49 protein-coding genes, 2 tRNA genes and 1 riboswitch (2 of these 52 cut by a window edge) are annotated in these 57,671 nt (G+C 43.9%); of the genes, 14 read left to right on the top strand and 37 right to left on the bottom strand.

The annotated features are described in order from the left end of the window. The 3 genes from trxA to HXT57_RS01595 all read left to right on the top strand — a co-directional run. Positions 1-229, top strand: the 3' portion of a protein-coding gene (gene trxA / locus HXT57_RS01605) for a thioredoxin (protein WP_012913881.1). The gene continues 113 nt to the left of window position 1, outside the view; only the last 229 of its 342 coding nucleotides appear in the window; its start codon lies off the left edge, out of view; it ends in the stop codon at positions 227-229. Between the two features lie 148 nt (positions 230-377). Next, entirely contained in the window at positions 378-1,364 is a 987-nt protein-coding gene (locus HXT57_RS01600; protein WP_102155412.1) for a G5 domain-containing protein, read from the top strand. Between the two features lie 163 nt (positions 1,365-1,527). Beyond that, positions 1,528-3,156, top strand: coding sequence for an MDR family MFS transporter (locus HXT57_RS01595; RefSeq protein WP_102703376.1), 1,629 nt, complete (start codon positions 1,528-1,530; stop codon positions 3,154-3,156). A gap of 53 nt (positions 3,157-3,209) precedes the next feature. Here the strand turns inward: HXT57_RS01595 and HXT57_RS01590 are convergent, their stop codons facing one another. From HXT57_RS01590 to pgi, 10 genes are all read right to left on the bottom strand, one after another. Further along, positions 3,210-3,920, bottom strand: coding sequence for an HNH endonuclease family protein (locus tag HXT57_RS01590; RefSeq protein ID WP_033888582.1), 711 nt, complete (start codon positions 3,918-3,920; stop codon positions 3,210-3,212). Between the two features lie 51 nt (positions 3,921-3,971). Further along, positions 3,972-6,527, bottom strand: coding sequence for an ABC transporter (locus HXT57_RS01585; protein WP_415697940.1), 2,556 nt, complete (start codon positions 6,525-6,527; stop codon positions 3,972-3,974). A gap of 270 nt (positions 6,528-6,797) precedes the next feature. Next, entirely contained in the window at positions 6,798-7,901 is a 1,104-nt protein-coding gene (locus HXT57_RS01580; RefSeq protein ID WP_012913876.1) for a LacI family DNA-binding transcriptional regulator, read from the bottom strand. A gap of 13 nt (positions 7,902-7,914) precedes the next feature. Further along, positions 7,915-8,658 (bottom strand): ribonuclease HII, encoded by a 744-nt coding sequence (locus HXT57_RS01575; RefSeq protein ID WP_004110301.1) that lies wholly within the window; start codon positions 8,656-8,658, stop codon positions 7,915-7,917. A 66-nt stretch (positions 8,659-8,724) separates the two neighbouring features. Further along, complete coding sequence (lepB, locus tag HXT57_RS01570; protein ID WP_004110299.1) at positions 8,725-9,513, bottom strand: signal peptidase I; 789 nt, start codon at positions 9,511-9,513, stop codon at positions 8,725-8,727. Positions 9,514-9,541: 28 nt separating this feature from the next. Next, the gene (rplS, locus tag HXT57_RS01565) at positions 9,542-9,907 is read right to left on the bottom strand and encodes a 50S ribosomal protein L19 (RefSeq protein ID WP_004105329.1); all 366 of its coding nucleotides are present in this window, start codon (positions 9,905-9,907) and stop codon (positions 9,542-9,544) included. A gap of 247 nt (positions 9,908-10,154) precedes the next feature. Beyond that, positions 10,155-11,669, bottom strand: a complete 1,515-nt coding sequence (locus HXT57_RS01560; protein WP_116432044.1) for an ATP-binding cassette domain-containing protein — start codon at positions 11,667-11,669, stop codon at positions 10,155-10,157. Positions 11,670-11,749: 80 nt separating this feature from the next. Then, positions 11,750-13,498, bottom strand: coding sequence for an ABC transporter permease (locus tag HXT57_RS01555; protein ID WP_116431906.1), 1,749 nt, complete (start codon positions 13,496-13,498; stop codon positions 11,750-11,752). 268 nt (positions 13,499-13,766) lie between these two features. Further along, positions 13,767-13,904: a hypothetical protein gene (locus HXT57_RS01550; RefSeq protein WP_162861117.1), complete on the bottom strand. Its 138-nt coding sequence runs from the start codon at positions 13,902-13,904 to the stop codon at positions 13,767-13,769. 109 nt (positions 13,905-14,013) lie between these two features. Beyond that, positions 14,014-14,170, bottom strand: a riboswitch (M-box (ykoK) riboswitch). A gap of 170 nt (positions 14,171-14,340) precedes the next feature. After that, on the bottom strand, positions 14,341-16,035 hold the full coding sequence (gene pgi, locus HXT57_RS01545) for a glucose-6-phosphate isomerase (RefSeq protein WP_116440361.1): 1,695 nt from the start codon (positions 16,033-16,035) through the stop codon (positions 14,341-14,343). 353 nt (positions 16,036-16,388) lie between these two features. Here pgi and HXT57_RS01540 point away from each other — a divergent pair. Both HXT57_RS01540 and HXT57_RS01535 read left to right on the top strand, forming a co-directional pair. Further along, positions 16,389-16,461: transfer RNA gene (locus HXT57_RS01540), tRNA-Thr, on the top strand. A 70-nt stretch (positions 16,462-16,531) separates the two neighbouring features. Continuing rightward, a tRNA-Leu gene (locus HXT57_RS01535) sits at positions 16,532-16,612 on the top strand. Positions 16,613-16,625: 13 nt separating this feature from the next. Here HXT57_RS01535 and HXT57_RS01530 read toward each other — a convergent pair. From HXT57_RS01530 to HXT57_RS01520, 3 genes are all read right to left on the bottom strand, one after another. Beyond that, on the bottom strand, positions 16,626-17,312 hold the full coding sequence (locus HXT57_RS01530) for a non-canonical purine NTP pyrophosphatase (protein ID WP_119522414.1): 687 nt from the start codon (positions 17,310-17,312) through the stop codon (positions 16,626-16,628). A gap of 22 nt (positions 17,313-17,334) precedes the next feature. Continuing rightward, positions 17,335-18,096 (bottom strand): ribonuclease PH, encoded by a 762-nt coding sequence (gene rph / locus HXT57_RS01525; RefSeq protein ID WP_012913873.1) that lies wholly within the window; start codon positions 18,094-18,096, stop codon positions 17,335-17,337. 66 nt (positions 18,097-18,162) lie between these two features. Then, a complete protein-coding gene (locus tag HXT57_RS01520) occupies positions 18,163-20,277 on the bottom strand; it encodes an ABC-F family ATP-binding cassette domain-containing protein (protein ID WP_116994884.1) in 2,115 nt (704 codons plus the stop codon). Positions 20,278-20,404: 127 nt separating this feature from the next. On the opposite strand from HXT57_RS01520, the gene rnc reads away from it, so the two are divergent. After that, a complete protein-coding gene (rnc, locus tag HXT57_RS01515) occupies positions 20,405-21,235 on the top strand; it encodes a ribonuclease III (RefSeq protein WP_116994885.1) in 831 nt (276 codons plus the stop codon). A gap of 515 nt (positions 21,236-21,750) precedes the next feature. Here the strand turns inward: rnc and rpmF are convergent. From rpmF to HXT57_RS01485, 6 genes are all read right to left on the bottom strand, one after another. Beyond that, the gene (gene rpmF, locus HXT57_RS01510) at positions 21,751-21,945 is read right to left on the bottom strand and encodes a 50S ribosomal protein L32 (protein ID WP_004574042.1); all 195 of its coding nucleotides are present in this window, start codon (positions 21,943-21,945) and stop codon (positions 21,751-21,753) included. Positions 21,946-22,129: 184 nt separating this feature from the next. Then, complete coding sequence (locus tag HXT57_RS01505; RefSeq protein WP_421783627.1) at positions 22,130-22,816, bottom strand: YceD family protein; 687 nt, start codon at positions 22,814-22,816, stop codon at positions 22,130-22,132. Between the two features lie 2 nt (positions 22,817-22,818). Then, positions 22,819-23,856 carry a hypothetical protein gene (locus tag HXT57_RS01500; protein WP_004110279.1) on the bottom strand — a complete coding sequence of 346 codons (1,038 nt, stop codon included), beginning with the start codon at positions 23,854-23,856 and terminating at the stop codon, positions 22,819-22,821. A gap of 15 nt (positions 23,857-23,871) precedes the next feature. Further along, positions 23,872-24,420 (bottom strand): pantetheine-phosphate adenylyltransferase, encoded by a 549-nt coding sequence (gene coaD, locus HXT57_RS01495; protein WP_012913867.1) that lies wholly within the window; start codon positions 24,418-24,420, stop codon positions 23,872-23,874. 126 nt (positions 24,421-24,546) lie between these two features. After that, a complete protein-coding gene (locus HXT57_RS01490; protein WP_004110275.1) occupies positions 24,547-24,876 on the bottom strand; it encodes a DUF3039 domain-containing protein in 330 nt (109 codons plus the stop codon). Between the two features lie 234 nt (positions 24,877-25,110). Next, entirely contained in the window at positions 25,111-26,448 is a 1,338-nt protein-coding gene (locus HXT57_RS01485) for a nicotinate phosphoribosyltransferase (RefSeq protein WP_421783625.1), read from the bottom strand. A 471-nt stretch (positions 26,449-26,919) separates the two neighbouring features. Here HXT57_RS01485 and cysS point away from each other — a divergent pair, with 471 nt between their 5' ends. The 7 genes from cysS (at position 26,920) to trmD (ending at position 33,820) form a co-directional block, all read left to right on the top strand. Continuing rightward, a complete protein-coding gene (cysS, locus tag HXT57_RS01480) occupies positions 26,920-28,557 on the top strand; it encodes a cysteine--tRNA ligase (protein ID WP_116432045.1) in 1,638 nt (545 codons plus the stop codon). Positions 28,558-28,645: 88 nt separating this feature from the next. After that, a complete protein-coding gene (gene ffh / locus HXT57_RS01475; protein ID WP_004110266.1) occupies positions 28,646-30,316 on the top strand; it encodes a signal recognition particle protein in 1,671 nt (556 codons plus the stop codon). Further along, positions 30,313-31,488 carry an endonuclease/exonuclease/phosphatase family protein gene (locus HXT57_RS01470; RefSeq protein WP_004110263.1) on the top strand — a complete coding sequence of 392 codons (1,176 nt, stop codon included), beginning with the start codon at positions 30,313-30,315 and terminating at the stop codon, positions 31,486-31,488. Before ffh ends, HXT57_RS01470 begins: the two co-directional genes overlap by 4 nt. A gap of 116 nt (positions 31,489-31,604) precedes the next feature. Beyond that, the gene (gene rpsP, locus HXT57_RS01465; protein ID WP_033888579.1) at positions 31,605-32,075 is read left to right on the top strand and encodes a 30S ribosomal protein S16; all 471 of its coding nucleotides are present in this window, start codon (positions 31,605-31,607) and stop codon (positions 32,073-32,075) included. Positions 32,076-32,077: 2 nt separating this feature from the next. Next, positions 32,078-32,311: an RNA-binding protein gene (locus HXT57_RS01460; RefSeq protein ID WP_421783623.1), complete on the top strand. Its 234-nt coding sequence runs from the start codon at positions 32,078-32,080 to the stop codon at positions 32,309-32,311. A 1-nt stretch (position 32,312) separates the two neighbouring features. Beyond that, positions 32,313-32,912, top strand: a complete 600-nt coding sequence (gene rimM / locus HXT57_RS01455; RefSeq protein ID WP_033888578.1) for a ribosome maturation factor RimM — start codon at positions 32,313-32,315, stop codon at positions 32,910-32,912. Between the two features lie 41 nt (positions 32,913-32,953). Further along, a complete protein-coding gene (gene trmD, locus HXT57_RS01450; protein ID WP_004110250.1) occupies positions 32,954-33,820 on the top strand; it encodes a tRNA (guanosine(37)-N1)-methyltransferase TrmD in 867 nt (288 codons plus the stop codon). Between the two features lie 37 nt (positions 33,821-33,857). On the opposite strand, the gene rsmD is transcribed toward trmD, so the two are convergent. The 15 genes from rsmD to HXT57_RS01375 all read right to left on the bottom strand — a co-directional run bounded on the left by rsmD (position 33,858) and on the right by HXT57_RS01375 (position 51,100). Then, entirely contained in the window at positions 33,858-34,442 is a 585-nt protein-coding gene (gene rsmD, locus HXT57_RS01445) for a 16S rRNA (guanine(966)-N(2))-methyltransferase RsmD (protein ID WP_103013810.1), read from the bottom strand. A gap of 254 nt (positions 34,443-34,696) precedes the next feature. After that, positions 34,697-36,121, bottom strand: coding sequence for an MFS transporter (locus HXT57_RS01440; RefSeq protein ID WP_004110247.1), 1,425 nt, complete (start codon positions 36,119-36,121; stop codon positions 34,697-34,699). 118 nt (positions 36,122-36,239) lie between these two features. Then, positions 36,240-37,178: a nucleoside hydrolase gene (locus HXT57_RS01435; RefSeq protein WP_033888576.1), complete on the bottom strand. Its 939-nt coding sequence runs from the start codon at positions 37,176-37,178 to the stop codon at positions 36,240-36,242. Positions 37,179-37,498: 320 nt separating this feature from the next. Then, the gene (locus HXT57_RS01430) at positions 37,499-38,647 is read right to left on the bottom strand and encodes a PfkB family carbohydrate kinase (RefSeq protein WP_033888575.1); all 1,149 of its coding nucleotides are present in this window, start codon (positions 38,645-38,647) and stop codon (positions 37,499-37,501) included. Between the two features lie 289 nt (positions 38,648-38,936). Continuing rightward, positions 38,937-41,357: an ATP-dependent DNA helicase RecG gene (locus HXT57_RS01425; protein WP_421783621.1), complete on the bottom strand. Its 2,421-nt coding sequence runs from the start codon at positions 41,355-41,357 to the stop codon at positions 38,937-38,939. A gap of 103 nt (positions 41,358-41,460) precedes the next feature. Next, a complete protein-coding gene (rpmB, locus tag HXT57_RS01420) occupies positions 41,461-41,655 on the bottom strand; it encodes a 50S ribosomal protein L28 (protein ID WP_012913853.1) in 195 nt (64 codons plus the stop codon). 128 nt (positions 41,656-41,783) lie between these two features. Further along, positions 41,784-44,123 (bottom strand): type 2 isopentenyl-diphosphate Delta-isomerase, encoded by a 2,340-nt coding sequence (gene fni / locus HXT57_RS01415; protein ID WP_415693577.1) that lies wholly within the window; start codon positions 44,121-44,123, stop codon positions 41,784-41,786. A 9-nt stretch (positions 44,124-44,132) separates the two neighbouring features. Further along, complete coding sequence (gene mvaD / locus HXT57_RS01410; RefSeq protein ID WP_103013808.1) at positions 44,133-45,230, bottom strand: diphosphomevalonate decarboxylase; 1,098 nt, start codon at positions 45,228-45,230, stop codon at positions 44,133-44,135. 135 nt (positions 45,231-45,365) lie between these two features. Further along, positions 45,366-46,568 (bottom strand): mevalonate kinase, encoded by a 1,203-nt coding sequence (mvk, locus tag HXT57_RS01405; RefSeq protein ID WP_064621448.1) that lies wholly within the window; start codon positions 46,566-46,568, stop codon positions 45,366-45,368. Between the two features lie 279 nt (positions 46,569-46,847). Beyond that, positions 46,848-47,294 carry a 50S ribosomal protein L9 gene (gene rplI, locus HXT57_RS01400; RefSeq protein ID WP_102703364.1) on the bottom strand — a complete coding sequence of 149 codons (447 nt, stop codon included), beginning with the start codon at positions 47,292-47,294 and terminating at the stop codon, positions 46,848-46,850. Between the two features lie 16 nt (positions 47,295-47,310). Continuing rightward, entirely contained in the window at positions 47,311-47,559 is a 249-nt protein-coding gene (gene rpsR / locus HXT57_RS01395; protein WP_004105399.1) for a 30S ribosomal protein S18, read from the bottom strand. A 139-nt stretch (positions 47,560-47,698) separates the two neighbouring features. Then, positions 47,699-48,280, bottom strand: a complete 582-nt coding sequence (locus HXT57_RS01390; RefSeq protein ID WP_102703363.1) for a single-stranded DNA-binding protein — start codon at positions 48,278-48,280, stop codon at positions 47,699-47,701. A 150-nt stretch (positions 48,281-48,430) separates the two neighbouring features. Next, the gene (gene rpsF, locus HXT57_RS01385; protein ID WP_004574062.1) at positions 48,431-48,727 is read right to left on the bottom strand and encodes a 30S ribosomal protein S6; all 297 of its coding nucleotides are present in this window, start codon (positions 48,725-48,727) and stop codon (positions 48,431-48,433) included. Positions 48,728-49,139: 412 nt separating this feature from the next. After that, positions 49,140-49,712 carry a peptidase gene (locus tag HXT57_RS01380; protein ID WP_421779633.1) on the bottom strand — a complete coding sequence of 191 codons (573 nt, stop codon included), beginning with the start codon at positions 49,710-49,712 and terminating at the stop codon, positions 49,140-49,142. Between the two features lie 530 nt (positions 49,713-50,242). Next, positions 50,243-51,100, bottom strand: a complete 858-nt coding sequence (locus HXT57_RS01375; RefSeq protein ID WP_064621441.1) for a DeoR/GlpR family DNA-binding transcription regulator — start codon at positions 51,098-51,100, stop codon at positions 50,243-50,245. Between the two features lie 203 nt (positions 51,101-51,303). On the opposite strand from HXT57_RS01375, the gene HXT57_RS01370 reads away from it, so the two are divergent. After that, the gene (locus HXT57_RS01370) at positions 51,304-52,458 is read left to right on the top strand and encodes a quinone-dependent dihydroorotate dehydrogenase (protein ID WP_421777230.1); all 1,155 of its coding nucleotides are present in this window, start codon (positions 51,304-51,306) and stop codon (positions 52,456-52,458) included. A gap of 143 nt (positions 52,459-52,601) precedes the next feature. On the opposite strand, the gene HXT57_RS01365 is transcribed toward HXT57_RS01370, so the two are convergent. From HXT57_RS01365 to HXT57_RS01355, 3 genes are all read right to left on the bottom strand, one after another. Next, positions 52,602-54,923: a transglycosylase domain-containing protein gene (locus HXT57_RS01365; protein WP_064621440.1), complete on the bottom strand. Its 2,322-nt coding sequence runs from the start codon at positions 54,921-54,923 to the stop codon at positions 52,602-52,604. A 58-nt stretch (positions 54,924-54,981) separates the two neighbouring features. Then, complete coding sequence (locus HXT57_RS01360) at positions 54,982-55,692, bottom strand: Crp/Fnr family transcriptional regulator (RefSeq protein ID WP_004110206.1); 711 nt, start codon at positions 55,690-55,692, stop codon at positions 54,982-54,984. 169 nt (positions 55,693-55,861) lie between these two features. Then, positions 55,862-57,671, bottom strand: the 3' portion of a protein-coding gene (locus HXT57_RS01355) for a S9 family peptidase (protein ID WP_410309385.1). It continues 671 nt past the right edge of the window; the window shows 1,810 of its 2,481 coding nt (coding positions 672-2,481); its start codon lies off the right edge, out of view; the stop codon is at positions 55,862-55,864.

The raw sequence follows: 57,671 nt of genomic DNA, 5'->3' as shown, positions 1-57,671 counted from the left end.
TATTTTTGAGAAGGTCAGCGAAAAATATCCCGAAATTCCTTTCGTAAAAGTTGATATTGACAAAAGCAACGAGATTGCTGCAGCTGCTCAAATCCAAGCTGTTCCAACAGTAATGGTTATTAAGCGCGGCGAAGTTATTTATAGACAAGCTGGAGCATTACTAGCTTCTGATTTGGAAGATTTGGTTGAACAAGCTAAATCTTACGAATCTGATGATTCTGAATCCTGATTTATAGACTATGCCATGAGATATAATACGTGAGGTTTTGCATATACGTTTTGCACATACATTTTAACGCATGTTTCTCATGTTTTATTAGTCTACGTTGCGAGCGTTTGCAAGTATCAATAGAGTAATTGCAGAAATAAGGAGGGTTATGGCCAGTCACCGTAAGCATACTGTTACGCTTGGTTCACTCAGTTTACGACAGTGGGCTAGAGTTAGCGCGGTTATTTTGGGCTTCGTTGCTTTGGTGATACTTGGTTTTGCCTCGCGAGATTTTTACGCTTCGTCTAAAGGTCACGCTGTTCAGGTTACTTCTTATTCGGCAACCGATTCTTCGCAAGTTTCTCGTAGTGCTAGCCGTGGTATGTTGCATAATGGTGCGACTTCATATATTAACGTTGTTATAAATGGTCATCATCGTACTATTTTGGGCACTGATTTCACTGATGTAAAATCCGTTCTTGATGCTGGAGATATCACTCTTGAGCCACACGATGTTGTTACTCCATCTCTTACAACTAAAGTTAGCGAATCAACTGTTATTACGATTAATCGCGCAGGCGCAAAATTAGAGAATTCCGACGACCCAATCGCGTTTAACGTCGTTAAAAAGGAAACTGCTGCACTTCCAAAAGGTACTGAGAAGGTGCAAAGTGAAGGCGCTAACGGCGTAATGGAAACAGCAAAAATAGTTACTCGAGCTAAGGGAAAAATAGTTTCCTCTAATATTTTTGCTTCTTATGTTAAAAAAGCTCCAAAAGATAAGGTTATTCTTGTTGGAACTGGCGGCTCTTCTGCCGCAATTGGCTTAGCTGCTTCTATCGGTACGACTGTTCCTGCTGGCGAGATGCAACAATGGGCTCACGACTGGCTTATCTCTAACGGTTATAGTGAAGCTGATTTTACTGCAACAGTATTTATTATTTCTCATGAGTCCGGTTGGCGCGTAAACGCAATGAATCCTTCTGGGGCCTACGGTTTACCTCAAGCTTTGCCAGGCGGAAAAATGGCTTCTGCTGGCGCTGATTGGGCAACTAACTATCAAACGCAGCTCCGCTGGTTCTGGAATTATTGCAATGGTCGTTATGGCTCCATTCAAGGCGCTTACAATCATTGGCTTTCCTACCACAGCTACTGATTAGAATCAGTCTAAATATCATTGTTTTGCGCAAAATAAATTTTTAAATAACTTTTGTTTTGCGTAAATTAAGTTTTGCAATTTTTGTTGTAATAGATAAGAGAATAGACTTAAGTCGATTGACTTTTGCCACCTATGCTTAAAAATACGCTTAAGAAAAACTATGTTTAAGAACAAAAAAGGATGTTTTATTTTGACGCACTCAACATGGCTGTCTAATAAAAGCCAAGATCTCAGTCATGCACTAACAGGCGAAGAAGCATACAATAACAATCGTCTTACACGTCCTGCTTTAATTTCTCTCGCTATTCTTACGTTTATTACATTTATCGGCAATTTCGCACAATTACAACTTACTGCAGCATTGCCAACAATAGTTCAAGAATTTGGTATAAGCGTCACAACTGGTCAGTGGCTTACTTCTATTTTCCAGCTGATTATGGCAATTATGGTTCCACTTACAGCATTTTTAACAAGACGCTTTTCTACTCGCCAAATTGTTATTACTTCCATGTCGCTTTTTACTTTTGGATCCGTACTTGCATGGCTTAGTAACGACTTTATGATGGCACTTGTTGGTCGAACTCTTGAAGCTATTGGCACTGGCGTAATGTGGCCTGTTTTACAAATTACCGTATTCTCCGTCTACCCTGTTACTCGCAGAGGTATGGCAATGGGAAGCGTTGGCATGGCTATGAGTATTGCTCCAGCAATCGGTCCTACTATTGGCGGTTTGCAAACTGATATTAATGGATGGCGTTCTATTTTCTGCTCTCTTACTATTATCGGAGCAATATCCGTCGTTTTGGCAGTATTTTTCTTGCATAATTTTGGAGAACACGATCTTAACGCGCATGCTGATTTCTTCTCGGTTGGCCTTTCGGTTATTGGCTTCGGCGGGCTCATGTTTGGATTCACTAATATTGAAGGATGCGGAATTTCACACCCATTATCTTGGGCTCCTATGATTATTGGCGCTTGTGGAATTGCTTGGTTTATTACAAGGCAGTTGCGAGCGCAAAAACGCGGTCACACTCCTCTTCTTGGTCTTAATGTGCTTAAAAACCGCTACTTTATGGTAGGTACTATTTGCGCTTGCCTTACATTTTTTGCTTTCAGCTCAATTATGGTGCTTATTCCGCTTTATATTCAGTCTGATCGTGGTTTTTCAGCAACTATGAGCGGCTTAATTCTGCTTCCTGGAGCGTTCGGCATGGCTATTTCGCAGTATTTTGGCGGTCGTATGCTAGATCGCTTTGGAGTGCGCCCAGTTGCTATGGCAGGCTCTATTATTCTGTTTTTTGGCACTGTAATGATGAGTCTTATTGACATGGATACGTGGATTTGGTGGATTTCCATTTGGCAGTTTACTCGCCAAATTGGCATGGGATTCTTGCTTATGCCAATAACTACGTGGTCGCTTAATTGTTTGCGTAAGGAAGAACTTGGCGATGGTTCGGCTGTAACTAATACTATGCGTCAGCTTTGGGGAGCTATTGGAGCACCTGTTTTAGTAGTTACAATGACAGTATTGACAACTCTTCACCATTCTGGCACAGGTCACGCTGCCGATGTTGCTGCTAGTATTTTCGGAGTTCAATGGACTTTGCGCATTAGTGCTATTATTACAGGAATTATGGCTCTTATCGTTATTTTTGGAGTCAAGGGCGAAGGCACGGGTTCTGCTCACAATCTTGCGCGTAGAGCTATTGATCGCATGCGCGTGTTGCATATTCCTCATTCAGCAGAGCATCACGACGTAATGCACGATCACACTCATAATCATTACTAAACGCTTATTAAACGCTTACTAAGTCACTTTACGAATACCAAACTGAGAAATCCTTACTTTGGTAATTTTTGTGCAGAACAGTTATGCAATACGCTTTCCATACTCTGCTTTTCTTCGCGAGTTACAGTTAAACCATATTTATACTTAACAGCTATTTGCCTAGCAACATATTCGCACCTGAAGGTTTTGTTTGAAGGAAGCCAGTAAGCTGCGGACGCGGAACCTTTTTCTTGATTAGCAGCTCCTTCAACCGCGAGTAGGTTCATCATATCGTTGCCAAATTTTAATCGTTTTGCACGATTCCATTTCCACGCTCCAGATTCCCACGCATTTTGTAATGCAACAACATGATCTATTTGAACTAATGCACTGGTTTTTCGCCCACGCACGAAGTGAATATCTTTGCCAGTATACGGATCATGCAACAAGCCGAAACGCACTTGGCAGGATCCTGCGTACTTGTATTTCACATTTTGTAAATCACGCGCTAAAACGTCTTCCCTAACGTCACATCCATTACCGTCATCGTCGGTAGTACGATATCCGAATACTTGACGCTCGTACCCGTAACGATAAGGCTTAGATATACGCAATTTTTCCAATGCTTGCGCAGCTTCTCCGCTTGCTTCATATTCTCCTGTAATTTTCCCAACGCTACTGTTTATTTTAGGAAGCAACAAGCCAATAACAATCCCACATAAAACAGCAAACAGCAGCATCCAGAACAGCGCAAGAAACTGCCTCTTGTTACAACGATTACGCATGCTCAGTCCCCCAACTCAACTTATGCATATTCAATATTTTTTAAATTAAAGTTAGCTACTGCTCTTAACTCTCATAACAGACGGTATTCTTTGTAAAACAACATCTACAACTTGCTGAATCATAATTACCAGCAAAACCATTGCCATAACAGCATAAACCGTACTCCATGCTGGAATATTAGCTGGCACCGGATGAATGGTGTGAGAAACTACTAGTGCGGCTACAGAAATGCTAATTAACGATATAGCAAGAACAAGTGCCGACATGCCTCCACTTTTACGAGCCAGACGCATTCTTTGTTGAGAAACTTTATGCATTGAAGTAACCATTCGATTAACGCAATGCTCACCTTGCCTAAATGCAAGTACTTCATCGATACCAAGCTCAATATCACTTACTTCATTCTCAACTTCATGCTGTTCAATGCGCACTTTATTTGCAATATGCTTGGAGCGTATAAGTAAGTATCGAGGAACAATAAACATAATAAACACGCACGAAACAATAGCTACATAAGACAAATTCGCATCGAAATAGTACAAAACAACCATAAGAGGTACAACTGCAAATATCATTCCAACATTCATGCTGATATGAGCTTTATGCCAATGTTCGTGATGCATATCTACACCTGCAAATGTTGTAACAAGAGTTAATGCACGAACTGCCATACAAGCAACAGCAACAAGCACGCACTGTTGCATTACAAAACCAAATATTGGACGTCCTGCAACAGCAAACATTGCTGAAACAATAGCAACAGGAATACATACTGCAGAAACAAGATTGAGAGCAGTACTAAACATTGATATAAAAGCAAAAATAGCACGTTTGAACTTTGAGATTGTTCTCACTTCATAAGTGTAAGCAATACTTGCAATAGAAGAAATATGCTTGTTTTTATTAGAATCTTGCTGAGCTTGCTCAACATTATGCGAGTTTTGCGAGTTTCGTGATTCGTTTAATTGATTTAGTTGCGTAATATTTTTAGAACTATCGTTAGCAACATGACGATACGATTCTACAGTTGCTATTTCGTCCGTTGAGCTAATGCCATCATCATTTGGCATTAATACTATTACATTTGCATAACGCGCTATGCGACGCAATATTTTAACAATTTCTTCAGCCTCATGATTGCTAATATCACATTGGGAATAATCAAAAACGTACACTTTAGTGTGTCTTAAAATTGCTCTAGCAAGAATAACGCGACGCTTTAAATCTTCAGAATTATAGGATGCTTCAGGATTATTAAAAAGTCTATCTATTGGCATATCTAGACCGTCGTAATCGGCATAAACAACACCATCTATTCGCACAGCTCGCAATGCATCCCACATCGCAGTAGTCGTAGCTGTTGGAGCAGCCAAAAGTAAGTTTTCTCGCAATGTTGTGGAAAATAGATGACTTCGCTCGCTAACTATAGTAACAATATCTGCTAAAGCTGCAGAACTTGCATCGTTCAACGACAAGTAAGATGCACTATCGTTTGCGTCAAATACTTCAGAAACTACAAATGGAGAAACGTCGTCTTCATGAATATCATAACGGTCGCTATAAGAAAGCAATATGTCAGCAGATTTATTAAAACCTGTTCCAGAAAGTATTTTCTCACGCATAACATGATGATATTTACTTGGAATAACTTGCAATTCACCAGATTTTGCAATTATCGATAAACGCTGAGCTTCATTAGTATTCGCATTATTTTCCGAAATATTGCATCGCATACGCAAAGCAATATTGGTTGAGCCATCAGGCAAAGATAATGTTGAACCATCGTCACTAAATGCTATTGGAGCAGGAGAATCAGTAACCATTTGCAACAATGCTTCAACATGATTCAAACCATGAACAGCATGTTTAACTACATGCATATTCTTACCAACAATTCTCAGTGGCTGGACGCTTAACATTAACAAAGGCATTGTTAACAGAGCTGCAGCAAGACCTACACCTTTAACGGAAGATAACCAAACAGTTGCAACAATTGCGAGTCCAGCAATAACATAGGCAAATAATGCACTTACACAACGCCACGATACTGGGCTTAGTGCCAACGAGAATATAAGAGAAGCAACATTAAACAATGCAGCTAATGTGCAAATCCCAGCTATAGCAGGGTTAACTGTAAATAGTGCTGCAGAAACGACTACAGGAACAGGAATAGATGCAATAATTTGTGGAACTAAAGAAGCAACAAAACTTTGTATTGCAAAAATATCTTCATTTACGCGCAAAGAAGTAATGTCATGAGAATCTTCAACATCCACAGAGCGTAGAGATAATATTGCGCGCAACATTTTAGGGCGCAAACGCATAGCTATTCGCGACTCAATTTCTGCACAAACAGTACACGACCAGTAAAAAACTGCATATTTCAGCAAAATAATAGCAGCTAAAACAATAATGTAAGACGTAAATTCAACAGAACTCATTAAAGAAGTTCCAGTAGAACGAACAGGTCTTAATACTGGAGACAACATCCCAACGCAAACGTAGACAAAAGCTATGTTTACAAGATAAGAAATCGCAAGACACGCCGACCTTAAAACAACTAGATGCTTAATTCCTGGCACGAACGCAAAGCAGCGATTTATCATCTCCTGATCCTTTTTCTTTATTCCATATTTATTCAAAAACCACACACTCCCAACAGATGTTAAGATTACGCTTCACACACACCATCAACACGCCGACAGCCGCGTAATTATGCTGATTTTAAGCCATTTTGCCAGATATTAGCATTAAGAAAATAAAGTTGTTTCACAACTGTTTCACGCAATATTTAAATAATCAAAAAAATAATTAAAAATACCATTTTTAATTCTATTCTCAATAATTTTTTAATACAATTTTTGACGATCGCAAAATTATCTCAATACTGCACCAATAGAAGAACGCAATTTTAAGCTAGCAGGTATTTGTCCAACTCCATGAGACATATCTGGGAATGCTGGTTCAGGCCCATGATTCATTAATCTCAAAGCTTCACGCACTGCCAACGACCCTAATTGCTGCATATCGAGACTCACAGTTGTAAGAGGTGGGAAAAAATCACTTATTGCCGGAATATCGCCGAAACCAACAACACTAATATCACTCGGAATTTTCAAACCGTGCTCATACAAGGAACGCACAACTCCTACTGCCTGCTCATCGCTTGAAGCAACAATAACAGTCGGCAATGCAATGCCATCTATACCAAATTTCTCAATCATATGATTCATTCGCGCGTAACTTTCAGAAGACTTCCACGAAGTACATTGCACAATATGCGAATGAATACCTTGAGCAGTTGAAAGTGAACGCCATGCAATGAGTCGCGTTGCAGCACCTCTCCATTGTGAAGGACCTGCTATATAAATGGCATTTCGATGTCCATAATGCGCAATAAGTGACACAATATCGTTCATTGCGCGAGATTGATTAATCCCAATCATTGAATACTCAACGTTGCTATGAGAACGCAACATATTCATGCCTTCATGCGCGCTTATCGCACCATGAGTAGCAGTAACACATACGCACGGCTTAAGAATACGCGTACGACACAGTGACGTAAATATTGCGTCTGTTGGAGCGTCAATTATTAATCCGTCGACATTTTGCTCTTCAAAACTCTCGCATAAATCTTGAATATCACTTTGTTCACATAACGTTTCGTTGACCATGCTAATAGAAAGAAAAAGACCACGAGATTTTGCTTGCGCTTCTATAGGAGCAATAATGTTTCGAGATGTTCTATTTTCTGCACCAACGATAAGCCCTAAAGTACGCGACCTCTTAGTCGCTAATGCGCGCGCTGAATTGCTTGGATAATACCCAAGTTGCTCAATAACTCGCAGAACTTTAATTCGCGTGTTAGCAGAAACATCAGGAGAATTATTAATAACGCGAGAAACAGTTTGATGACTTACGCCAGCAGCATGCGCAACATCGATCATTGACACGCGTTTTGCTTCATTTTCTGCCATATATACCCCTCGCTTATAGATGCCAAGACAGTCTATGCAAATCGCTAGGTCCTACTTTTTTAATGGCATTGCGATGAGCTAAAGAGCCGTAACCCTTATTACTTGCCCAATCGTAGGCTGCATATTTCGGATTTTTAGCAAGAGATACCATAAGATTATCCCTAGTAACTTTTGCCAAAACTGCAGCTGCAGCTACGCTCGCACACTGTCTGTCTGCTTTTACTAAAGTATGGACTTTTACAGGCTCAGGAATGTAAGGAGCGTCAAAAGTATTTGCGACTTTGTCAATATAATCGCAAGGTCCATCCAATATTGCTGCAATACGAAAGTTTGAATTCTCACGCGTATTCTCACGCGTATTCGCATTTACGCTAAAACTTAGCTTTTTAATATCTTCCTCAACTTTAGAAATTGCTTTTAATGCAGCAACACCAAGAGCATAGCTAATACCCCACTCATCAATTTCTGTGTTAGTGCAAGACCCGACTGCCCAAGTTGTACACCATTTTTGCAACGGTTCATAAAGCTCTTCTCGACGCTTTTCACTCAGCAATTTAGAATCAGCTAAGCCTTCAGGCATATAGTTTTCTTTTACTTGTTTAATTCCAATAACTGCAGCTCCTACCATCACAGGACCTGCAAGAGAGCCTCTTCCTACTTCATCAAGACCAATAACCCAATCATAGCCTTCGCAAAGCAGATCTTGCTCATATTTAAATGATGGAACAAGCGGTATATTGGATGATTTATTTGACATAATTAAAATCAGTAGATACAAGTCGCGCTAACACAATTTCGTTAATACTCATTGCGTTAATACTTTTTATTTTGCAGGACGATCAGGCACATCTTTAAAATCATCATGGTGTTCGTCTAAAAGACCAATTCGATCAAGCGGCCACGATCTAAACACAGCAACGCCCTCGATTTTGGAAATCGGAACTAAGCCATCATCGCCATCATTGCGATGATATCGTGAATCCGCAGAATTAGAACGATTATCGCCCAAAACAAACACGTGACCAGCTTTAACTTTTACTTTAAACGGAAAAGCACTCGGGTCAACACCAGGACGAATATAGGAAGATTCTCGTATTGGAACACCGTTTACAACAATAGGCTGCCCAGCGCCTTTACACTCAACAGTATCCCCAGGCAAACCAATAAGACGCTTAATTAAATCCTTGCCAACAACACCGGAAGAATTTTCACCACTCAACCAATGTGCAGGATCCTCAAAAACAACAATATCTCCACGCTTTAATGGGAATAAGCGCGGAGTTAGCTTAGTCGTAATAACATAATCACCAATATGAATAGTATCTAGCATAGAGCCAGAAGGAATTGTGTAAGCTCCAAATAGGAACACACGAATAAGTATCACTACTAATACTGGAATACCGAACCATGTTATAGCATCGCGCAAAGTTAGGCGGTCATTTTTAGCACGCTTAGAATGTGCAAAATGCTTACCTTTTCTATTTTTGCGCTTAAACATGCGAGAGCCGGAAGGTAAATCTCCTTCCGGCTCTGGTGGAACCGGTGAAGGATCTATACCATGACCCGCTACTGAAACGATATGAGTATCGCTAATTTGCGTGTCATCAGTCATAACAAATACCCTTCACATAAGTTCTATTTTACTTAGCAGAGTTATCGCGACGCTCAGCAATACGAGCAGCCTTACCACGCAAAGCGCGCAAGTAGTACAGCTTAGCGCGACGAACGCGACCGCTACGAACCAGCTTAATCGAATCGATAGCTGGAGAATGAAGTGGGAAACGACGCTCAACACCAGTGCCGAAGCTCACCTTACGAACAACGAAAGTTTCACGCACGCCAGCACCCTTACGAGCAATCACAACGCCGGTGAAAGTCTGAATACGAGTGTTGTTGCCTTCCTGAATCTTAACGTTGACGTCAACGGTATCGCCAGGACGGAAAGCTGGAATTTCTTCAGCAGCCTTAAGATGCTTAGCATCAAATGCTTCTACAGCATTTACCATAATATTCCTCCATCGCCGCCGCATATCGACGCATAGTAAGCGTTAGCAACAAATGTGCTACGCAAATCTTTCCCCAAAAAGTTCGCTTTTTAGGGGACTTCCGATCCGCGCAATCTTAAATAAGAAGCGACTAGACCTAAAAGATAAAAGAACTATGCGGCATCCCTTTATCGAAAGCATACAAGTACCAAATTTATGCTCAATAATGGACATTATTGAGCATAATTCCGCACTATTCCGCACTATTTCAGCGCACAACTCCATCGAGAGGAGCAGTTTCAACTGTACGAGTCAACTCGTCATCATCAGCGTCATAATCAAACAACTCGCCGTAACGACCCCAGCTAATTGCAATATCAAACTGCTGACGCGCCAAAGCATCCGTGTGCTTACTGCGCAACAAATCCAAAATCAGCTCGCCACGAAGCTTTCCGTTACGATTCCTACTCAAAGCTTGATCAATTGCGTGCACAAGAGACGCATGTTCAATCGCAAGACGAGCAAAAACTTGCTTACTGTGCAAAATATCGGCATTATGCCACTCTTCACCCTCAGAAGTGATAGTAATATGACCATTTTCTGCAGTAAGCAAATTAAGCATCGTGCCAGCATCAACAAGTGGGAACAAATCATCAATCTCAAACGACAAATCAGCTGCCAAATCAGCCAAATCAATGCCATCTGGGCTTTCAGAAATCACGTCAAGCAAACCAGCCATACCACCTGGTGTAGCGTTTGGAAGCAAACGAACAGCCACAGGCTCTGTCTTTGTCTCACCTGCTTCAGCTTCATCCTCACTTTGCTTATCTTCATCTTCATCGTCATGGTGGCGCTGAATAAGCATATCTGCAATTGCTGCAGCTTCGTTATCTTCAGCATCTTCATTAGTTGCATTATTTGCTTGATCTTGAGAATCAGCATCTTCGGAAGCGTCTTGCTCTGCAGTGCTTTCTGGAGCAGAACCAGTCAAAATAGCATACAAATTATCAACCATCGCTTCAAATTCAGCACTGTGCTTATCTCGAGGACGAGGCAAATCAACATTCACATCAGCAATTAAGTGACCTGGATGAGATCCAAGAACCACAACGCGATCAGCCATTTGCACAGCTTCTTCAATATTGTGCGTCACAATAAGCACAGACTTAATATCTCGCTCCTCGCTAGACCACAACTTAAGAACTTCCTGACGCAAGTTTTCAGCAGTAAGCACATCGAGAGCAGAGAACGGCTCGTCCATAAACAATGCATCTGGTCTCAGCACCAACGCGCGCGCAATACCAACTCGCTGACGCATACCGCCGGAAAGTTCCTTAGGATACGCTGTTTCAAAGCCATCCAAACCGATTGCATCAATTGCAGCTAAAGCAAGCTCAGTACGCTTTTCTTTACTAACACCTCTAGCACGCAAGCCAAGTTCCACATTGTCTTGTACTGTAAGCCACGGCATAAGAGCGAAGGTTTGAAATACGATTGCAACTCCTGGGTTTGGGCCTGTCAGCTCGCGTCCGCGATATGTTACTGTGCCTTCTGTTGGCTGCACAAGACCAGCCATTGTGCGTAGAAAAGTTGATTTTCCAGCACCAGAACGTCCCAATATTGCCACGATTTCACCCTCGCGAAGAGTGAAAGAAATATCGTGCAAAACGTGCTGAGTAGTGCCACTGTCAGAAGTGAAGCTTTGACTGATGTGCTTTGCGTCGATAATATCGCTTGTAATTGAGGATTGCACCTTTTTTGCATTGCTCTTTAAAGTATTCATAATTTTGCCAATCTTTTCCATAAAATTTTGTTATTTTAAGCGATTTATTAGTAAATTTATTAGTCGATTTGTTAGTCAATCTAATTCAATACGTAACGTTTTTCGGAAATACGTTGCATTGGCGACCAGAATAATCGGTTGCTTAAAACAACAATCAAGCTCATAACAGTTACGCCAACTAAAGTGCGCGCAGAATCTCCTAAAGTAGTTGCATTAGTAATATATGCACCCAAACCCTGAGTTTCCATGTGGTTCTTTCCATATTCCACAATCTCAGACACAATCGAAGCATTCCAAGCACCGCCTGCAGCTGTAATACCGCCAGTGCACCATGAACCGAAAATAGACGGCAAAATAAGCGTCTTCCATCGCAAAGTACGATCCAAGCGGAAGCTGCGCGTCATTTCACGCAAATCATCCGGAATAGCACTAGCACCTGCAATAACATTGAACAGAATGTACCATTGCGTACCAAGAGCCATCAAAATAATACTTCCCCAACCAAGATCAATATGCCAAGACATAAACCAAGCCATAGCAAACGGGAAGATGAAGTTTGCTGGGAAGCTAGCAAGAATTTGCACTATAGGCTGCATAATACGCGAAATCTTAGGATTCATGCCGATTACAACACCAACAGGAACCCAAATAAGCGAGCTTATTAAAATCAACGCAGCAACGCGCATAAAAGTGATGCCACCAAGCATGCCTGCAGTAATGAACTCATGCAAACCTGCAGTTGTATACACAAAGTAAAGCATATGGGCGGCGCCAGCAGCCACAATAATTAGCATAATAACGTTGAATACCCAATCACCAAGCTTATGCTGAGCAGCCTTATGAGGCCACTTGGAGCCTGTGCGACCGAATGGGCGCGTTACTTTTTCAAGCCACTCGCGAATTGGCAAAAACAGCTTACTAATAACTTCATCTGCATGAGAGTGACGAATAAGAGTCAAAATAGCACTGTGACGCTCATTATCAGATGCGCTTTGCGTAATGCGGAAACGCTCAGCCCAAGCTGTAAGCGGTTTCCACAAGAAGAAGTCAAGTGCCAAAACAACAATCACCATCGACACAATAGCCCACCAAATAAGACCAAGCTTATTTTCGGCAGCAGCTTGTGCCACAAAACTACCGATGCCAGGAAGAGCGTAAGTGTGATTATTTACGGAAATCATTTCCGAAGCTGTAAGGAAGAACCATCCGCCTCCAACAGACATCATGCAATTCCAAAGCAGCGGAATCATTGCGTTAGGCATGTCTAGCACCCAGAAACGTTGCCAATGCGTGAGTTGCAAACTACGAACTGCCTCATCCAGTTCCTTTGGCTCGCTGAGCAGCGAACGGTGGAACGAAAAAGTCATATTCCATGCTTGACTCGTAAAAATAGCAAAAATCGAAGCGGCTTCAACACCAAGCATCGATCCAGGAAAAATTACCAACCAAATAGTGACAGTTGCCGAAAGGAAGCCAAGAATTGGAACTGATTGCAAAATATCTAGAAGAGGAATAAGCACCTTGCCAAGCCTACGACTGCGAGCTGCAAGAGAGCCATAAACAATAGTAAATATAAGAGATGCAACTAATGCGATCAGCATGCGAAATACTGAGCGCAAAGTGTAGTAAGGCAGATTGATTAAGTCCGTGGATACCTTAGATGGTATGCCACTTGGACCAATCGGCTGATTTATGCGCTGAATAAGGAAGGCAGTTACGCCAAAAACGGCAATAATGCCAACGCACACAATAATATCCGACCAGAAACGAGTGTTCTCGTCGACTTGCGCACCTGCGCTTTCTTTGCGCGAAGTTGTAAATACGGTCATAATAAAGTCCTCGAATAGGCAATAAGTGGGTTCACCTTCATGTATTTTTTATTTCTATTCATTTATTACGCAGATATCTATTGAGATTTCTATGCGGATTTCTATTTAGATTTTCGTAAATTCTTGCGTAAAGATCTGCGTAACTTTTCTTGTGTAAATTCTTGCGTAGCCGTATCACCATTGATTACGTTACAGGCGCAAATAACTAGAACTCACGTTTTAACTTCGTAAATTATATTTCGCAAGTTGTATTCGTAAGTTATATATTTCACAAGTTTTGCAACCTAAATTCGGTGATTGCCGGCTTCATATATTCAGGAGGAACATCCGAACTACTACTGCCAATAGTGTCGGAGCCTTCATCAGTACGAGTACTAGAATTATGGCTTTTACTGTCATGTTTCACGGCAAATCACCTCCTTAAGTTAGTGCGCTGCCGGCGCAAATCTTCATCATTGAATCGGAGGTTTACAAGAGAACAGAGACGCACCAAAACACACAAATGCATGTTAAGCGTGCCACGTCGTTCAAGCTTCAGCTTCGCAGGGCGGTGGCGTTGCATTAGTCGAAGCCTTAAATTCGACAACGACTGTTAACCAGCGTGCAGTGTCTCCACTGTGTTGCGGCAGCAACCCTTATCCCCGTGGTAGCCTTACCTACCGACCGTGCTTATTATAAATTATTGTTGCAGTTGTGTCAACATGCAGCAAAACACATTGCAATGCACTTGAGACCTATAAAACTCAGCGACAGATGCTAAACAAAAAGTCTCTTGACGAATTAACGCCAAGAGACTTATAAACCAACAATCACTAAAAACGATTGCTTATATGACTACTATCTTACTTGCGATGAGCGCGATAGAAGCGAATCAAGCTCTGCGTAGAAGCATCCTGAGCTGCCAAAGCGTCATCATCCTGAGAAATTGCAGGAGTAATCTGCTTTGCAAGCTGCTTGCCAAGCTCCACGCCCCACTGATCGTAAGAATCCAAGCCCCAAACAGTGCCTTCAACGAAGGTGATGTGCTCGTAGAGAGCAATCAATTCACCCAAAGCGAATGGGGTCAAAGCTTCGCCGAAGATGGAAGTGGTTGGACGGTTGCCGCTGAATACGCGAGCTGGAACGATCTCTTCTGCAGTGCCTTCTGCGCGAACTTCGTCAGCAGTCTTACCGAATGCAAGAGCCTTGGTCTGTGCAAGATAGTTACCCAAGAAGAGCTCGTGAACGTCCTGATCACCATCCTTAGTAGGATTTGGCGTGTTCACAAATGCAATGAAATCAGCTGGAATAAGCTGAGTGCCCTGGTGAATCAACTGGTAGAAAGCGTGCTGACCGTTGGTGCCTGGCTCGCCCCAGAAGATTTCGCCGGTTTCGCTTGTTACAGGAGTACCATCCCAGCGAACAGACTTACCGTTGGATTCCATAGTGAGCTGCTGCAAATAAGCTGGGAAGCGGTGCAAGTACTGATCGTATGGAAGCACAGCGTGGGAAGCAACCTTGTAGAAGTTGCGGTACCAAACGTTGAGCATACCAAGAAGAACCACAACATTCTTCTCGAATGGGGTTTCAGCAAAGTAAGTATCGATTGCGTGGAAGCCCTTCAAGAACTCCTCAAAGCGCTCTGGGCCGAGAACAACGGCCAAAGAAGTACCAACAGCGGAGTCCACGGAGTAACGACCGCCAACCCAGTTCCAGAAGCCAAAGGCGTTGGTTGGGTTAATGCCGAACTCTGCAACCTTTTCAAGGTTGGTGGAAACAGCTACGAAGTGCTTAGCAACAGCTTCAGCCTTCTTTGCGTCGCTGCCGTCAATAGCGCCGCACTCCTGAAGCTTATTAAGCAACCAGGTACGAGCGGTACGAGCGTTGGTCAAAGTCTCCAAGGTGGTGAAAGTCTTGGAAACAATGATGAACAAAGTGGTTTCTGGATCCAAATCCTTGGTCTTTTCGGCCATGTCGTTTGGATCAATGTTAGAAACGTAGCGAGCGCTAATACCAGCGTCAGCGTATGGCTTCAAAGCTTCGTAAACCATGACCGGACCCAAGTCGGAACCGCCGATACCAATGTTTACAACAGTCTTAATGTTCTTGCCGGTAACGCCCTTCCAAGCGCCGGAGCGAACTTCGTTAGCGAAATCGTAAATGCGACCCAACACTTCACGAACATCTGCAACAGTATCCTGGCCGTCAACAATGAACTTGCCAGCATCCTCTGCAGGACGACGCAAAGCAGTATGCAAAACTGCACGATCTTCAGTATTGTTAATGTGCACGCCGGTGTACATTGCCTTAGTGCGCTCGTCAAGCTTAACTGCCTTTGCAAGATCTGCGAAAAGCTTCAGAGTTTCAGGCTTAATTAAATTCTTAGAAAGATCGAAGTGGAGATCTCCAGCTTCGAAGCTCAACTTATCCACGCGATTTGCATCCTCTGCAAACCACTTCTTCAGGCAAACGCCTTCTGATTGCAACTCGTCGTAATGCTTCTGCAATGCAGCCCACTCTGGGGTTTTTACGGCGTCAACTGGCGGATTGATGGCCATTGTAAGGTCCTTTCATTTCTTCAACTGACGTGACAGCAACCGTCACTATAGTCCAATTCACAAGATACTCACAAAAGCAGACAGAAACACGCGAAGCTTAACACAAAAATGAACACAATCACACTGATAATTTACACATAAAAATTTGTAGTTTGAGGATGTGCAGTGCTCCAAACGCGCGCAACCTACCCTGCATTTGGAGGGTTATCTGTGGTTTATCACTCCAAACGCGAGGAAATTATCTCACATTTGGAGCATTATCTGTTGCACGACGCGCCAAATTGGACAAATTCAAAAATATGATATATAGTGTTTGATTTGTGCGCGAGTCGCGAATGCGTCTCGGGCAACATGCCACTTTAGCTCAGTCGGTAGAGCGTCTCCCTCGTAATGAGAAGGTCGACAGTTCGATTCTGTCAAGTGGCTCTCTGACTCACTCGAGTGTATTAATACTTTTGATTTGTTTTTATTCGCTCGATTGTTTATATGAGTCTATGCGCGAGTGGCGGAATGGTAGACGCGCAGGATTTAGGTTCCTGTGTCTTACGACGTGTGGGTTCAAGTCCCATCTCGCGCACGAAATTTTTCGCTTATTCAGTAATAAATAATGCCTGCAACTCCGGCAAAAGCGCGCGCAAAGCATTACCTCTGTGCGAAATAGCATTCTTTTCTTCTTGAGTCAGCTCTGCACTAGTCAAACCTTTCATTTGCACACCATCGCGAATAGGCTGAAGATCTGGCACAAACAGCGGATCATAGCCGAAACCATTAATTCCGCGCGCCTCGCACAACAAGTGACCAACCATTTCTCCGACTCGAACAGTCTCAAAGCCATGAGAATGCGACATAACACTGCCTTCAGGAACCTCACTGCACCCATCCGGAATAGCAAGAGCTGCAGCACAACGAAAACGAGCAGTACGACATTGATCTGGGATATCAGAAAGTTGGCGCAAAAGAAGCTCATTATTAGCTTTATCATCTCCATGCACACCACTCCACCTAGCAGAAAGAATACCAGGGGCAGCACCAAGCACATCAACGATAAGACCCGAATCGTCTGCAATAGCGGGATAACCTGTTCTTGCAGCAACATCACGCGCTTTGAGCAAAGCATTCTGTTCAAAAGTCACGCCAGTTTCCACAGGATCAGGCAAGCCAAGAGAACCTGCAGTTACTAACTCGAAACTGTCTGCAAGTTTCGACAATTGCTCCTCTAAAATTTGCTTGATTTCAACGAGTTTTCCCTCATTATGTGTTGCCACAATAAGCTTCACGCCCGTTCTCCTTCAATCTCTTCTATTTTGCTAAAGCGGCTTTTTGAGCAGCTTGCAATTCACGATTACCTTTAGTTGCCAAATCAAGTAACGTATTTAATTCGTCGCGATTAAATGGACGATGTTCTGCAGTGCCCTGAATTTCAATGAAAGTACCGGAACCTGTCATAGCTACATTCATATCTGTCATAGCTTGACTGTCCTCAACATAAGGCAAATCCAGCATAGGAGTGCCGTTAATAACGCCTACAGAGACAGCGGAAATAGAATCCTTAATAACATTTGCAGCAGAGCGAATATGACCATTCTTTTCTGCCCAATGAAGCGCATCTACCAAAGCTACATAAGCTCCAGTTACGGAAGCAGTACGAGTTCCACCATCCGCTTGCAACACGTCGCAATCAATTTGAATCTGGCACTCACCCATCGCTTTCATATCGACTACACCGCGCAAGCAGCGACCAATAAGACGACTAATTTCGTGAGTGCGACCACCAATTTTTCCACGCACAGATTCGCGATCAGTTCGCTCAGCTGTTGCTCTAGGAAGCATAGAATATTCGGCAGTTACCCAACCCAAACCGGAATCTCTACGCCAACGAGGCACACCAACCGTAAAAGTTGCGGTACACATTACGCGCGTATTGCCACACTCAATAAGCACAGAGCCTTCAGGAACATCAGTAAATTTACGTGTTATGTGCACAGGTCGGAGCTCGTCAACATCACGACCGTCAACGCGAATTGGTTTTACAGATTCCAACATATCCTTGATTTGAGTCATACCTCACAAATTTAGCACGTGGCTGTTATCTTCTATTTCATCTTCTTAGCACGCAGCAATTTTGTACTAAAGCTGCTCAGAAAGCTCCATCCACTCATCCTCAAGAGCACTTGCTTCTTGCTCGTTTTTTTGGAGATCTTCGTTAAGAGATTGAAGTCCAACAAAGTCACTTGGGTTATGCGCAGCCATTTGCGCTTCAATTTGCGACTTTTCTTCTTCAAGCTTTGTAAGTTTTCGCTCGATTGCTGAAACTCGCCTTGCAGCATCGTGATAGGCTTTGCCGGTAAGTTTGGGCTCAATTACTGTACTTTCTGAACTTTCTTTAGTTGTAGAATTTGCAGCACTCGAAGCATTCGCAGTACTTGAAGCGCCAACAGTACCAGTAGTACCACTACTATTTTCGTGATCGCGTTGCAGCTTTTCTACAATTTGCAAATACTCATCTACACCGCCTGGAAGGTGACGAATTTTGCCGTCAATAAGCGCAAATTGCTGATCTGTTACGCGCTCAAGCAAGTAGCGATCGTGCGAAACAACAATCAAAGTGCCAGGCCAAGTATCGAGCAAATCTTCCATAACTGCAAGCATGTCAGTATCGAGATCGTTTCCAGGCTCATCCATAATCAGCACGTTTGGTTCGTTTAGCAAAATCAGCAGCAGCTGCATACGTCGCTTTTGACCGCCCGAAAGATCCGCAATTGGTGTCATAAGCTGCTCGGGCTTAAAACCAAGCCTTTCCATAAGCTGACCTGGGGTCACTTCTTTGCCATCAATAATATAGCTAGGCTTATAGCGACTTAAAACTTCTTTTACTTTATATTTTCCAAGCTTTTCAAGCTCTTCTAGCCGCTGCGAAAGCACGGCAAATTTTACAGTCTTGCCAATATTTACGTGTCCAAGCGTAGGCTTTAGAGATCCGTCAATAATGTTTAATAATGTTGATTTTCCTGCTCCATTCGCACCCACAATTCCAAAACGATCGCCTGGACCTATAAGCCAAGTTGCATCGTCTAAAATCATGCGTCCAGTAATAGTTTTGCGCGATGCAGCTGAAGTTTCTGCAATGTTTTCTACGCTCGTAGCAGTATTTTCCGAAGTATTTTCCGCAGAATTTTCAAGAGAATTTTCTTGATTTTCGTCAACGGCAATAGTAACGCTTCCCACGTGAGTTGGTTGCGCAAAAGCAGATTCTACGATATCGACTTTATTTGATTTTTCTGCATTATCTTCACCTAAAGATGCGTTTTCTGCAATATCCGGATCGATATTTTTTAACTGCTGAGCGCTATCGAAAATTTGCGTAACGTCAATTAAATCAACAACTTGCTTACCAAGACGCGAAGTTGCCATTTTCTTCAATTCAAGAGTGTCTCTTAGCGGCGGCACATCTGCAATAAGCTCGCGCGCTTGCTTTACGTGGAACTTTTGCTTAGTAGAACGCGCACGAGCACCCCTGGAAAGCCAAGCTAACTCTTTTCTCGCCAAATTCCTGCGACGCTCTTCGCGCACATCCGCTTGGCGTTCGCGCTCTACACGTTGCATCATATAAGCGCTGTAACCACCCTCGAAAGGATCAATTACGCCGTCGTGCACTTCCCACATCGAAGTGCAAACCTCGTCCAAGAACCAGCGGTCGTGCGTCACAATCAAAAGCGCACCTTGACCGTCCTGCCAACGGTGAAGAAGATGCTCTGCAAGCCAATGAATCGTCACAACGTCCAAATGATTCGTAGGCTCATCCAAAGCCAAAATATCCCAGTCGTGCAACAATAATCTTGCTAAATCTGCGCGCCTGCGCTGACCTCCAGAAAGCGTTCCAACTTTCGCTTCCAAATTTATGCCGCCAAGAAGCGCTTCTACAATTTCGCGCGAACGCTGATCTGCAGCCCACTCGTAATCTTCGCGATTTTCAAGAGCAGCCTCGCGCACAGTTGCGTTATCGTCCAATGGATCGCGCTGGTCCAACATGCCAAAAGTAAGCCCTCCGCGCTTCGTAACGCGACCAGAATCAGGCTGCATTTTACCGGCAAGTAGTCGAAGTAGCGTTGACTTTCCGTCGCCATTTTTTCCAACAATACCGATTCTGTCACCTTCAAAAACTCCAATAGTAACGTCTTTAAAAATCGTTTTTGTAGCAAATTCTAGCGAAACTCGTTCTAATCCCAAATCATACGTAGGCATAATCCACAAATATAGCTGAACACTTATACGAAAGGATATAGAAGGAATATGGAAAAATGCAATCGCAAATGCGAACGCGAAGCTTAAAAGCGCTTGTGTTGGTAGTAGGACTATAATAATACGTGCTATGAAAACTCAGAACAATCAACAGAATATGCAGAATATGCAGAGCAAACACAATCAAAATAATCAAAACAACTCGCATGTGCAACACAACGAAGATGGAGTTTTGAGATTAGATGGCGGTGAAACACGTCCTGGAGACCCAACACAGGAACTTTTAAACGCTTTAGGCACAACTATTTCGCCGGATCTTTTGGTAGAAGCACTCACCCACCGCTCGTTCTCGCACGAGCATCCTGGCACACGAAATTATGAGCGACTTGAGTTTTTGGGCGATGCTGTGCTTGAGTTAGTTTCTACAGAAACGCTGTTTTCTGCACACCCAGACATGACTGAAGGTCAGCTTGCGAAGATGCGAGCGAAAGCTGTGTCTGAATGGGCGCTTTCTGCTGTTGCGCGCGAAAAGCTGCATGTTGGCGCGTATATTCTTCTCGGTCGCGGAGAAATGGAGCAGGGCGGAAATAATAAAGATTCAATTTTGTGCGATATTGTTGAAGCACTTATTGGTGCAACTTTTGTTGAACATGGAATTGATGAAGCTCGCAGAGTTGTGCATCGTTTGATTGACGACACTTTGGCGGAAGTGCTAACTGAAGGACCAGCTCTCGATTGGAAGACTTCGCTTACTGTCAAAGCTCACGATATGGGTTTGGAAGATCCAGAGTATCGAATGGCTGTTTCTGGGCCAGAATACGCTCCAGTATTTGAAGCTCGCGCGGTTTTGGCACATAAGGATGGCGACGAAGTGTTGGGAGTCGGAAGTGGCTCTAGCAAACGAAAAGCGCAACTCGCAGCCGCCGAAATCGCTTGGCACGCACTCGACGCGCGTAAGTAACTACGAACTTTACCTGATTTGCGAACTTTGTCATCGATACTTCGAATACGATAAGCGACTATCAATCAAAGAACGCTAGCAGTATTGCTCTGCCATCACTACAGCAAAAATAACTACCGCACCACAAAAAACACTAACTATTTTCTGAGTAGTGAGGGGTGGGTGTTGCTTGGTCGAGCAATATAAAAGCGGAGCGATAGCAATATCTTTTTGATAAATAACTATTTTTGAAAGAAAGTAACTAAAAAACTAAACTTAACTATGCAACCGCTAAGTCCAAATAAGGTATAAGAGCGTAGCGCTGTCCTCACGGCTAATTGCCGCTCGGCTGAGCTTGCGTGGAAAGTCCACTGGACTTTCCATCTGAGCAAGCTCACGCTCCGAGTTGCTTTCGCGAGCACAATGCTGCGCGAAAGCAGGTCGTCGCGCAAGCAACCCCACCCCTCACAGCCACAATACGCAAGAAAAAGAAAAACCCTGCCACCCGTCGATGGCAGGGTTTCTATTAATAAAACCTACTTGGTGTGCTCGGAGCGAATAGCTTCACGATAAACACGACCACGGAAGGTTCCGCAAGATGGGCAAGCCATGTGTGGGAATGCCTGAGAACCGCAGTTCGGGCAAGTCACAGTCTGCACGGCAGACGCCTTCCAATTAGCGCGACGCGAATGCGTATTAGCACGCGAGGTCTTGTACTTAGGCAGTGCCATAATTCTTTCCTCTATTTCATTCAATCGATTGAGCTTAAGCGTTCTGTATATTACAGCAAGCGCCGTACAAATTGCTAATTTACGTGAACTTGAGTGAGATTTAAGCGAAATCTGTTTTGCGCAAAAGCTCGCGCTCTAAGCGCTCGCTACGAAACTCGCGTTGGAAGTCCACTGGACTTCCAACCTAAGCGAGTTTCCGCTCCGAGTTGCCTTCGCGCGCTAAATCGCAGCGCTCAGGCAGGTCGTCGCGCTTTTCATTCTGCTCAAGCTGAGCTTTCAAATCCTCTAAAGCAGCAAAACGAATATCCGTAACGTCATGATGATGATCTGGATGCTCGTTTAAGTTTTCGCCACACTGAGAGCAAAGTCCGCGACAATCCGGCTCACACAACGGTTGCAACGGCAGCTCACTTACCATCGCGTCGCGAATAAGAGCCTCAATATCCGCAAAATCACCACCCGCAACTAGAGGATACACATTGCCTGACTCGTCATTTTCATCCCAAATTTGCGATTCAGCTTCATCCGCATCGCCACGAGTATTGCGATTATCCGAACGATTAGAACGCGAGTCAGCATATGGAAAGAATACGCACACATCCACTTTCCAATCGCGACGAAGCGGCATCAAGCATCGAGTACATTCTGCATGCACCGGGGCAGTAATACTGCCCTGAAACATTAAGCCGTCAACCACAGCATCAAAATCGCCATCAACCATAACATCACTGCCTGGCTTTACGCCAATAACGTAATCTCCAATACCTTCCGGCGCCGGAAATACGCGATGCAACGACATGCTACTACCAGCGCGCGCAGCCATTTGCGCTACTGGAACAGCCCATGGTGATTGGGATGGATGCGAAGCCATTACTAATTCCTTTCCTCTTCATCATCGTCATACAATGATGAGCTAATGTCATTTTGTACGTGCGCTGCAGCTCGACGACGATCTTCCAACACTCGCTGACCCGCTTGCACATCTTGTTCTAATTTATCTAGCTGCTGCTTTAAGCCTTCCATAACAGTCGCGCAATACTGATCCGCACCTTGCGTAAGCTTGTCTGATTTTGCTTGCGCAGTAGCGAGAATATCGCGAGCTTTCTGTTTTGCTAAAGCCGTTACGTTTTCTTGACCTGCTAAAAATTGAGCACGCTCTTGCGCTTCTTCAATTATTTCTGCAGATTGAGATTGCGCTGAAGAAACAATAGAGCTTGCTTGTGCTTGCGCTGTACGCAAACGTCGCTCTGCTTCTCGCATTAACGCAGAAGCTCGCTCCAATTGCACAGGAAGCATATCTTTCAAACGCGCTAACTGGTCAACGAACTCATCGCGATCAATTTTTACCATTCCTGCAGCAAACAAAACATTCTTGGCTTCCGAAAGAGTTGCTTCCATTGCGTCAATAATGTCGTAAACTGTAGTAAATTCAGCGCGGCTCTTTGAACGCGCTTCATCGCTTATTGTTTCTGCAGCTACTTTTGAAGTTTCAGATTCATTTTCCTCAAAGTCGATAACGCCACCATCTTCTCGCTCTCGTAAATCTGGAAGAGGGAAAGGAGAAAATGATGCTGGCGAAGAAGCTGCTTTGCTATTTTTCTTGTTCTGATTTGCACTATCAACGCCATTATCTCGCACATCTTCCGCAGCAGAAACACTTCCAACTGCCGCAACAGATGACGTTTCTGTATTGTCAGCATCTGCATCAACTAATAGGTCGCCTTCACGAGCACTTCGCACGTCGGAATGTGTTGTATTTACAACGCCGTCTTGAGCATCTTCTTCATCTGCGAGAACCGGATGTAATGGAAGCTTTTGATTGCGATCAACTTGCACTTCACGCTCCATCGTGTCGTCTCCTTCACTAGATAATCCAGAAGTCACGTCAGTAAGTTCATTTTTATTTGTCATCTTCTACTCTCCTGTTCAATTGTTCAGCATAGATGAATTATTATCTACGCCTAATGATTGCTCACTAAAAAGCTTTTTTAATAAGGGTATTACGTTATCTGGAACCATGCCAGTAACATTTCCCCCATGACGAGCAACATCTTTAACCACAGAGCTTGAAACATGCTCAAGCACAGGATCAGCAGGTAGGAAAAGCGTTTCGATACCTGCTAATTTGCGGTTCACTAGTGCCATTCCAAGTTCTGCCTCATAATCACCGTTTTGACGTAAGCCTTTTACGATTACTGTAGCACCAACTTTTGTACAGTAGTCAGTAATCAAACCAGCTGTTGAAGTTACTACTATTTTGCAATCGCGATTGAAGCTATTTTGAGATTGCGGCAAATTATTTATTGCTTCTTGAATAATTTTTACGCGCTCAGATTCAGAAAATAACGGAGTCTTTGCGGCATTTACCGCAACTAGCACATGTACTTCATCAAATAGATGCGTACAACGTTGTATTACGTCTAAATGGCCGGCAGTGACTGGATCATACGAGCCGGGGCACACAGCTATAGTCATGCTTTTAGATTATCACCCATTGCGCTCAGAACAAAAATATATTAAAAAATAGCGTTACTTTTATCGTTAAAGATAGAAGTAACGCTAATACGCAATATAAACTACTTAAATACGCAGCATAATTACTTAAAAATTAAACTTTCCTAATTCCTCGTATATGCGCTTGCATTCAGGGCAAACTGGGTAGTCATTTGCTTCGTGTCGAGGAATCCACACTTTACCGCATAAAGCTACCACTGGTCGACCAGTTAAGCGCGACTCTTCAATTCTGTCTTTTGACACATAGTGCGCAAAACGATCTGCATTACCACCATCATCTAGACGAGCATCTTCGTCAACTTCTGGACGTTCTAGAACAGAAGTGCTTGTGCCGGAACCAGAATCTGGATCTGCGGATTGCGAACCAGATTCCATAACAGCATCTAACGCATTATCTGCTTCTAAAGATGAAAACATATCGCATCCTTTCGTAACGCATTGTGTAACGAATTTCGTAGCGCACTAAAATTTAATTGAATTTTATTAGCAAAATCAAGCATAAAGCATTATCGCAACAAACGCTCAAAAAAGCTGTCAGAAACGTTAGTCTTTACGCATGAATTATTTACGAATTATTCGCGAAAATTATTTGCGAATCTTATTTAGTTATTTAGTAAAGTTTAGTTTTAAAAAGATTAATTTATAGTACTTTTACAGTACTTGAATTTCTGTTGGTATTGCAGGGTCTCCGCGCATCAAACTTTGCGCAGCCAAAGGCAGTCGCTTCAAAGCAGAAGCGCAATAATCCTGTGCGCGCATAATCGCATCGTGACCCATAAACTGTTCGTCAGCTTCACCGTCGACCATGTAATCAACTAGCAGATTTTCCCACGAATCCTTAGGCTTAAACTGAGCGAGCGCAACTTCCGAACCAGAAATCACGCGTTCGCAATCAGCTACACCGCAAGAATCGTTGCTGTAATCGTATGAACGATACGCCAACTTACGTCCAGGCACAGTCGCTTTATTCTTAGAACGCTTAGCAACAGGTTGCATTACACCATCTGCTCCCTCGCGCTCAGTAAGCTTATAAACCATTGCGCAAGTTGGAGCACCGGAGCCGGTTACAAGCATTGTGCCGATGCCGTAAGAATCCACAGGCGCATTTTGTAAGGAAGCAAGAGCATACTCGTCCAAATCATTAGTAACTGTAATCTTTGTGTTTTTAGCACCCAACTCGTCGAGCTGATTTCTTACGCGACGAGCCAAAGCGCACAAATCTCCAGAATCAATACGAATTCCACCAAGATCAGGGCCTGCAACTTCCACAGCTGTCTTTACAGCTTCCTCAATATTATAAGTGTCAACAAGAAGCGTAGTGCCTTTGCCAAGAGCGGCAATTTGAGAAGTGAAAGCGTCACGCTCAGTGTCGTGAACAAGAGTAAAGCAGTGAGCTGCGGTTCCGATTGCCTTCAATCCGTAAAGTTTTGCAGCAAGCAAGTTTGCGGTTCCCTTAAAACCGCCAATAACCGCTGCGCGAGATGCAGCAACTGCAGAATATTCGTTTGTGCGACGGCCGCCCATATCCGTGCAAGGACGACCTGCGGAGACAGAAACCATACGTGCTGCGGCAGACGCAACCGCGCAATCATAATTAAGCACAGAAAGAAGCACAGTTTCAAGCAAAGTGCACTCACCAAAAGTGCCTTCTACTTGCAAAATTGGCGAGTTAGGGAAGAACATCTCCCCTTCGCGATAACCGGAAATTTTACCGTGGAATCGGAAATTTTCCAGCCATTCAATGGTTTCTGCGCTAACAATTTTACGATCACTTAAGAAACGCAAATCATCTTCCGAAAGATGGAATTTTTGCAGCTCTTCCAAAATGCGACCCATGCCGGCAACGACTCCGTAACGACGACCTTGAGGCAAGTGGCGCGTAAAAATTTCAAAAACGCACTTGCGATTTGCAGTGCCGTCTTTAAGAGCAGCGTCGAGCATAGTGTATTCATACATGTCCGTCATAAGAGCAGATGAAATCTCAGCCATGATATTCCTTTCAGTAACGAACAAAATAAAAACTAGTTACTAATTACCAATTCTTTGGGAGTGGCGTATTCGCGCGAGTAGTTAATAAGTATTCGCAACGTAACACTGGAATCATATTAGCTCTATCTACTGAGCTTGTTACTTGGCTGATACTTGGGCTGTGTGGGAAACAGCGAGCGCGACGATATACCTGAGCACTGCGCAACGGATAACGCTCCAAATGCGAGATAAGTTCCCCACATTTGGAGTGCCAAACCACAAGCTCGCACTATAAGCACTCGCTTACGAAACTCGCGTTGGAAGTCCACTGGACTTCCAACCTAAGCGAGTTTCCGCTCCGAGTTGCTTTCGCGCGCGCTGTGCTACGCTCAAGCAGGCCGTCGCGCCAACGCGAGAAAAGTTGCGCACGTTTGGAGTAATAGACAAAGCAATGCCAAATCGCAGTATAAAGAAGCATTTATAATAGCAATTATGCTTAATAAGAGTTTGAACGAAGAGACTGCAAAAGTTACTAAAGCCGCAGAAAACCTGCACTTATACAACACGGCTTCACATTCAACGAACACTTTCGTACCTAAAAAGCATGGTCAAGTAGGCATGTACGTGTGCGGCGCAACAGTGCAAAGTTCTCCGCATATTGGTCATATTCGCGCAGCGATCGCATTCGATATAATCCGTCGCTGGATGCTGCGTTTAGGATACAAAGTCACGTTTGTTAGAAACGTCACAGATATTGACGACAAAATTATGAAAAAAGCCAACGAATCAGGGCAAAATTGGTGGGAACGAGCATATATTTACGAGCGCGAATTTACAAAATCCTACAATACTTTAGGAGTGCTTGCGCCAACAGTTGAGCCACGCGCAACAGGTCATATTACAGACATGGTTGAGCTGATTGAACGCTTAATCGAACGCGGTCACGCATATGTTATTAAAGACAATGACGGAAATCCTACTGGAAATGTTTATTTTGACGTGCCAAGTTGGGAGCATTACGGCGAATTAACGCACCAAAATCAGAACCAAAATGAAACTTGCGCAGATGAAGCCGCAGCTATCGCAGACGCGAAAGGTCCAAGCGTAGACGCTGCCGAAAACGATATTTACAATCCAACAGATCCTGCAGATGCTTCACCAGACAAACACGATCCTAGGGATTTCGCACTTTGGAAAGCACCTTGCGATTTCGATCAGCCGGATGCGCGCTGGAAAACTCCTTTTGGCGAGGGACGCCCTGGTTGGCATATTGAATGCTCTGCTATGAGCCATCGTTATCTTGGAAATGATTTCGATATTCACGGAGGCGGCCTGGATTTGCGTTTCCCTCACCACGAAAACGAAATGGCACAAACGCGTGCTGCTGGATGGGAAAGCGCCAATGTGTGGATGCATTCAGCATGGGTTACCGCCAAAGGTGAAAAAATGTCAAAATCGTTGGGAAATGGGCTTTCCGTACCAGTAGTTTTGGCAAATAATTCGGCTTGGGTTGTGCGATATGCTTTGGGAGCAGTGCAATATCGCGCAATGTTGGAGTGGTCTGACCAAGCTTTGGTGGAGTCAAAATCGGCTTATGATCGCATTATGAACTTCCTCGAGAGAGCTGACAGATTGCTTGACAAGAAGCCAACTTGCGAAGAAGTGCGCTCTGTTAACGCAGACGAGCTTCCGGAAGATTTCACTCGCGCTATGAACGATGACATTAACGTTTCTGGCGCAATCGCAGAAATATTTACTACAATTCGTCAAGGAAATACTCTTATTGACGACTGCAGCAAAGATTCTTCACAAGCACAAAGCGAAAGCGTACAAAAGCTCATATATTTCGCTGTTTTGCAAGTGCGAGCTATGTTAGATACTTTGGGCTTGGATCCTTACGCAAAAACGTGGGCTTCGAACGATAATCAATCGCCTGCAGAAGGCTCAAACGGCAAGGAAAGCAAAGAACACTCAGCTTTGGACTCTTTAATTACTTTGCAACTTAAAGCTAGAGCAGATGCTAGAAAAGCAAAGGATTTTGCTACTGCAGATGCTATTCGCGACGCGTTAAATAACGCAGGAATTGTAATTGTCGATACTTCGCAAGAATCATCTTGGCATTTGCAATAAACGAAAGTAACGCAAAAGTATTAGTTAGCAAATCAAGTTAGCAATTGCACAAAAGTTACGTTAGCAACAACAGGTAGAATGGAAAACTATGGCAGCATTTAGTTCGTTAACAGACCGCCTTTCCAATGCTTTTAAGCATTTGCGCAGCAAAGGCAAGCTATCAGAATCCGATATTGACGGCACAATTCGCGAAATTCGCCGCGCACTTCTCGATGCAGACGTTGCGTTGGAAGTAGTCCGCTCATTCACTGCTCGAATTCGCGAGCGCGCTCTTGGTGAGGAAGTTTCGCACGCTTTAAACCCAGCTCAGCAAGTTGTGAAAATTGTAAACGACGAGCTTACGCAAGTATTGGGCGCAGGTGTAGATAGGCAACTTAATTTTGCGAAGTATCCTCCAACTGTAATTATGCTTGCAGGTTTGCAAGGTGCGGGTAAAACTACGCTTGCTGGAAAGCTAGGCTACTGGCTGAAGGATGCAGGCCATACTCCTTTGCTTGTAGCAGCAGATTTGCAACGACCTAATGCAGTCACGCAGCTGCAAGTTGTTGGCGAGCGCGCAGGAGTTCCTGTATTTGCTCCAGAAAAGGGCGTGCAAACAGGCGGAAGCGCGATTTCTTTGCCATGGTTCACTAAAGGCGACCCAGTTAAGGTTGCGCGCGATTCTATTAATTATGCGCGCGAAAAAATGTATGACACTGTGATTATTGATACCGCAGGTCGTTTGGGTGTTGACGAAGAGCTCATGAAGCAGGCACGCAATATTCGCGATGCCGTGCAACCGCAAGAAGTGCTGTTTGTTATTGATGCAATGATTGGTCAGGATGCTGTTCGCACTGCTCAAGCTTTTAACGATGGCGTGAACTTTACTGGCGTTGTGCTTTCTAAGCTTGATGGCGACGCTCGAGGCGGTGCTGCACTTTCGGTTGCAAGCGTTACTGGAAAGCCGATTTTGTTTGCTTCTACAGGTGAAGGTTTGAAAGATTTTGAAATCTTCCATCCTGATCGAATGGCTTCACGCATACTCGATATGGGCGATATTTTAACGCTTATTGAGCACGCACAGAAGCAGTTCGACGAAGAAGAATCGCGCAAGGCTGCTGCAAAAATAGCTGAAGGCAGCTTTGGTTTGGATGACTTTTTGGAGCAACTTCAGCAAGTTCGTAAGCTTGGCTCAATGAAGAAGCTTTTGGGCATGATGCCTGGAATGGCTGCCCACCGTCAAGAGCTTGAGCAGTTTGACGATAAGGAAATTGACCGCACTGAGGCGATTATTCGCTCTATGACTCCTCAAGAGCGTAGAAATACAAAGATTATTGACGGATCTCGCCGCGCGAGAATTGCTGCCGGATCAGGTGTGAGCGTTTCGCAAGTTAATGCACTTTTGCAACGTTTCGAACAGGCTGCAAAAATGATGAAGCGAATGAGCGGTGGAGCTGGAATGCCTGGCATGGGCGGCATTCCTGGATTCGGTGGAGCCGGCAGTAAGTCGAAGCGCAAAGACAAGAAAGGCAAGAAGAAGGTCGGAAAGTCCGGAAATCCAATGCGCAGGGAAGCTGAAGAGCGCGCGTTGCGTGAGCGTCTTTCTGGCGAATCTACTAGCGACGATGTTGCAGGTTCTGCTTTTGCAAAGCCACAGCAACCAAATCTTCAGAATCTTCCTGAAGGACTTAAGGAACTTATGAATTCCGAAGACGCAAATCAAGATAATCAACTGCCACCTAACTTTGGCGGCGGATTAGCTGGCTTATTCGGTCGATGATTTTAGTATTGGCGTTTTTGTGGGTTATATTTGTGCCGCTTCTTTTGTGGCAGCTGATGCGTTGGCTGCCAGCAGGTGCGGATAAATATAACCCACTTCCGTATGTTATTGCGTTGCTTCCACTTGCAACTTACGTTGTGGGAGCACTGTTTTTGTGTAATTTTGGCGCTTTTTTGCTGTATACATGCTGCGCAGAGAAAGTAACGAAATCGCTTAATTTAGCACAATCTTACGCGAAATCTTACGGATATTTATGCGTTGCTTACGCTGCGCTATTTTTGATTTCGCTTAAGTCGCATACGCCGTACTGGTTTGAAAGATTGCGTAGGTTGCACGAAAGCAAATCGTCGCGCAAAAGCTGCAAGGAACGGCATCAAGAAATACGCGTGATGACTCTTAACTGCAGATACGGAAAAGCGAGTGCATCCGAAATAATAGAAATAACGAAAAAATATCACGTAAATACGTTACTTTTACAAGAATTAAGCGAGTCTTTAGTAAAAAATCTTGAAAAACTTGGAATATACGAAATTTTTCCAACTTCGTGCGTAGGTGCGCAAAGTGAGCATAATAACGGCGGATTCAACGCTATTTTTACGCAATATTCCGCGATTTCTACTTGCAATAATTCCGTAAAAATTGAAGCTGCAAGCGTACCAAGCGTTACAACTTGCTTAGATTTTGGTGCAAATGAAAAAGTTTTGGTGAAATTTGCTTCTGCACATCCAAAGTCACCGATGCGTGGGTGTGCTGCTTGGAGTAATGGAATTCGCGCACTTGCGACTATTGATTCTACTACTGATTCTTTCGCCGATTGCACTAACGAATGCGCTGACGAATCTACTTCGAAAACTTGCGATTTAGCAACTCTTACTATTGTTACTGGCGATCTTAATTCCACAGTCGACCACCCAAGCTTTCGCTCGCTTTTGAAATACGGATTTACAGACGTTGCGCTTTCGCTTGGAAAGCGTCTACGCACATGGCCTACATGGCTTAAGTGGCCAAATCTTACACTTGACCATGTGCTATTTTGCGCAAAAAACTGTAAATCTAACGCACTATGGCAAAAGAATGTAGTTGTCGACGGCACTGATCACTTAGCATACATCGCAGCAATCGGCCTACAATCACTAGATAAAAACGTCCAAGCGCGCAGGCATAATAGATAAGTTATTCGCGTGAATCGGCGCCCTCTTCCCGACCACGTGAGGAACATGTGGAAGCTCGCAAGGAGTGCCCCACACCCGAACGAAATTCCACGACTCTAGTTATAAGGAGAGCCATTTTGGCAACCAAGATTCGTCTTAAGCGATTGGGCAAGAAGTTCTATGCCTTCTACCGTGTAGTCATTTCTGATTCACGCAACAAGCGCAACGGTCAGTCCATCGAAGAGATCGGCGTTTACGATCCAAACAAGCAGCCATCTATGATTCAGATTGATTCTGAGCGCGCACAGTACTGGCTTGGCGTTGGCGCACAGCCAACCGAACCAGTGTTGAAACTCTTGAAGATCACTGGTGACTGGCAGAAGTTCAAGGGTCTCGACGGTGCCGAAGGCACGTTGAAGACTTCTGAAGCTGGTCCAGACGCACAGGCTCGCGTTGAAGCTGTTGAAGCTGAAGCTCAGAAGCTGAAGGCCGCTAAGTCTGAAGCCGCTGCTAAGGCTCAGGCTGCAGCTGAAGCCGCTGCAAACGAAGCCGAAGAAGCCCCAGCTGAAGCTGCGGAAGCTGCCGAAGCCGAGGAAAAGGCTGAGTAATCATGCTGGCTCAAGCTGTTGAACATCTCATTAAGAACATCGTGGATTTTCCAGATGACGTGTCGGTACGTTCTCACGAAAATGCTCGCGGCGAATTGCTTCGAGTACGCGTGAATCCTGAAGATATTGGTCGCGTTATTGGACGCAATGGTCATACCGCTAATGCAATTCGCATTGTTGTGCAAGCTTTGAGCAACCACAATGTGCGCGTTGACATTATGGACGTACGTAAGTGAGATGAACGTGGCATTAGACCAACAATCTTTTGACAACCCTCAGCAAAGTCGTAATGACCTGCTGAGGGTTTGTCGTATCGGTAAAGCCCAAGGTTTAAAAGGCGAAGTTACTGTACAAATTTTTACAGATGAGCCTTACGAACGTTTTGAGCCAGGAAATGTATTGTGCACTGCAGACGGCGAGCGCGAGTTCGTTATTGAGAACGCAAGAACATTCAAAAATCGTTGGATTTTACTATTCGAAGAATCACAAAATCGCAACGATGCGGAAGCACTTAATGGCACTGAATTGTATGTGCATGCGGAAGATGCGCAAGAACTTGCTGCCGAAAATGCTTGGTATATTAAGGATTTGGTCGGTTTGCAAGCGCGTTTGTGCGAAGAAAATCAGCTTGGGCTTACTCCTAAAATTATTGGAAAAGTCGTGGATGTGCTCGACGGCGCGCAATCGTTACTGAAAATCCGTTTAGATCATCCGGTTGACGAAGAACATAAAACAGCGCTCGTGCCATTTGTTGAAGCTATTGTGCCGGAAGTTGACGTTGCAAACGGGTATTTGACTATTAATCCTCCTGGCGGTTTAATTCCGGGGCTTTCGTAGTTTTCATAGTTTTATCAGTTTTCGTAGTAGAGTGCCTTATGATGGACATCGATATTATTTCCGTATTCCCAGAATATTTTCGCATGCTAGACCTAAGTTTGTTAGGCAAAGCGCAAAATAATGGTTTATTGCAAATTCGCGCATACAATTTACGCAAATGGACTCACGATGTGCATCAATCTGTTGATGACACGCCGGTTGGCGGTGGTGCTGGCATGGTTATGAAACCTGAGGTTTGGGCGGAATGCTTAGACGAGCTGCTTAGCTTGCCAAAATCTGAAGTAAAAAATACGTGCGATACGTGCGATAGTTGCGAAGAAGCAAAAATCGCGACTAATAAAATAGACTCAACTAAACCAATTCTTATATTCCCGAACCCTTCTGCCCCACTATTTACGCAAAAAGACGCAACAGAATTAAGCAACGCAAATCATTTAGTATTTGGATGCGGCAGATACGAAGGCTACGACGCTAGGATTCCAGAATATTACCGAGCGCAAGGAATTGACGTACGCGAGTATTCAATTGGCGATTACGTGCTAAATGGCGGAGAAGTTGCAGTAAGCGTTATGCTTGAGGCAATTACACGCTTAATCCCGGGGTTTATGGGAAATCCTGAGTCGATTGTTGAAGAGTCGTACACAGGCTCGGACGCACTTTTGGAACACCATCAATACACGCGTCCAACTACTTGGCGCGGTATAAGCGTTCCGGAAATACTCACTTCCGGAAATCACGCCAAAGTTGATCGTTTTCGTCGAGATGAAGCTATATCTCGTACAAGCGAAATTCGACCTGACTTGATTAAAAAATTGGACTGCCACAAGCTAGATAAATCGGATCGAAAAACGCTTATGTCGCTCGGATGGGAAGTTTCCGGCGAACATCCGCGCAAAAACTGTCAATAGTTTCGAATCATTTTAGAAACAAACGCAGAAAATCAAATCAATCGCGCTTAGGCTGAATGAACAGCACGGAAGTTTCTCCGTAATTACGCGTATCAAACAGCTCCCAGCCCTCAGGCATAGTCGGCAAAACACTTCGCGCGCTACGCTCCAACACAATCAACGTATCCGCAGAAACGCTCGCAACTCCGCTCGCAATCATCGAAGCCAATAAACTTTCGCAATCCGCAGTTTCGTAAGCATAAGGCGGATCAATAAAAACCAAGTCAAACGCTTCCCCACTATAATCCGCAACGAACTGCTCCGCGCGCTTTCGAAGAACCCTCATAGAAAGCGCAGAATCCCAAGCCTTTGAACTCTGCAACGCTTTCGACGTACGAAGTATCAGCGCAGCCGCTTGCGAATTTGCTTCAACAGAAACAAGCTCACGCGCGCCACGAGATAGCGCCTCAACTCCTAACGCACCTGTGCCGGCGAATAAATCAAGAACGCGAGCATTGTGCATAACATCCCACGAATCGAGCCTAGAAAATATCGCTTCTTTCGTGCGATCTGTAGTAGGTCTTGTACACGACTGCGCTGAAGTAAGCGGCAAAGATTTAAAACGTCCAGCAATAATGTGCATTCTTCTAGCTTATCCTCCCCCTCCCGACAGTCATTGTTACTCAATGCGATTTTGTGATTATTTAGTATTGTCTATGAGTTTTAAACACATTTGTTGGAGAATTTACTGGCATTTGTTTTCGGTTTCGATACTCGCTTTACAGCTGTGTAAAGGAAGTGTCGCGCGCAGAAAGCAAAAAGCGGCAAAGCATAGGAAATCCTAGCTTTACCGCTTAATTTTATTCACTTAAGATTACGCAAACTCACGCGTCAATCTTACTTATTTACTTCTTCAGGATTCGGGATTAAGAAGGAGCAAGCAAACGCAAGCGCAAGTAACACAATGCCCGCAACCATCGAAGCCATGTATCCGCCTGTTGCACCATTAGTTCCTGCAACATTCGTCATCACAGCGTAAAGAATTGCAAAGCTTAAGCCAGCACCCAAGTTAAAAGCACCAGCGTTCATGCCTGGCAAGTATCCTGGATTATCCTTTGGAGAAAGCACAATACCAAGTCCGTTAAGCATAATGTTTGCAACACCTGCGTAGCTTACGCCCAAAGCCAGCGAAAGCGCAACCAAAGACCACACCGATGGATTATTAGCAACATACATACCAAACACAACGCCAATCACACTGACAATAATGCCAGCACGAAGTACCAAACGGTAACCAAACTTGGCAGCCAGCATACCAGCCACAGGCCCAAACAAGAAGCCAATAATTGCGTAAGGCGTCAACGTTGCAAAGCTCACCACGTCAGCACCCAAGCCAGCACCAAACTTAGCATCCTGAGCAAGCTGCGGCACTACACCATTCATCAAAGCAAAAACGCCAGTCATGGTAAGCAGCGTGCAAGAAAGCAAGCCCCACGTGCGACGCTGCTTCATGTAATGCGTCGAAACCAAAGGAGCAGCAATCTTTCCTTCAATTCTCCAGAAAATCGCGAAGAAGATTACAGCCACTACCACAAGGCCTGCAACCATAGTCAAGTTAGCATTTGCAAGCTTATCAATTTCATTAATAGCAAGATATGCTGCAAGGAACGCAATACCAAGCGTCACAACGCCCAACCAATCCATCTTTGAAGTTTCCTCCGCATAAGATTCTTCAGCAGCAACAATCACCATAATCACTGCCGCTACAGCAATACCTGCCATAGTCCAGAACACCGAACGGAAACCAAACTTTCCAGCAAGCCAACCGCCAAGCAACGCATCAACGCCAGCAATACCACCGTTTACAGATGTCAAAATTGCCATTAGCTTTGCGTAACGCTTTTCTTCAGTTACGCGCACGCGAAGCATAATCAAGCACATCGGCACTACAGGACCAGAAGCACCCTGCAAAATACGTCCAAGCATCAAAATATTCACATCTGGAGCAAGCGCAGACACTACGCAGCCCGCAATCGTTGAAATCAAAATGCCAATAAGCACCTTCTTACGACCGACTAAATCAGATAAGCGCGGCAAAAACAGTGAGAATAAAGCAGCAGCAGTAAAGAACACTGTTTGAGTTAAGCCGATTTGCGTATCGGTTGCGTGAAGCTCTTTTGTCATTGTTGCTAATGCTGGAGAAAGCATTGAAGCGTTGAGCTGGAAAGCAAAAATAGCAACGAGTAGCGCCGTCATTAACGCAACAATTGATCGCCCACCCTTGTCTAGCATGGAAGGCGTTGGAGATGAAACTTCAGTCATAATAGCCTCATATCAAATTTCGTATAAATTTTATTTTCGCGCAACTTTGCCGCTTTATTTTCTTTCGGTAAATTTGCAGTATTGTTGCGCAAAATATCGTGAATAATTCTAGTACAAATCAGCCGATACGCTTCAGCGCGTCAATAATCAAATCCCAGAATTTATCGAAATCAAGTTTGGTTGCAACTTGCGTATGGCATTCTTCTGCGGATGGTTCTGGTCCGCGCAAATCTGCAACGGTCATACCAACTGTTAATTCGCCCTTAATTTCAACGTCTACAGGGCAGCGACGAGTAGCCACCACACTGTGGTCAATCAAATAAGCAATCGTGCAAGGATCATGAACTGGCGGATCAATAAAGTCTTGATTATCCTTATACGCTTTACGGAAGAAGTCCATCAAACCGCTAGCAAACGCAGAAAGAGGCGTGCCAATAGCATTAATCTTTGCTTGCACTTCAGGAGTGCAAAGTGCCTGATGTGTCAAATCAAGACCGACCATAGTAATAGGCCAATCCTCATTAAACACAACATGCGCAGATTCTGGATCAACCTTAATATTAAACTCAGCAACCGCGCTCCAATTACCAACGTGATATCCGCCGCCCATGAGCACAACTTCCTTCACACGTCTTACGATTCGTGGCTCAAGGCGCACTGCCATAGCAATATTGGTGAGCGGACCAGTTGGTACAAGCGTAATCGTGCCAGGTTCGTTGCTCATAATCGTATCAATAATCCAATTTACAGCGTGGCCTTCGTCCAATGGTCGCGTTGGTTCTGGAAGCGTTACGCCGTCTAAGCCGCTTTCGCCGTGCACGGAAGCCGCAACTTCCAGAGGGCGGACCATTGGTCGGTCGCAGCCTGCGTGAACTGGAATGTGAGTTGCACGAGCCATTTCGAGAGTTGCACGCGCATTATACGTGACTTTTTCAAGGCTTTGGTTGCCGCCAACTGTAGTTACGCCGAGCAACTCAATATTTGGGTTACCAAGTGCCAACAGAATAGCCATGGCGTCATCATGGCCAGGATCGCAATCTAGGATGATTGAAGTCATCATTACTCCTTCGTAGATAACTAACTTCTTGTTAATAACTTACGTAAATAGTTTTCAGTTATTTTTGCTATTACGTTTGCTACTAACTGCTGTTAATTTATGCGTAAATTGCTCTATGATCCATGCTCGTACGCCACTACGCATTTCGCTGCACATACGCTCCATTGCATCATACAACACTAATTACCTAACATTTGTTTATATAACTAAACAAATGACTAATAACAAGTATAGCAGACCTACTATTGTATGCAAGAAAAATTTACAAGATTAATTCGTAAATTAAATAAAAGAAATAAAATCAGCGCAAAAAGCACTAATTAAATGCGCTCATGAATATTCGTCATGCGTTGAGAAATAAGTTCTGGATTAAACAACTCATGTACAGGCTGCATAGATTCAGTATTCAAAGCTGCAGCAGCAACCGCAAATCTGCCAGTTTTTGAAGAATCAAATTCGTTATATCGCGCGTAAATAAGCGCCGCAGTAGCAGCATCGCTAGAACCGTTGTCGTTGCCGACTGCTTCAACACCAACATTGCTATTTCCGCGAGTTAGCATCATTCTCTGGACGCGCTTAACTGGGACAGGATAGAACGACACTCCCTCATCTGCAACACCATAAGCAACTCCTGCGCGACCGGCATTTACAAATACACGTTTTACTCCACGCTTGAGAAGCACATTCGCACAGCGAATTGCAGAACGCTCGTCAACAGCATTAACGCCAGTTAAAGCCTGCGATTCAGCAGTATCTAAAATAAGAGTGTCAATACGAGACAATCTAGAAAGCACTCGAGGAGCTTTTGCATCCGTAATTGCACGAACAACAATAGGACGGCGATAACGGTCACATAGCCACTCAATTGACTTTTGCGGAATATTAGTATCCAACACCAAAATATCAGCATTTTCAATAATGGACATGCGCTCACGCAAAAAATCAGGAGTCATATGGTCGTAAATACTCATATCGTCTAAAGCAAGCAAACGCTGACCAGAAGCGTCACCAACATACATGTACGAAGCAGTCATCGACTCAGGAAGTTGCTTCGCATAACCAATATCTAAGCCGTTTGCAGCAGCATCAATGCGGAAAAGCTCTCCGTTGTGATCGCCACCGTAGACAGAAACCATGCTTGTGCGAATATTAAGACGTTCCAACGCGACTGCAATATTCCTTCCAACACCGCCTAGCATATAGCGCACACGGGAAGCATTAGACGTGTAATCCATCAAATCTCCGCAAGCAATGCCAAGAACATCCATGCTAATTCCGCCAACAACAGTCACATAACTTGGAGGAGTAACAATATATCCCTTACCTCGTAAATATCCTTTGCGAATTAAATTGGAAATATGAGCAGCCACACCTGAACGAGTAATTCCTGCGAGATTTGCAAGTTCCTGTTGGCTAATCATCGGGTTTTGTTGAATCCAAGTCAAGATTTGTTGTTCGCGTTCGGTCATTGTCGCCTCATCTCTATTGTGATTACAAATGATGCCTACTATCTAGGATATTCACAATTCTCATAATATGCACGTAAATTTATGTAATTTTGTTGTTTTTTTATATTATATCCAACAAAAGTTGATATTAATTATCAATTAAAAATAGTTTCTTACCGTATTTTTTACTAAATTAAGTGCATAAATATGCAATAATTTTTTCTTTATACTTTTTTTATAGGATAATTTATTCATACAATATTGTAATCTTTATAAGATATTTTGCGCGCAAATTCAGAACTTTAGAATTTTAATTGCTTACGATTTGCGCACTTCCACCTCTCGTAAAATCAAGCACTGCACCTGCAAGATACGGCAACGAAACAAGATGAGTGTCTTTTTGCAAAGTCTCCAACGCATCTTCACGAGCCATAGCGATAATCTTTGCATCCTTAACAACTCGCAAAATCTTCAAACTCGAGCGACCACCCGACTGCTTATCGCCAAGAACATCGCCAACATTGCGCAATTCCAAATCTTTCTTAGCAATTACGGCACCATCTAGCGAATTTTCAACAACTTGCAAACGTTCTTGAGCAAGACTTCCATCCTCAGTTTGCGCAACCAAAAATGCCCAAGAATTCGTGCCACCACGCCCAACACGTCCACGCAACTGATGCAATTGCGCAAGACCAAAACGATCCGCGTCAAAAATCACAATGCAACTCGCTTGAGGCACATCAACACCGACCTCAATAACCGTTGTAGCTACAAGAACTTGCACATCTCCGCGCGCAAAACGTTCCATCGTTTCGCGTTTCGTAGCATCATCGTCGCGACCAGTAAGCTTAGCAAAAGTAACGCCTTTAAATTGCGGCAAAGCTGAAAGCCGCTTCAAAATGCCGTTAACTGTATGAAGTTTGCGCAAAGAATCTGCGTTATTTTCTTCAGATTGATTAGATTGCACAGATTGCGAAACATCTTCAAAACCTTCAGATTCATCGCTATCAAAATCCCTACCAAAATTACTAACAGAAGCACTACCAGAATCCCTACCAGAATCCTCATTAAAATCATCATCAATATGCGCGCAAATAACATACGCACGCTCACCTGCATCAATGCGAGCACGAATATGCGCAAACATTCTCGCCATAGTATTCGCATCCGATTCTTGCACAACAAAAGTGCGAATAGGTTTTCTACCTCCAGGCAGTTCAGTTAAATACGAAGCATCCAAATCACCGAACCACGTCATAGCAGCAGAGCGCGGAATAGGCGTTGCAGTCATTACTAAAAGATGCGGTGTAAAAGACTTTTCAGCACTATTATGCGAATCTACGCTCATTTTGCGCAACAAAACATCGCGCTGCTCAACACCAAAACGATGTTGCTCGTCAATAATTACCAAAGCTAAATTAGTCGGCTTAAAAGTCGACGAGAACGCTGCATGAGTTGCAACAATAAGCGAAGGCTCTCCACTTGCCACACTCGCTAGCGCACGTCTGCGATCCGCAAGTCTCATGCCGCCAGTTACGACGATTACAGGCACTTTTAGATTCGCGCGCGCAATCATTTGGCGCAAATTTTCGGCATGTTGAGACGCCAGAACTTGAGTAGGAGCCACAAGCACAGCCTGATAGCCTGATCCAACTGCCTCGAGCATTGCAGCGAGCGCAACAACTGTTTTTCCGGAACCAACTTCACCTTGAAGCAAGCGACGCATCGGATGGTGCTCACGCATGTCACGTACAATCTCATCAATTACATCTTTTTGACCTGCAGTAAGCTCAAACGGCAAACTTTCCACAAATTCATTTCTTATAAGAGAATTATTACAAGATTTTGCTTGATTATCTTTAGAATCTTCACGAGATCGCAATACAGCTACTTGGGAAATAAAAGCTTCTTCATAGCGCAACGAGTCAACAGCTTTATAAAATTCGTCAACTGATTGCGGATTATGAATTGAGTATATTGCTGACGCTCTAGTCATGAGGTTACGTTTTTTTAGCACTGATTCAGGCGTAATATTTGGGATTTGCAGGGATTCAGTAGCGCAAGATGCGGAAGATGCGGAAGATGCGGAAGATGCAGAATCTTCAGAAAGTGCAGACAGCATAGAAAGTATTGTTTCGTGAATATGCTCACTAGAGATTCGCGAATTTGCATGATACACGGGCATAGGAGCGCTCATACGCGCCAAACCATCTTCCACGCTTCTTACAGTATCGCGAGATTGATGCAAGCTATCGCTTTCTTCTGCAGCAGATACAGTAAGAATTTGAGGATGCATAAATTGCAATTTACCATTAAAAGCGCTAGACATGCCGCCAACAACAACCATTTCGCCAACATGCATCTTTGCGGAAAGCCACTGAGCGTATTGACGATTTTTAGAAAAATAAATAAGCTGAGCTACCACTTGCATATCTTGCAAAACGTTAATTTCGATTCTAAAACCGCGACGAGCGTTCATAGGCACAACGTTAATTGACTGAACTTGCGCATAGAAAGCCACTTCTTCGCCAATTTTTACATCTTTTAAGTTCGCAATTCTCAGTGGACTTGTGACTCTAAATGGGTAGTAAGTTAGCGCGTCTTTGACTGTGACTATGCCCAAAGATTTTAATGCAGAAACGCGTCGCTTATTGCTGATTATTGCACAAAGCGAAGTATGCATTTTGGCTGAGTTCGTGGGCGTATTTAGCATATTTCGATTATAAATCATTCGCAATCAGGAATATAACGTGCGCACGAAAAAATATGCAAATACAAAAAAGCCCCGAGCAACACTCAGGGCCTTACAATTTAAACGCAATACAATGCGCGAATCACGCCTCAACGCGCTGAACCTTGCCAGCCTTAATGCATTTCACGCACACACGAAGGCGAACGTTCTCGCCATCAATGGTGGTGCGAACCGGCTGAAGGTTCGGGCGGAAGGTGCGCTTATTGCGGATATGCGAATGTGAAACAGTGAAACCAGTCTGAGGTCCCTTGCCACATACTGCGCAACGAGCTGCCATAATTGGACTCCTATTTTCTTTGACTTGCAAGTCTTGCGTCATTCAAACACACGAACTACTTACGCAAATTACTTACGCACATTGCATAAACAAATAAGCACGCTTGAACGCACAACTACACAAGTATATCACTTACCAAGACAATCCGCGCGCACGAACTCAGTCTTTTCTTGTAAATCCTTGACTGTCTTGCATCCAAGAAGAGCCATAATCACCCTAATTTGCTTCTGCCAGTTATCAATTTGCAAAGAAAGCGCATCCTCACCTTCATGCATAAGCGTATGCAAAAACTCGCCAGCGACACCAACTGCAGAAGCACCCAAAGCCAACGCACGCACAACATCCAAAGGCGTGCGAACTCCTCCACTTGCGAAAACTTCCATATTTTTTAACGAATCACACTTGCGTATGTCAACCAGCGACTCAACAGTAGTAAGACCCCAATCAGCCAAATAATCACAGTCGCCTAAGTTCCTGCGAGCATTCTCTATTGTTACAAAATTAGTTCCGCCACGACCAGAAACATCTACAGTGCGCACTCCAACATCTTTAAGACGATGAACATCTTTAGCAGAAATTCCGCATCCAGTTTCCTTCACAATCACAGGCACGCTTAGTGCTTCGCACGCACTGACAATAGACTCAATATTGCACAACCAATTTCGAAAATCGCGATCGCCTTCTTGCATAACCAACTCTTGTGCAGCATTTAAATGCACTTGTAACGCATTCGCATGAATCATGTTTACAGCACGCAATGCATCAGACGCACTAGTTCCAGCGCTAACATTTGCCATCACAAATCCATGTGGATTTTCGCTTCTTATGACACTGAAAGTGCTGAGTAAAGTTTCGTCTCGAAGAGCAGCACTCAAAGATCCACTCGCCATAGCAACAGAATTTTTTGCAGCAACTCTAGCAAGACTTGCATTCACTTTTTTAGCAGCATCACTTCCGCCGGTCATTGCGTTAATATATATCGGCGAGCACCAATGCACAGAATCGCATACTTCGCTTCCTAGCACGTTCACGCTAGCGTCAATTTCTTCAAGCGCAACTTGCGGCAAAGCATTCGGCACAAAACGCACTTTGTCAAAATCTGAATCTGCACGAGTTTTATACTGCTTGTCCGCAAGCGCAATATGCGCGTCTTTGCGGTTTTGTATTGTGCAAGATTGAGCAGATTGTGCATTAGGTTCGCGACTCTTAACAAACGCGTCTAATACAATATTTTCAGAAGGCTTACCAGTTCCAAAAATTTCCGTAACATCAATATTCAATGGCTTTATTCCATTGGCTTCCCAAGTAGATTTCATAGTTTCAATTACATTATTGTCATAAATTGTCGACAGCGCAATTGCACAATCTCCCCCGCCTGCGCCGCTAGTTTTTGCAGGAATACCGGCACAAGTCGCAATTTCAATAAATTTTGTAAGTTCATGTGTTTCGATAACAGTTCCAGTAAGAGCACTTAATTTTTGTAACAACGCACGATTTTGAGCAAAACCGCTAGAAATTTCGCTTATTTCAAACTTTTCAATTGCGCGCGCAAGTTTTTGCACGCAAATCTCACTTTGTTTGCAAAAATCTTCGTAAGTAAAAAGTTGATTTTTATTGTCAAAAGCACTAGTTTCGACGCTACTTTCCGTACTACCTTCAGCACTAGTTTTAACGCTACTTTCTACGCTACTTACTAGCTTTGCGCTAGACGCAGGAGAACCAGTCCACCCGACTAAAAGTTTTAGCGACTTATCTACATTTAAACGCTTAACTTCCAGTCGTGGCCACTTTTTGTACAACAACTCACCGAAATCAGAGCATCCGGATTTTACTAGCGTCAGCTCAGCTTCAAGCCACTCTCGGTTATACGCGCGATACATAATCCAACCGCCATAAGAGCTGGCAGCAACATCTCCACCGCTTCCGGATTTTTTAACACTCGACGACGCAATCAATGCTAGCTTGCAAATTTCTGGAGTCGAAAGATTCAAATCATACCATTTGCACAACGCGCGGATAACTGCAACAGTTACTGCAGCAGAAGATCCAAGACCGTATTTTCTACCAGTTTTTACATCATCAAGTTCGCTAAAAATATGCACATTGTAACTTTTTCGGTTAATATTTGGCGCACATTTCTCACTAGCATAAGCGTCGACTACGCCCATTGCAGCGAGCACATAAGCATATTTTCCGTCGTTTTGTATTTCAATACTTCCGTCGGATGCACGCGCCCAAAGAAGCGGTTTATATTTTTCAGCATCTGACGTAATCACACCACAATAATTTCTGCTACTAGGCGCATTTTTCTGCAAATTTTCGCGTAACTCTTCGTTTAAGGTTTCATCACTTATGCTAACTGTTACATAACGATTAACAGCAGCAACAATTGCAGCACAGCCGTCAACAACAGCATACTCGCCAGCAATATAAAGCTTTCCTGGGGCACTAGAGCGCACTTGAGTCATATTATCCGCCTATTTTAAACTCGTACTCACCGTCACAGCGTCACCTGGCAGCGCAATCGCAAATTTCGGCTCGCAATATTCTGTATTACAAAAAACGCTAGAATTACGTAAACCATCCTCAACTCGCGAGCGCAACTGACACATCGCACGATAAGCATCATCTCCAGAAGTAAGCACCTTCACATTTGGACCAGCATCCATCGTAGACCACACCAGCCAACCATCTTTTCGCATATTTTTAACCGCTTCAAGCACAATATGCGTGCTGCTAGTTAAATAATTCACCGACGGAACAGCATTATGCATAGTTTCGTGCATTCCAAAAGCATTGCGTTCAACAACCTCACCCAATTGCTCAATATCTGCTCGCTTAATTGCGTTTTTAGCAATTTCAAGATCGTCTTTCGACTGCTCAACCCATTGCATATACGTTGGCGAAGTTTCAACCGTTCTGCGCATCGCTTCTCGGCTAGAAATCGGCTTTTTGCTATCGTCCAAAGTAACAACAATCATAGCAAGGTTTAAATTTTTAAGCGCAACTTGTGCGTTTTCAATAGGCTCTGCGTAAGATGTTTCGTCGTCGCAACCTGCATGCCAAATTGAAAGTCCTCCAAAAATCGAACGACAAGCTGAACCAGAACCACATCTTGCAAGTCTAGAAAGTTCTCGTGGAGTTAGGTTTAATCCAGCAGCGTACGAGGCAGCAGACGCAAGAGCTGCAAAACCAGACGCGCTCGATGCAAGACCGGCAGCAGTTGGCACAATATTATGCGAAATAACGCTTGCTTTCGTTGAAATTCCTGCAATTTCACGCACCAAATCGAGCATAGCGACTACGCGACGAAAAGGTTTTGCAGACGGCGAAATCTTTTCATTATCTAAAGTAAAAGTATCTTGTTCAAGATTATTCGCAAAACTTACGCTTGTAGTTGTAAACAAATCCGAAAGGGTGAGCGAAAGCGAGGAAGTATAAGGCAAAATCAGCTTTTCATCGCGCTTACCCCAATACTTAATCAGCGCAATATTCGCGTTTGCTTTAGCAAAAGCTGAGTTGGGTGAAAGACTAGCGTCAAACGTTATTTTTGGCTGAATTTCAACATTTTGCATACTGTTCCTTTTGCGGCAGATACGTAATTCTCGTTTGTTAATGTGCTAGTCAATGTTTTAGCAAAACAGTGCGCACAAGCTTCTTTTCTTTAAATAACTGTAAAGTTTATGCTACATTTCAAGTAAAAATAAGATTCAATTTATTGCAGAATCACCTATATTCACAATCCAAGTATCGCAAGCTCCTGCATTTTTAAAAGCTTCACTCACTCGCTTAGCAGCATCCTCACTATCAGCCAGCGCAATGACACATCCTCCACCACCTCCGCCAGTAAGTTTTGCACCCAACGCGCCATGTTTGCAAGCAGCATCTACCAAAGTGTCAAGTTTCGCAGTACTTACGCCCAAATCCGCCAAAATACGGTGTGCGAAAGTCATTTGCTTACCCATATTTTCAATACGACCAAACGCCAAATCATCTTCTGCAACAGCCGCAATCTCCCCCAATTTATTGAGCTGCGCTCCAACTTCAACAGGATTCGATTCTAAACGAGAACGCAAAGCTTCAACTGTTTCGCGAGTCATTCCTTTGCATCCAGAATCCGCCAAAACAAGCCACGCACGCATGTTAATTTCCATGCGATCAAAACAGCCACGACTAAAACGCACAGGCCAGGAAGCAGCGGTTGCAGTGGCATCCAAGCCTGAAGAACGTCCGTGAGCCACGCACTCAGCAGTCTGCGTCAACTTAAAAATCTCATCATCGCTAGCTGAAACGCCATAATAGTCAAGAATCGCACGAATTATAGCACCAGCAGCAGCCGCAGACGAGCCAAGACCTCGTTCTGCTGGAAAATCAGACTCGGTAAAAATGTGCAAATTCTCACCGCTCCACCCTGCAAACTCCAGCGACGCGCGAATTGCTGTTCGTATGCTATTAAAGCGCGTAGGAATTTCGGAAAGTTTGCCAGTAAAGTCAAGGCACGAAAGAGTTATATGTGAATCGAGATTCGTCGTAGATGCTAAAGATTCGCGTGATGCAGATGCTAAAGATTCACACGAAGCAGAAGATAAAGATTTACACGATACAGGTACTAAAGATTCATTGCAATTAGTTACTACAGCGCGCATACGCAAGTTTTTAAGCGGCAAAGCTATTGCAGAATGACCATAAACCACGGAATGTTCGCCAAAAAGAATAACCTTCGCGCAAGTTTCGCCGTATCCTTTGTGATTGCTGTATTTTATTGCGTTTTCGAGATTCGTAATTGCGGAAGGTGTAATTGCGGAATTTTTACAAGCATACTCTTCGTCATTGCGAATAGCAGATATGCTGGCATCTTGCGCTTTTGCGTTCATACTAAACTCGTCGGCCAGTTCATATTTGCTTTCCAGCACAGTTTGCATCTCCTTGATAATTTCGTAATTTTCCAACTGTTCTAATTTAGTCGAGTAGAACTTAAAAAACTACGTTACGCACGTGACACTTACAACACATTCACATTTTCAAAATATTGCAGCATAAAAAAACTCTGCGCAGCATCGCAATGAGAAAACTCAATACAACGCAAACGCAGAGCTAATGCTTAAGTTCAATCCACATGTATTACAAGCAGAAAACCACTAAAAGCAAGAATCTGCTTGCTACAACATGTTTTGTAAAATTCACAAAGCTACTTACTCAGCCACAACCTTAACAGTAAAGGAAGCGGTGATTTCCGGATGCAACGTTACGGTTGCTGGGAACTCACCAGTGGTCTTAATAGTAGCAACCTTAATTGCGCGAGCCTCAACTTGAGCCTTGGAAGCCAAAGCGGCAGCAATCTTCTCGGCAGAAACGCCACCGAAAAGCTTGCCGGATTCGGAAACCTTAGCAGAAAGCTCCACAACGGTACCTTCAATCTGAGCCTTAGCTGCAACTGCCTCTTCACGAGTGGCGACAGCCTTGGCAAGACGAGCGCGACGCATTGCTTCAATCTGGGAAGCAGCACCCTTGTTCCATGCAAAAGCAAGACCCTGAGGAATCAGGTAGTTGCGTGCATAGCCAGCCTTAACTTCAACAACGTCACCAGAGTGACCGAGGTTGGCAACAGTCTTGGTAAGAATAACCTTGGTTTCAGCCATATTCCTATCCTCTCAATCAGCGACCGGTAGTGGCGTAAGGAAGCAAAGCCATTTCGCGAGCATTCTTCACTGCCTTCGCGATCTTGCGCTGTTCCTGCACGGTTACGCCGGTGATACGACGGGAACGAATCTTGCCGCGGTCAGAAACGAACTTGCGCAGCAAAGCAACGTCTTTATAATCAATTTCAGTAATCTTGGCAGCCTTCAAAGGATTTGGCTTCTTTTTGAAAGGCTTGACCGGTGGTTGCGGCCTTTTGCGTGACATAAGATGTCCTCTCTCAAATCTGTTATGCTTTTTGTTCGCATAACATATAACTGATGATGTATTTATAAGGATTAAGTAAGCGCGTAAATAAGTGCATAAATAAACAAATAAATACGCTATCTATAGCTCAACTAAAACGCTAGAACTCAGGTTCTTCAGAATCGCCGCCAAAATCAGAATTGGCACCGAAAGTTGAAAAACTATCGTTTGTTGGCGCAGCAGCACTCCACGGATCAGCCGCTGAAGAATTTGCGGAATGTTGAGAAGCGGTCTGGCTAGCAGCATAATTTGCTCCGCCAGCATAACCTGCGCCAGCAGCATTTGATGCGCGCGAGCCACCAGCAAAACCTGTTGAAGAGCTTTGGCGGTTAACTTGCGCAGTTGCATAACGCAAAGATGGACCAATTTCGTCAACCGTAAGTTCAACAACTGTGCGATTCGAGCCGTCTTGCGCTTGATACGAACGCTGCGACAACCTGCCTTGAGCAATCACGCGCGTGCCTTTAGAAAGGCTGTTTGCACAATGTTCTGCCAAGTCTCTCCACGCTGAGCAACGCATAAATAACGCAGGCCCATCCTCGAACTGATTCGTATTACGATTAAACGTTCTAGGTGTGGATGCAATGGTAAAGCTCGCAACAGAAGCACCGTTGGAAAGTGCCCTTAATTCAGGATCCGAAGTGAGATTTCCCACGACGGTAATAATCGTTTCACCTGCCATATCGTGCCTTTTCTTTCTCGCTTTACTCGTAATCACATATCAGTGATTACTGGCAATTTTGTGCGCAACTTATGCGCGGTTGTTTACGTATTTATTTAGCTTAACTAGTTTTTATTTAATTCACTAGAGCTTACTTAGTTTTGCTAGTTTTTACTTAGCGTCCTTGCGAAGAATCTTCGTGCGGATTACAGATTCATTAAGGTTCAAAACACGGTCAAGTTCGTCACTTACAGATGGCTCGGCAGTGTAGTTCACCACAACGTAGTTACCTTCGGTTTTGCCTTCAATTTCGTAGGCAAACTTGCGGCGACCCCAGTAATCGGTGCCGTCAACGGAACCGCCCTCGTTGGTGACAAGCTCAAGATACTGCTCGGTCAACTTCTTAAGACCGTGCTCATCCAGCTCAGGATTTGCAATGAACATCAGTTCATACTTATGTGCAGACATCACCCACCTCCTTCGGACTATCGGCTGTGGACCTTCCACAGCAGGAGTGTGTTTGCAAAATATGCGCGATATGTTTGATGATAAGCACCAAAACCGCACACAACTTTGCTATTTTACAGCACGCTCATGACGACGAGAGTTACGCGCTTAAACGATGGTGTCAGGCGGCAGAAACTTTACAGCAGCGTAAAGAAAAAGCCGCGAAACCAGCAAATAACGACAGAAACTTTACAGTTGCGTAAAAAGAGGACGAAGACGTGAACACGAGCGTGCAGAGCACAAAATTGTCATAAAAAAACTTAGTCTAGCGCACCTTTCAGCACACTAGACTAAGTAATTCACAGAAAAACCGACTCAACGATCAACCAATAAGCTAAAGCCCAAATGATTCATCACTGAATCAGATTTCAGCTTAGTGACGGATCTTGCGAAGAGCAGCACCCATGCCAGCAAGCACAGAAGCAGCAACAGCAGCCAAAGCTACAGCAGCACCGGTCTTAGCCAATGGAGCAGCCTTCTTAGCTTCAGACTTCTTATCAGACTTCTTGTCGTTAGCCTTGTCATCAACCTTCTGACCATGACGCTTGAGGTAGTCAGCGACAGCCTTGCACTCGAGAGAATCCTTACCGTAAAGCTTCACACACTTCGCGTAATCCATGTCCTTATTGCCAAATGGAGAATGCTCATACTTATCATTCTCGTCTTCAGCCTTAGCCTTAGCTTCCTTATCAGCCTTCTCCTTAGCCAAACGAGCATCAAGCTCTCCAGCGTCTTCAGTCTTATAGAATGACTTATTATAAGTAGGTTCAGCAGGAGCTGCAGGAGCTGCAGGAGCAGCAGGAGCTGCAGGAGCAGCAGGAGCTGCAGGAGCAGCAGGAGCTGCAGGAGCAGCAGGAGCCTCAGCCATTGCTGGGACAGCAAAAGCGAAACCAGAGAGGAGGGTGGCGCCAGCAGCGAATGCGGCGATAGCCTTCTTATTCAACATAATATTTTCCTTTCTTCTTCTCCTTCGCACTAGGGTATGCGAAGAAAAATTTGCCATTTGCGGTTTCCCGCTCGTACCAGTGAACTAGGGATTCAACCGGTAACTGAGTTAAAACTTACCGCAAGCTCTCAGAAAACTCAACACTAAAATTCAGGTTTCTCAGCATCAAAAATACAAAAAATCTTGATAAATATTCGTTATATTCATTAAAAAGCAGAAATATTTACGGCATTTTTCTGTATTTTTTGATAAAAATTACACGACACGCCATATACTGGATTTTTTTAACATTTTTTCAGCTTTCTTTAAGGTTTGAGTTTTGTGATTTCTCTAACAGCCTTATAAAACAACAAAAAACGCAATATTTAACCATCGGCACGCTTTATTTAAACATAGCAAAATTTGTTTAAACATCGGCACACTTGAAACCAAACCAAACAGCAAGAACAAAATGCCCGAGTAAATAACTCACTCGGGCATTAAAATCATCAGCGCGCAAAATCAAACTTTGCAAAAATACTTGCAAAATACTAATCAAGCAAATCGTCAGAATCTTCAGAATTCGCTAAATCGTCACCATTAGATGCATCAAGAACATCTCGCTCGTCAATAACAGGTGCCAAAACCAAATCCTTTACAAGCTCACGCGTGCGAAGCTGAGAATCAGCATCCAAACCATCGTCGGTAATAACAGTATCAACCTGATCAAAACGAGCAAATAGCGAAAGCGACGTACAACTCCATTTAGTATGATCCGTCAAAATAATCGTGCGATCCGCAATATCCATTAACGCCATATCAGTAGCAGCTTCCAAAGAATTTGGCATAAGGAATCCGCGAGGAAGAGACACAGAATGCGTGCCAAGAAAAACGGTATTCACACGAAGAGAAGCAACAACTTTATCTGCAATAGGCCCAACAAGCGAATTGGAACGCGTAATCACGCCGCCGGTAACAATAACCTCGACATCCTTCGACTCTAAAGCTTGCACAAGCTCCGCAACAGGAATCGAATTAGTCAAAATCGTAATGCCAGAAGCCCTGCGAGACTCGAGCAAATGCTGCGCAAACACATAAGCAGTGGTACCGCCGCCAATAGCAATCACATCCCCAGGAGAAACATAGTCCACAGCCAAACGCGCAATCGCATCCTTCAAACCAATGTCCATTTGCGACTTTACAGAAAACAGCGGCTCCGAAAGCAGAGTATTAGTCGTTACAGCACCGCCGTGAACGCGCTTTAAAAGCCCACGATCCGAAAGCTCTGCGATATCCCTGCGAACCGTCATAGCAGAAACGTTCAGTTCTTTAGAAAGCGCAGTAATGCGAACAGCACCGCGCGTACGGAGACGACTTAAAATCAAATGTTGACGCTGTGAAGAAATCATACGAACATTATCGCACACGTAAACGCAAAAAACAAACGTAATTGAGCGTTTCAGGGCATTAAAACGAAAAGAACGCACATTTTGTTGTCAAGTAAAGCAGGTTTTGTGAAAAATCGCACAAAAACGAACGCGTACTAAGGAAGAAAACGCACAAAATACACTAAGGAATGGCGTATATAACAATAATGCCCTACTATATAAATATGTATTACGTTTCTGAACACTCATTGCACAATGTCGTCAATAAAACAACGACAGACCTTTTTACATTCTCATACAAACACATTATTAAACCGCATTTCGTTTTTAACATTCCTCCAGACGAAGCGCATGATCGCATGATTAATTTTTGCAAATTTAGCGAGCGCACTCCTGGGTTAATGTGGCTTCTTCGCGAAATGCTTAACTACACAGACCCGGTGCTAGAAACTAACGTTATGGGTGTGAATTTTGCAAACCCGTTTGGCTTAAGTGCAGGACTAGATAAAAATTGCCAAATGGCAACCGTGCTAGACAACGCCGGCTTTGGATTTGAAACAGTTGGCTCTACCACAAGCCGACCATGCGAAGGAAATCAAAAACCTTGGTATCATCGCCTTCCAGAATATGACTCTATTCTTGTACACGCAGGACTAGCAAACGATGGCAGCGAAGCCGTTGTTGCACGAGCCGAGAAAGCTTGGACGCACGCAAAATCTATGAATATGTCTATTTCTATTGCGCGCACAAACGACGACTTAGTTGGCGACTTGGAAGAAGGAATTGAAGACTACCATATTTCTATGGAACGTGCAGCCGGAAAAAGCTCAATAATTGAAGTAAATATTTCATGCCCGAACACGCGTGTGGGTGAACCATTTAGTCAGCCGGAAGCACTTGACAAATTATTCACTGATCTTGACACTATTAAGCGACCTCAGCCAACGTTAGTTAAGATGCCGCTTAATTTACACGGCGGTTGGGAACAGTTCAAGTCTTTGCTTGACGTACTTGCAGAACATAAAGTTGACGGAGTAAGTATTGCGAACTTGCAAAAGAATCGCGCAGGACTTGATGTTCCGGAAGATTGGCAAGGAGCACTTTCTGGAGGTCCTACCTACAGCGCAAGCAACGAGCTTATTCGACGCACGCGCAAAGCTTTTGGTGAACGTTTTGCTATTGCAGGCATTGGCGGAGTATTTACGCCAGAGCAAGCATATGAGAAGATTCGCTCAGGTGCTGACTTGGTTATGTTTATTACGTCACTTATGTACAGAGGACCACAGCAAATCACGACGCTGAAACGCGGACTTGCGGATCTTTTGAAACGCGACGGCTTTGAGCATGTTGCAGACGCAGTTGGTGCGGATTTGAACTAGCACAGTGCGTATTTGCGCTAAAAATGACCCTTACTTTGCTCACAATCAAGTAGCATAAGTAAGGGTTTATTTGTATAAGGAACAGCACAAAACAACTTAGTATTTAGTAAGTTAACTAGCAATTACGAGTTAACAAATACCATTTAGTAATTATCAGTTTCTGAATCACCATAGTCGTCGCGGCGAGCAGTGCCGTACTGATCTTGCGTGTTCTTTTGCGTCTTAGCTTCTTCCTGCTGTTCTTGTGCTGCCTGCTTTCTGGCGTCTTCATCTCGCTTCTGCTGATCAGTTTTAACAGTATTTTTAGGCGTGCCAGGCAGAGTTCCACCGGCAGTGTACTTTGGATCAGGCTTGCCATAATCGTTGTCAACAGGAATGTTAGCAGCTTTCAAATAGTCGTTCATAAACTGTTTCCACGCTGGGGTTGCAATATACATACCATACCAGGCTGCCCTTGTGCGACCGTTAATAGTCATGCCATTAAAGCTTTTCTGTGATTCAGCGTTACCAACTGCCACAAACGAAGCAACTTGATACGGCACAAAACCAGCTGTAGTCATGTAGTACTGCTCGTTAGTACCAGTTTTTGCGAAAGTCTTGCGACCGCCATCAAGTTGTGTAGTTGAAGCCTCGCCGCCAGGTTGCACAACACCCTGATTCAGCGCATAAGCAGCAGTTTGAGCGATTCCCTTTGGAATTGCTTGATGGCAATGCGCACTAGGAACTTTCAAACGCTTACCGTTTTTGTCAACAACTCGCTTAATAGCAATAGGATCACATGCCACGCCATCAGCACCAATAGTTGCATACACATTCGCCACAGTTAAAGGCGAAGCTTGCACAGAACCAATCGTCATAGGCGGATTAAGCGAGTTAGCAGAATACACGCTTTCCTGACCAAGAGGCGAATTGTGGTAGCCAAGTATGCGAGCAGCATCCGCGATTGAACACAGCTTAATTTGCTGAGCCATAGAAGCCTGAGTAGTGTTATGCGAGCGCACAAGACCTTGCAAAGGAGTTTCCGGATTAGTTGTGCCACCACCAGAGTTTTGAACTGACCAACTACCAACTCCGCGGAATTTGCTGCAATTAAAATCAGCATTATTATAAAGCATAGAAGTGCGAAGAGGCTGATTAATTGACTTTCCAGCAAGCATCCACGCAACCATATTAATTGGCTTCCAAGTAGAACCAATTTGCCAACCAAGACCGCCACCATCGCGCTCATCTACAGCGTAGTTCAAAGCAGTATGCGTAGGATCTGATTTTGCAGCATCCGTAGCATCATAAATACGATTACTGCCGAACGCCAAAACTTCACCAGTTCCAGGCTTAATTGCCGCAATTGAAACCTCAAAACCGCTCTTATCGTTCACAGGAATCGTATCTCTAGCAGCTTTCATAGCAGCCTTGCTAGCACGCAAATCCATAGTTGTGTAAATATCAAGACCACCCTCAGTAAGCAACTTTTCTCGCATGGCAGCAGTTTTACCAAACTCGCGAGAGTGCAAAATTTTCTTCGTCACATAATCGCAGAAGAATGCTGCGTCGCCTGCAGCTTGACATCCAATTTTAGAAACTTCCCTCTGTATGTTAAGAGTGCTTTTAAGAGGAATAGCAACAGCGGAATCATGCTCGCTCTTAGTAATAAAACCTTGACGAAGCATTAAATCAAGTACAATATTGCGCTGCTTTTGCGCTTCAGGCTGATTTGTTTCAATAGAAGGATCATAACGCGAAGGATTCTTTGTAATTGCAGCAATAGTTGCTGATTGCACAAGATTAAGTTTTGCAGCGCTCGTATTGAAGTAGCGATGAGCTGCAGTTTCTACGCCGTAAATATTATTGCTACCGAACTGCGCAATATTTAAATATCCCTGCAAAATCTCAAGTTTAGAGTATTTTTTCTCCATTTGAATTGCAATAAGCATTTCGCGTAATTTACGTGCAATAGTGCCTTCAGAAGCGTGATACTCAGCTAAAGAATCGTTATTTTCGCGAGCCTTAATCATAAGCACATTTTTTACATATTGCTGAGTTAAGGAAGAGCCACCTTGCATATCTCCCTTTTTAACGAATGTTTGCACGAATGCGCGAATAACACCTTGCATATCTACGCCGGAATGCTCAAAGAATCGACGGTCTTCACGAGCAACCATTGCTCGCTGCATATATTGCGATATGCGTCGAAGCGGCACTACAGTGCGATTTTGAGCATAAAAAGTTGCAATAATAGTTTTGCCATCAGAAGCGTAAAGTCGCGATTTTTGCGGCAACGCGGTAACATCAAAATCGATGCCGTCAACGCGAAGTGAAGGCACTACTGTTTTCACTACACTATTCACGCTCATTACGCCAGGAACAAACATAATACTTGCTGCAATACCTCCTGCAACACACAAAGTGATGTAGGTAAGGAACAGCGCTAACACACGGCGAACAGTCAGTGAATTCTTTTTCGGCATGCGTACTATTTTAAAGGTTTGCCTCTACTTGAAAACTAGCATCATAAACATTCGCATTTTAACGTTCAGCTCGACGAATAAGCATGCCAGGCTTATAGATAATAATTGACCTGCCTTGGCGCATAATCCAACCCCTGTTTGCAAAATCCATAAGCGCTTTGTTAACTGTTTCGCGTGACGAGCCAACAAGTTGCGCAAGCTCTTCTTGCGTTAAATCATGCGGCACAAGCAAGCCATCGCTCATAGGCTCACCAAATCTTGAAGCTAAATTCAGCAAAGTCTTTGCTAAACGAGCAGGAACATCCATAAAAACTAAATCGGAAATTCGCTCATTATTTGCTCGCATGCGCGCTGCAAGCACTTGAAGCATATCTACTGCAACACTAGGGTGATTGTTTAACCAATGGAATAACACGTCATTTTCTAGCCATAAAACTCTAGTATTGTTGGTAATAGATATTGCTGAAGCTGTACGAGGACCGCCGCTAGGGTCAAAAACGGGAATTTCGCCTAGAATTTCGCCAGGAGTGTGAATACTTAACAATTGCACACGATTGTCGTTTGAATGACGAACTAATTTTACTCTTCCACGCTCAAGCAAGTACATTCGATGGTCAGTATCGCCTTCATTAAAAATTGCAGAACCTTTTTTAAATGTTGATTCTTGTAAATACTGCATCAATTCTTTTACTTGATCAGCTGGAACTTGCTTAAACAATGCGGTATGTTGCAGTGAAAATTCATCGCTGTCAACGTTGAGTGTTGCCATTGCTGCTCTACCCCTTCATTAAGCAATAAGTAGATATCTCCATTGAACTACCTGTATGTAAATGAGCGCAAACGCAAGCGAAAAACGCACATCACTTGACCCATGATATCACGAAAGGCGTGGAAACGACATTTACTTTACAACGCAGTAAAGTTTCTGCCGCTTCCAACTAACTGTTTATACCCATAACATGCAGGCACCATGCGTTTTCATAAGCTAACTCCTGCCATTGCCTGTACCTGCCAGAAGTGCCACCGTGACCACCGTCAGTTTCAATACGAGCAATTGCGTCAACTCCAGAAGCTTGCAATTTAGCGAGCCATTTTAAAGGTTCCGTAACAAGCACGCGCGTGTCGTGAATAGAGGACGTGATTAAGATTTTCGGAAAATCAGCTAACTTTTTGCGACCATCTTCCATTTTTACGCAAGGCACATTTTCGTAAGGAGTATACGATTTCATATAAGCATAAGCTTCAGGATCATCGAGTGGATTGCCCCACTCATCCCACTCTGTTACAGTAAGCGGCAAAGAAGAGTCGAGCATAGACGTAAGGGCATCTACAAAAGGCACGTCTGCTTCAATTCCTGCATAACATTCCGGAGCCATATTTGCTATAGCACCCATAAGCAAGCCTCCTGCTGAACCACCGTTTGCAACAGTATGACAAGCGGAAGCAAAACCAGCATTTTGCAAAGCACGCGTGGCATCAGCAAAATCTTCAAAAGTATGCTTTTTATTGACGCGCCTACCCTGTTCATACCACGCACGACCCATTTCGCCGCCGCCTCGCACATGCACTTGCGCATATAACACGCCGCGATCCAGCAAACTCAAGCGACCGACAGAAAAAGTAGGGTCTGAACTAACTTCATACGCTCCATAACCAGTAATAAACATTGAGTCAGTTTGAGAAATTTTATCCGGACGCCACACAAGAGACACTGGCACACGCTCACCATCTCGAGCAGTAATCCAAACGCGCTTTTCAGCATAATTGCGCTCATTAAATTCACCTAAAATTTTACCTTGCTTGAGCAACACATCTTCGCCTGTTAAAGGATCCAACTCGCGAAGTTGACCTAAAGTCGCATAACTACCAAAAGCGTAACGCATACGCGGAGCTTCGTACGAAGGATTCCCAGTCATAGAAATACTCAATAGGCGATTATTGTTGATTTCTTCTTGTGAAATATTTGCGAGCGCAGCACGTGATTCGGCTTGCGCTTGATCCACAAGTTGAGAAGAAAGTTGATCCGTAAATTGATTCGCAAGCTGGGAAGAAAGCGGTCGCACTTCGCAAAAACGCCACGGTTTTGCTTGCAAAAAATCTTCAACAGCGCGCTTCTTGCTCATTACAGCCAAATGCGGCAAACCTTGAGAACGATAAGCTAGTGCCACATAATTTTTGTACATTGACAATCCGCTTATGCTCAATCCAACTGCATTTTGCAATATTTCAGGATTTTGAGGCGAATTATAAGGCTTTGTAATAGGCTCACTTCCAGCACCTTGTTGCCAAGCATCTCCCTGCTCGCAACCATAAGGAGAACCCGACGCAACACATACTCCATCCGAAAGCTTATACGTTATATGCTCATCAAACTTGCCGGAATTTCCTCTCATATCAATAATGTCAATTTCAAAATTAGGATTTTTAGCGTTATGGCACACAATCGCAATTGGAATATCTTCACCATTTTCGCCAGCATTCTCAAAGCAAGCGAAAGAAATATCGTATTCCACCCCCTCAACCGGCTCAATAACCATACGGAATTCGCCTTCAGGATTGCTCAAAGGAAGCATAAGCACGCGCGACGTAGTCTTTGAACTACTGCTGATCATCATGTATCGTTCGTCAAAACTTTCATACACGTCAACAAAAAATCGCTCGTCAGTTTCTTCAAAAACTTTTACATCATTAGAAACGCTAGTGCCAACCTTATGCCTCCAAACTTGATAAGGACGCCAAGCATCATCA

Source organism: Gardnerella sp. KA00771 (genome assembly GCF_049244045.1).
GTDB classification, from domain to species: Bacteria; Actinomycetota; Actinomycetes; order Actinomycetales; family Bifidobacteriaceae; genus Bifidobacterium; species Bifidobacterium swidsinskii.
This window is presented reverse-complemented; position numbering and strand designations above follow the sequence as displayed.

Coding starts and splice junctions, on each gene's coding strand:
- HXT57_RS01600 (WP_102155412.1), top strand. CDS start 378: ATGGCCAGTCACCGTAAGCATACTGTTACGCTTGGTTCACTCAGTTTA.
- HXT57_RS01595 (WP_102703376.1), top strand. CDS start 1,528: ATGTTTAAGAACAAAAAAGGATGTTTTATTTTGACGCACTCAACATGG.
- HXT57_RS01590 (WP_033888582.1), bottom strand. CDS start 3,920: ATGCGTAATCGTTGTAACAAGAGGCAGTTTCTTGCGCTGTTCTGGATG.
- HXT57_RS01585 (WP_415697940.1), bottom strand. CDS start 6,527: ATGATAAATCGCTGCTTTGCGTTCGTGCCAGGAATTAAGCATCTAGTT.
- HXT57_RS01580 (WP_012913876.1), bottom strand. CDS start 7,901: ATGGCAGAAAATGAAGCAAAACGCGTGTCAATGATCGATGTTGCGCAT.
- HXT57_RS01575 (WP_004110301.1), bottom strand. CDS start 8,658: ATGTCAAATAAATCATCCAATATACCGCTTGTTCCATCATTTAAATAT.
- lepB (WP_004110299.1), bottom strand. CDS start 9,513: ATGACTGATGACACGCAAATTAGCGATACTCATATCGTTTCAGTAGCG.
- rplS (WP_004105329.1), bottom strand. CDS start 9,907: ATGGTAAATGCTGTAGAAGCATTTGATGCTAAGCATCTTAAGGCTGCT.
- HXT57_RS01560 (WP_116432044.1), bottom strand. CDS start 11,669: ATGAATACTTTAAAGAGCAATGCAAAAAAGGTGCAATCCTCAATTACA.
- HXT57_RS01555 (WP_116431906.1), bottom strand. CDS start 13,498: ATGACCGTATTTACAACTTCGCGCAAAGAAAGCGCAGGTGCGCAAGTC.
- pgi (WP_116440361.1), bottom strand. CDS start 16,035: ATGGCCATCAATCCGCCAGTTGACGCCGTAAAAACCCCAGAGTGGGCT.
- rph (WP_012913873.1), bottom strand. CDS start 18,096: ATGACTCAAATCAAGGATATGTTGGAATCTGTAAAACCAATTCGCGTT.
- HXT57_RS01520 (WP_116994884.1), bottom strand. CDS start 20,277: ATGCCTACGTATGATTTGGGATTAGAACGAGTTTCGCTAGAATTTGCT.
- rnc (WP_116994885.1), top strand. CDS start 20,405: ATGAAAACTCAGAACAATCAACAGAATATGCAGAATATGCAGAGCAAA.
- rpmF (WP_004574042.1), bottom strand. CDS start 21,945: ATGGCACTGCCTAAGTACAAGACCTCGCGTGCTAATACGCATTCGCGT.
- HXT57_RS01505 (WP_421783627.1), bottom strand. CDS start 22,816: ATGGCTTCGCATCCATCCCAATCACCATGGGCTGTTCCAGTAGCGCAA.
- HXT57_RS01500 (WP_004110279.1), bottom strand. CDS start 23,856: ATGACAAATAAAAATGAACTTACTGACGTGACTTCTGGATTATCTAGT.
- coaD (WP_012913867.1), bottom strand. CDS start 24,420: ATGACTATAGCTGTGTGCCCCGGCTCGTATGATCCAGTCACTGCCGGC.
- HXT57_RS01490 (WP_004110275.1), bottom strand. CDS start 24,876: ATGTTTTCATCTTTAGAAGCAGATAATGCGTTAGATGCTGTTATGGAA.
- HXT57_RS01485 (WP_421783625.1), bottom strand. CDS start 26,448: ATGGCTGAGATTTCATCTGCTCTTATGACGGACATGTATGAATACACT.
- cysS (WP_116432045.1), top strand. CDS start 26,920: ATGCTTAATAAGAGTTTGAACGAAGAGACTGCAAAAGTTACTAAAGCC.
- ffh (WP_004110266.1), top strand. CDS start 28,646: ATGGCAGCATTTAGTTCGTTAACAGACCGCCTTTCCAATGCTTTTAAG.
- HXT57_RS01470 (WP_004110263.1), top strand. CDS start 30,313: ATGATTTTAGTATTGGCGTTTTTGTGGGTTATATTTGTGCCGCTTCTT.
- HXT57_RS01460 (WP_421783623.1), top strand. CDS start 32,078: ATGCTGGCTCAAGCTGTTGAACATCTCATTAAGAACATCGTGGATTTT.
- rimM (WP_033888578.1), top strand. CDS start 32,313: ATGAACGTGGCATTAGACCAACAATCTTTTGACAACCCTCAGCAAAGT.
- trmD (WP_004110250.1), top strand. CDS start 32,954: ATGGACATCGATATTATTTCCGTATTCCCAGAATATTTTCGCATGCTA.
- rsmD (WP_103013810.1), bottom strand. CDS start 34,442: ATGCACATTATTGCTGGACGTTTTAAATCTTTGCCGCTTACTTCAGCG.
- HXT57_RS01440 (WP_004110247.1), bottom strand. CDS start 36,121: ATGACTGAAGTTTCATCTCCAACGCCTTCCATGCTAGACAAGGGTGGG.
- HXT57_RS01435 (WP_033888576.1), bottom strand. CDS start 37,178: ATGACTTCAATCATCCTAGATTGCGATCCTGGCCATGATGACGCCATG.
- HXT57_RS01430 (WP_033888575.1), bottom strand. CDS start 38,647: ATGACCGAACGCGAACAACAAATCTTGACTTGGATTCAACAAAACCCG.
- HXT57_RS01425 (WP_421783621.1), bottom strand. CDS start 41,357: ATGATTTATAATCGAAATATGCTAAATACGCCCACGAACTCAGCCAAA.
- rpmB (WP_012913853.1), bottom strand. CDS start 41,655: ATGGCAGCTCGTTGCGCAGTATGTGGCAAGGGACCTCAGACTGGTTTC.
- fni (WP_415693577.1), bottom strand. CDS start 44,123: ATGACTCAAGTGCGCTCTAGTGCCCCAGGAAAGCTTTATATTGCTGGC.
- mvaD (WP_103013808.1), bottom strand. CDS start 45,230: ATGCAAAATGTTGAAATTCAGCCAAAAATAACGTTTGACGCTAGTCTT.
- rplI (WP_102703364.1), bottom strand. CDS start 47,294: ATGGCTGAAACCAAGGTTATTCTTACCAAGACTGTTGCCAACCTCGGT.
- rpsR (WP_004105399.1), bottom strand. CDS start 47,559: ATGTCACGCAAAAGGCCGCAACCACCGGTCAAGCCTTTCAAAAAGAAG.
- HXT57_RS01390 (WP_102703363.1), bottom strand. CDS start 48,280: ATGGCAGGTGAAACGATTATTACCGTCGTGGGAAATCTCACTTCGGAT.
- rpsF (WP_004574062.1), bottom strand. CDS start 48,727: ATGTCTGCACATAAGTATGAACTGATGTTCATTGCAAATCCTGAGCTG.
- HXT57_RS01380 (WP_421779633.1), bottom strand. CDS start 49,712: ATGTTGAATAAGAAGGCTATCGCCGCATTCGCTGCTGGCGCCACCCTC.
- HXT57_RS01375 (WP_064621441.1), bottom strand. CDS start 51,100: ATGATTTCTTCACAGCGTCAACATTTGATTTTAAGTCGTCTCCGTACG.
- HXT57_RS01370 (WP_421777230.1), top strand. CDS start 51,304: ATGTATTACGTTTCTGAACACTCATTGCACAATGTCGTCAATAAAACA.
- HXT57_RS01365 (WP_064621440.1), bottom strand. CDS start 54,923: ATGCCGAAAAAGAATTCACTGACTGTTCGCCGTGTGTTAGCGCTGTTC.
- HXT57_RS01360 (WP_004110206.1), bottom strand. CDS start 55,692: ATGGCAACACTCAACGTTGACAGCGATGAATTTTCACTGCAACATACC.